This window comes from Streptomyces lichenis, from assembly GCF_023218175.1.
Taxonomy (GTDB): domain Bacteria; phylum Actinomycetota; class Actinomycetes; order Streptomycetales; family Streptomycetaceae; genus Streptomyces; species Streptomyces lichenis.
In genome coordinates this window covers 1-57,671 of record NZ_JALPTH010000029.1, presented here as the reverse complement: position 1 = coordinate 57,671, position 57,671 = coordinate 1, and the positions used below count along the sequence as shown (strand labels likewise).

The following is a 57,671-nucleotide window of genomic DNA, read 5'->3' as shown; positions in this document are numbered from 1 at the left end:
CGGACCCGGGTCGAGTTCACCGCGTACATGATGCCGATCATCCGCGCCCGCCGCGACGCCCTCGGCGACGACCTGCTCTCCACGCTGTGCGCGGCCGAGATCGACGGCGTCCGGATGAGCGACGAGGAGATCAGGGCGTTCTGCAGCCTGCTGCTGGCCGCCGGCGGCGAGACCACCGACAAGGCGATCGCCGGCATCTTCGCCAACCTGCTGAGCCACCCCGACCAGCTCGCCGCCGTCCGCGCCGACCGGAGCCTGATCCCCCGGGCCTTCGCGGAGACCCTGCGGTACACCCCGCCGGTCCACATGATCATGCGGCAGTCCGCCACCGAGGTCGCCCTCAGCGGCGGCAGCATACCCGCCGGCGCCACCGTCACCTGCCTGATCGGCTCCGCCAACCGCGACGCGGAGCGCTACCGCGACCCCGACCGCTTCGACCTCTTCCGCGAGGACCTCACCACCACCACGGCGTTCTCGGCCGCCGCCGACCACCTGGCCTTCGCCCTCGGCCGGCACTTCTGCGTCGGCGCCCTGCTGGCCAAGGCCGAGGTCGAGACCGGCGTCGACCAGCTCCTGGACGCCATGCCCGACCTGCGCCTCGCCGACGGCTTCACCCCGGCGGAGCAGGGCGTCTTCACCCGGGGCCCGGCCTCCCTGCCGGTGCGGTTCACCCCCGCACGCGCCTGAGGCCGGGAGCCCCGGGAGGACCCCGAGAAGGCACGGCAGGAGCCCCGGGAGGAGAGGACTCCTCCCGGGGAGCTACCGCACCACCGGGCTGAACTCCACCGGCAGCGCGGTCAGTCCGCGCATCCAGATCGACGGACGCCAGGCCAGCTCCTCCGGCTCCACCGCCAGCACCAGGTCCGGCAGCCGCTCCAGCAGGGTCTCCACCGCCGTCCGCGCCATCACGTCCGCCAGCAGCGGAGCGGGATAGGGGCAGCGGTGCTCCCCGTTGGAGAACGACAGATGCGCGGCGTTCTCCGCCCCGACGTGCGACTCCGGCCAGATCTGCGGATCGGTGTTGGCGGCGGCCAGCCCCAGCACCAGGCAGTCCCCGGCCCGGATGTGCCGCCCGCCGAGCTGGGTGTCCCGCACCGCCCAGCGGCCGATGAAGTTCTGCGTCGGCGTGTCCAGCCACAGCACCTCGTTCAGCGCCTCGCCCACGCTCAGCCGCCCGCCGGAGACGTTGACCGCGAACCGCTCGTCGGTCAGCAGCAGCCGCAGGGTGTTGCCGATCCAGTTGCCGGTGGGCTGCTGGGCCGCGGCGATCACCGAGATCAGGTCCTGCACGATCTCCTCGTCGGTGAGCCCCGCCGGGTGCAGCAGCATCCGCGAGGTGACGTCCGGGCCGGGCGCGGACCGCTTGTCCTTCACCAGCTGCCGCAGCCGCTCGCCCACCCGCCCGTACGCCGCCACCGGGTCGTCGCCCTCGCCCGCGTCCAGCGAGATCCGCAGGTCCTCCACCAGCTGCCGGGTGTCCGCGCGGGAGTCCGGCATCCCGCACACCTGGACCGCCGCCCGCATCGGCAGGGCGTGCGCGTACTCCGCCATCAGCTCCGCCTGCCCGCTCCCGGCGAACCCGGCGATCAGCTGCTCGGCGATGTACTGGCAGTCCCGGCCCAGCTCGAACTGGTCGATCCCCTCCAGCGCCTCGGTGATCACACCCGACCGCCGCCGGTGCTCGTCCCCCTCGGTGAACAGCACCGACGGCTGGTACCCGACGAACGGCATCAGCGGCCAGTCCTGCGGAATGGCCCCCCACTGGTTCCAGCGCCGGGAGTCCCGCGCGAACAGCTCGTCATGCGCGGTCACATGGGAGACCTCCGAGTAGCCGAGCACCAGCCACGCCGGTACGTCCCCGTCCAGCAGCACCGGCGCCACCGGGCCGTGCTCCCGGCGCAGCGCGCGGTACAGCTGCGACGGCGTCTGCTGGTAGGAGACCCCCGCCAGCCGCACCGCGTCGGTGCGCACCGGACAGCCCGGCACGGCCGCGGGGCCGTCCGGGACACGGGGGCTGGGCTGGTGCTCGGTCACGGTGTCGCCTCCTGGGCCATCGCCAGTTCGTAGAGGTGGTCGACCAGGGTGATCAGCACGTCCTTGCCGGACTGCCGGACCCGGGCGTCGCAGTCGACCATCGGGACGTGCCCGGGCAGCGCCAGTGCCTGGCGGATCTCGTCCAGCGAGTAGCGCGCGGTGTCCTCGTCGAAGCGGTTGACCGCCACCACGAACGGCGTCCGATGGTGCTCCAGCCGGTCTATCGCGTACCAGGAGTCGTCCATCCGGCGGGTGTCCACCAGCACCACCGCGCCCAGCGTGCCGGAGAACAGCCGGTCCCACAGGAACCAGAACCGCTCCTGCCCGGGCGCGCCGAACAGGTACAGCACCATCCGCGCGTTGAGACTGATCCGCCCGAAGTCGAACGCCACCGTGGTGGACGTCTTGGACGCCACCGCGCCGGTCTCGTCCACGCCGACACCGGCCTGCGTCATCACCTCCTCGGTGTTCAGCGGCCGGATCTCGCTGACCGAGCGGACCAGGGTCGTCTTGCCGACGCCGAACCCGCCCACGATGACGACCTTCAGGCCGGTCTCGGCCGTGTCGGTCAGCGGTGTGCGCCGCAGGGGCAGCTCAGAGGTTGTGGAGCCCATGGAGCACCTCCTTCAGAAGGGCGGAGTCGGGGAGGTCGGCCAGCGAGCGCGTCGCCTGCGGATGGCGGGCGGTGATCCGGCCCGTGCCCAGCAGGTCGCCGAGCAGGATCCGTACCACCGTGATCGGCAGCCCCAGCTCCGCGGCGATCTCGACCACCGCGGTGGGGTGCCGGCACAGCCGGAGGATCCGGGCGTGCTCCGACTGCATCCCCGCCGTCGGTCCGGACTCGCTGACGATCAGGGTCACCAGGTCGAAGGAGTCGTCGGCACGGCTCCGCCCGCTGGTCACCGTGTACAGCCGGTCGGGGTCGCCGGTGTCGACGGGCTTGCGCGTCACGGCGTGGCACTCCTTCGGACGGTGGTACGGGGCTCCGCCCGCAGGTGCTCGCCGATCTGCTCGACCAGCTCGGTCATCTGGTGGCCGACCACACCGGGGTCGGCGTCCTCCGTGGCGAGCACCGCGAGGTGCGCCCCCTCGCCCGCGCCCACGATGAAGAGCAGCCCGCCGTGGTACTCGGTCATCGAGTGCCGGACCCCGCCGGAGCCGTCGCCGAACTCCACGGAGGCGCCCTGGGCGAGGGCCTGCATGCCGGAGCAGATGGCCGCCAGCTGGTCCGCCTGGTCGAGCGTCAGATGCTCGGTCCAGCACAGCTTCAGTCCGTCGCGGGACAGCACCAGGGCGTGCCGGCTGCCGGGGGTGTGCTCCAGCAGCTGCTGCAGGAGCCAGGTGAGGCTGTTGTCGGTGGTCTGCATGACGGGTGACGGGCCCGCGGTGCCCGGATGGCCGGCCGCGGTCCGTCCCTCCAATCTCGGGTGCGGGGGTGGGGTACGGGATCTGGGGTGCGTACGGGGAGGGGCGCGGCCTACGAGGACGAGGGGCCGCCCACCGGGGGCTCGGGCCGGGCGCCCTCCCCGGTGCTGCCGCGCGGGGACCGCCGGGCCCGGGCGAAGGCGCCGAATCGCGAGCCCGCGTCGCGCCCCGGGCGCTGCTCCGGCACCCCTTCACCCCAGGTGCCGGGCTCGGCGCCGGCCCCGGTGCCGCCTGGGGCGGGCGGGGCGGACCGCTCGCGTCCGCGCCCGCGCTCCCGCTCGGCCTCGCCCATGGTGCGGCCGGGGGTGCGTACCGGCAGCCCGTTGGGCGTGGAGCCCGCGGGACGGCGGTGCGCCACCGGCTCGGACGCCCCCGGGCGTACCGCCGGGCGCTCGGCGACCGCGGCGGCCTCGCCCGGATCGGCGAGGTAGTAGACGGCGGCGGGGTCGGCGGAGTGGGCGGTGCCGGGATCGGCGAAGTGGGCGGCGGCGGGCTCCGGCGCCGGGGCGGGGACCGGGGCCGGCTCGGACGGGGCCGCCGTCGGCGCCGGGGGTGCCGTCGGGGCGGGGACCGGGGCCGGCTCGGACGGGGCCGCCGTCGGGGCCGGGGGTGCCGTCTGGGCCGGGGCGGGCGCGGCTGTCGGCGCCGGCGCGGACCCGGCCGCCGCCTCGCGGGACAGCAGGCGCGGTGCGCGGCGCTGCTGCTGGGCGAGCAGCTGCCGGGGCAGCAGCACGACCACGCCGGTGCCGCCTCGGGACGAGGGGCGGTAGTTGACGCTGATGCCGTGCTTCACCGCGAGCCGCCCGACGACGGCGAGGCCGAGCCGGGTGCCCTGGAGCGAGACCAGGTCGTTCATCCGGCCGGCCACCGCGTCCGCGGCCCGCCGCATCGCCGCGTCGGCCATCTTCAGTCCGCTGTCCTCGATGGTGACGACGATGCCCGCGCTGCGCTCCTCCACGTAGACATGCACCTCGTCGATGGGCGGGGAGAAGTTCGCCGCGTTGTCCATCAGCTCGGCGAGCAGATGCATCACGCCCTCGGCGGCGAAGCCGGAGATGGCCACCGAGGTGGCGCAGTGCAGGCGCACCCGCTGGTAGGCGGCGATGCGTCCCACCGCGCCGCGCAGGATGCTCTCCATCACGATCGGCTTGTTCCAGGCGCGGCTGGAGCGGCCGCCCATCAGCAGGGCCAGCCGGTCGGTCATCAGGCCCAGCTGGGAGGTGCTGTGGTCCAGCCTCAGCAGGTCGCCGAAGACCTCCTCGCCGTGCCGGTCCTGCATCTCCCGCAGATCGGCCAGCATGCTGACGGACTTGGCCTGGACCCGGCTGAGCGCCTTGGCGGAGGCGGCCTGCGCGGCGGCGGCCCGCCGCTCGCTGAGCGCCAGTTCCCGGATGAACGTTTCCGTCGGTACGCGTACCAGCGGCATCCTCGGCAGCGTCAGCTCGGCCCGTACCGTGTCGGCGGACCGGCCCTCGCGCAGCCGGGCGACCGCGGCGGGCAGCGTCTCCCGGGCCAGGCGCTCCAGCTCGGCCGCCGCCTCGTCCAGCTCCTGCCGGGCCTGCCGGCGCTCGGCGTCCAGCGCGGTCGCCTGCCGCTCGCCCGCCTCGATCGCGGAGGTGAACAGATGCAGCACCCGCGCCAGTTGCGGATCGCTCGGCGGGAGCACGCCGCCGAACGCCTCGGCCGCCGCGGCGGTGCCGTCGCGCCGCTGGGCCAGACCGGGCAGCGTCACGTTGACCAGGTACGCGGTCTCCGACGACAGCTGCGCCAGGGCGGCCCGGTGCCGCTCGGCCTCGGCCGCCCGCGCGGTGGCCGCGCGCCGGGCCCGCCGTACGGACCGGCCGCCGACCAGGACGGCGGCGGCCAGGCACACCCAGGCGGCGGCCGCCACCAGCTGCGTCCAGGTCCGCACCTCGGACGGCGCCAGGACCACCGCCGCCCCGGCGGCCGCGGCGCTCACCGCCAGCACGGCCACCGGCGCGGCCCGGGAGGTGCCGGGGGCCTTTGCCGAACGGTGCTCAACGGGCGGTGCAGGCACGGACATTCGGCGGCCCCTCGGTCGGTGAGAGCAGACGGTTCGGGACGGTCGCCGCGCGGCGACCGGCGGTCGGGAAGGCCGGCATCAGGCGGCCGTGCGATCTTCCGTCCGGACAGGAAGTCATGCTAGCCAGCCTGCCCGGTGCGGAGATCGCTCTGACCACTCAGTCCGCCTCACGGTCGACTTCGTCGTGAACCCATGGGTCGGCACGCGGAGTTGTGATAGGGGAGCCGCCGCCCGTGCCCGCCGTCGCACAGCGGCTCGGTGGCGTCCCGCGTCCCGCCCCGGCGCGGTCGGCCGGGGCGTGGACACCCGCCCACCGGCCCGGCCACCCGCCTTCGGCAGCCTCTTTCCGGCCAACTATCCCGGCACGGACCGTGCCGGCGCCCCGCCCCGGCCGCCGACGAAGCCGGCACCGGCCCGCAAAAGACGTCACCCCGTGGAGGGGCGAATTCCGGGAACCGCCGACGGCGGCCCGGGCCAGTGGGCACGATGAGGACATGGAACGTGGGAACGCAGGACCGGGCGCGCCCCGGCCGTTGGTGGTGCGGGTGCCGGTGGAGCCGGTGGAGGCGGCCATCGAGGCCGACGCGGTCGACGCCGCCACCTCCGCCGACGGGCTGATGGTGCGCGGCCCGCTGTTCGGGGTCGCCAGGCAGGGGCCCGAGGACGGGATCCGCTGGCGGGTGGTGGTCTCGGTGACCTCCGGCTGCCCCCAGGTGGCGCGGGACAGCCTCCAGTCGCTGCTGTGGTTCCGGGCGAAGGACGAGGCCCGGGACCGGGCCGAGCGGCGCGCCCTGCTGGCGGCGGTCGCCCGGCTGGAGGCCGACTACGTGGACGAGGTCACCGTGGAGGACACCCGGTACCGGGTCCTGCGCGCGGAGGAGTACGCGGGTGCGGGGCCCGGCGGGATCGAGCCGCCGCGCCCCACCGACCCCGAGCCCCTCACCCCCGACTGGAGCCTCCAGGCCTCGGAGCCGTCCATCGACGAGGACCTGGTCCTGGATCCGGACGCGCCGGTCACCCCGACCCAGGCCCTGGAACAGCTGTGCCTGCATGATCTGCGCTACACCGGTGAGCGGTTCCCCGAGGAGGTGCTGGCCGACTCCGCGCGGGCCGTCACCACCCACCCCGACATCCTGCTGCTGCCGCCGACCTTCTCCGTGGTGGAGCGCACCGACGGCGGATGGCGCGGGGCCGGCGGCTCGCACGCCACCGCGCACGCCGCCCGCAGGGGGCTGGAGTTCTCTCTGCTCTGGGCCTGGCCCCGGATCCGCGGCCTGATCCCGATCGAGACCGATCCGAAGACCAACGCCCGCAACCCGCCCGCCGACAGCCCGGCCGCCGCGGAGCTGGCCGTCTACGCCGAGGCCGCCGACCGGCTGCGGGCCGGGGTCCGGGTCAACCGGCTGGAGGTCGGGGACACCGTCTACCAGATCGCCCGCACCCGCCGGCTGCTGCGCTGGGGCCCGGACGGCCCCGAGGGCCCCCGCCCGTCCGACGTCAACGGCCAGGAGCCGATGCGGATGCACCCGCCGATGGACGAGGACGGGAACGTCCTGCCGGAGCACTGAGACCGGCCCCGGCGGCCCGGCCCCGGCGATGCGGCGCCACCGCCCCTCGGCACCCGTGCGGGCCCCGAGGGGCGCTCGCGGTCACCCGGTCATGCGGTCACCCGGTCACTCGAAGCGGGACGGGTCGCCCGCGCCGCGGCGGACGATCTCGACCTCGCCGCCGGAGAAGTCGACCACGGTGGTCGGCTCCGTGCCGCAGTCGCCGGAGTCCAGCACCGCGTCGACCTCGTGGTCCAGGCGCTCCTTGATCTCCCAGCCCTGGGTCAGCGGCTCGTCCTCGTCGGGCAGCAGCAGGGTGCTGGAGACCAGCGGGTCGCCCAGCTCCGCCAGCAGGGCCTGGGTGACCACATGGTCGGGGATGCGCACGCCCACCGTCCGCTTCCTGGGGTGCAGCAGCTGGCGCGGCACCTCCTTGGTGGCGGGCAGGATGAAGGTGTAGCTGCCGGGGGTGGCCGCCTTGATGGCGCGGAACACGTCGTTGTCGATCTGCACCAGCTGCCCCAGCTGCGCGAAGTCCCGGCAGACCAGCGTGAAGTGGTGCCGGTCGTCGAGCTTGCGGATGGAGCGGATCCGGGCCAGGCCCTCGCGGTTGCTCAGGCCGCAGCCCAGCGCGTAGCAGGAGTCCGTCGGATACGCGATCAGCGCGCCGGAGCGGATGCTCTCGGCGACGGTGGTGATGGTCCGGCGCTGCGGGTTCTCGGGGTGCACATCGAAGTACTTCGCCATCCGTCGAGCGTAGGCGATCAGCGGGCTCCGTACCGCCCGTGGGGACGCGGGCCCGGGTCGCGCCCCTCCGGGGCCGGTGCCGGGCGCCGGTCGAGGCGGCGGGCCACGGGCGGCAGGACGAGCAGCAGACCGAGTACGGCCGCCAGCACATGCCCCACGGTGGTGAAGTCGGGCAGCGGCCCGGCCCACTCCGCCCCGCCGAACGGCCAGGCCACCACGAACAGCGCCCAGGGCAGCCGGGCCAGGCGCGGCAGCGCGAGGGTGGCGGCGGCCATCATGGTCTGGGCGCCGTAGCTGATGCCGTAGTCCAGCGCCCGGCGCACGTCGTCGGCGTACCAGCCCTGCCGCAGGGCCACGGTGATCACGGTCGCGGTGAGCAGGGTGGCGCCGAGGTGCCCCGCCAGGAACACCCCGAACGCCCGCAGCGGACCCCATCGCCGCTCCGCCCACGCCAGGGCGCAGCAGACGCCGAGGCCCAGGGTGATCACGGTGGCCGGGAAGTACAGCGAGGTGACATCGGTCAGTGTGCCGTCGAAGAACAGCGCGCTGCCGAGCACCGCGGACACCGGGTGGTCGGCCAGGTTGTCCAGGTTGGTGCTGACCTGGCGCAGCAGCTCGTCGGCGCGCTCCGCCGTCAGGCCGTACAGCACCCAGGCGTGGGTGAGCAGCAGCAGGCAGACATAGCCGAAGGTGACCGGCGAACGCCTGGGGTAGCTCCGTAGGGCGTCCAGCACCCGGCGGCCGCTCACCGGCCGGCCGGCTGGGCGGTGGTCTTCTGCGAGGACGTGCTGACGCGGGCGGCGCGCGCGGTGACGGGCCGGGCCGTGAGGGCGCGTCCGCGCCGGGCGGTGATGCTCATGGGTGGCGTGTCCTTCGGTCCACTGGGCCCGCGGCGGTTGCCGGGCCGCTCCGTCCGGGGAACGGGCTGTCCGGAAATCTACGGTGCCGGAGCCGTACCGCCACACGGGGCACTCCACCGGCCCGTCGATCCTGCCCTTCCGTACAGCCCTTCCGGCCCACCGTCCTGCCCGGACGGCCCTCACCCGGGGTCAGGGCCGTCCGGCCGGAGGCACCGTGGGTCAGGGCGCCGCGGTCCGGCGCAGGTGGAGGGCGCGTAAGGCGGCTTCGGTGGCGAAGCAGTGGTCGGGGTCGGTGAGTTGGGGGCCGAAGGTGGCGTCGAGGTTGCGCATGCGGTAGCGGACGGTCTGGGGGTGGATGTGGAGGACTTCGCCGATCTGGGCGGCGGTGCCGCGGGTGGCGAGCCAGACCCGGAGGGTTTCGGTGAGGCGGGCGCGGCGGGTGGCCGGCTGGCCGTCCAGTGGGGCCAGTTCGCGCCGGGCGAGCTGTTCGAGGAGGGCGGGGTCGGTGGCCAGCAGGAGGGTGAGGAGGTGGTTCTCGCAGTGGACGACGGGGCCGTCCCGGATGATCCCGGACTCGGCCAGGGCCAGGCACTGGCGGGCCCAGCGCGCCGAGTCGGTGGCGGTGGCCAGCGGGACGGTGGGGCCGACGGCGGCCAGGGTGCCGGACAGGGCGTGCTCCAGGGACGCGCGGCGTACCGCGTCGAGCGGGCCGGGCAGCAGCAGGGCGGGCTGCGGGTCGGTGAGGTCGACCAGGACGTCGGGGGCCAGCGCGGTGCGCGCCGGGCGGGCTCCGGGCGAGAGCGCCACCAGGCTGACCTGCTCGGGCAGTTGCCAGCCGGTGCGCTCGGCGAGCTCGCCGAGCGAGGTGTGTGCGGTGGTGCCCGAGGCGATGAGTTGCAGCAGACGGCGGCGTAGCCCGTCCTGGTCGTCCTCGACGGTGGTGCTGCCCTCCATGTAGCCCTCGATCGCCAGCCCTTCGAGCTGGTTGACATAGCCGAAGAGGGTGTCGGCGAAGGAGAGCATGAACAGCGGCGAGAGGTCGCAGTGCCTGCTCACCTTCTTGGCGCGGTGCAGGGCGAGGCGGGTCCCGATCCGGCAGGTCCCGCGCAGTGCGTTGAGGGAGTAGCCCTGTTCGGCGGCCGTGCGGCCCAGGGCGCGGAACATCTCGTCGCGCAGCGGTGAGGGAGGCGAGGGGCGGGCCACCTGGTCGACGAAGGCGGTCAGGCTCTGCTCGATGGCCACGTCGATGTGCGAGGCCTGCGGTCCGGTGAAGACGGGGGCGAACTCCGGGTAGGCGGTCAGGACGTCGGCTCTGATCTCCTGGCGGAGGCTGGGGATCTCCCGTCGCATGGCGGCGGCGAACCTCGGTGAGAGCGGCGGCGGTTGCTCGGAGACGGCCGAGCGGGAGGCGGCCGGGTGGGGGCTGGCTGAGTGGGGGGTGGGGTCGGACACGGGGCTGTCCCTCTCTGACCGGCGGCGGGGACGCGCCGGGAGGCACAGAGTGCGGTGGCCCTGCCGGGTCCGGCGCGTCATGGCGGAGTGGGGGAGTCCGGCCGCCCGCCCCCGTCCCGCCGCTTTACCCGGTCTTTAACCGATGCGGCCGGGACGGGGGCCCGTACGTCCGTACGCGTGGGGGACCTCTCCGCCGGGCGGGGGTCAGCGCGGCGAGGTCACCAGGCTGGTGCCGAACTTGCGCAGCGCCTCGTTGACGGGCTGGAAGATGGTGTACTTCTGCCCGCTGCCGCTGGAGCAGGTGGCGCTGCCGCCGCCGGAGTGCAGGCCGACCGCCTTGCCGCCGGAGGCCGTGACATAGCTGCCGCCGGAGTCGCCGCCCGCGGAACAGGCGTTGGAGTAGGAGAGCCCGCCGATGACCACGGAGCCGTAGTCCACGGTCTGGTTGACCCGGGTCACCTGGCCGCAGCGCAGACCGGTGGTCTGCCCGGAGCGGCAGATCGAGGTGCCGACCACGGCCTCGGCCGAGCCGGTCACCGCGATGTCGCCCTGGCCCCAGCCGGCCACCGTCGGCACCAGCCGCCAGGCGGACTGGTCGACCTCCACGATGCCGAAGTCCCCCTCACCGGAGTTGACGCTGCCGGTGCCGCCGCGGTTCGAGGTGCCGAGGCGGCTGCCGTCCTTGCCGTAGGCGGCCTGGTTGACGTTGTCGGTGCAGTGCCCGGCGGTCAGGAAGGCCCGGCCGCCGCCGGAGCGGGTGACCGGGAAGCCGATCGAGCAGGCGCCCTCCCCACTCGGCACCCACTTCTGCCCGCCGACCACATCGCCGCCCTGCTGGCGCGGGGTGTCCGACACCTCCACCACCCGCACCAGATCGCCCAGTTCGGCGGCGAGCCGCTGACGCAGGGCGGCGGTCGCGGCGGTGGCCCGGGCCGGGTCGACGGTCAGCTCGACGCGGTCACCCGAGGCGGCGGGCCCCCAGGAGGTGACCCCGGCCACCCCGTGGGCCTGCCGGCCGACGGCGGCCGTCGCGGCGTCGAGCCGGGCCGCGCTGAGCCGCGCCCGGTGGGCCACGGCCCCGGACCGCTCGACGGCGGCCGCGTCGGCCGCCCCGCGTACGGCGGCGTGCAGCCGGCCGTCGGCGGCGTCGAACCACAGCGCGGTGACCCGGTCGCCGACCGCGGCGCGGACGGCCTCGGCGGCGCGTTCCGCCCGCTGCTCGGCCGCGACGCGCTCGCGGACGCCGTCGGCGGTGAGGCCGAGGTCGCGGGCCATGGCCGCCTGGACATCGGCGGGCACCGACGGGGCCGGGTCCCGCGGCGCGGGCGGCGGGGCGGCGTGGGCGGAGACGGCGGTCAGCGCGGCCACCGAGGCGGCGGCCAGCAGAGCGGCGGTGAACGGGCGTGCTGTCGCGGGGGACATGGGGGGTCCTCTCGAAAGGGGGGTACGGGCCGGCCGGACCGGCCCGAGCGCGGTGACGGGCGCCACCGGCGGATGCGCACGCTTCCCCCCCCGTGGGGACGCCCGGCCCGAGGCTCACCGGGTGTGCCGGACGGGATGCGAGGGGGAAGGCCGCCAGCGTCTCGGGCCGGGCGCCGTCGCGGTATCCGGTGGATCCCTTGCGTCGGCCGCCGGTGCGGCGACGGGTCCGGTCGCGGGGTGGGCGAACCGGTCGCCCGGTGGACCAGCCGGAGTCGCCGGGCCCATGGCTGACGGCGGTACGCGGCCCGGGCGGTCGTGCGGTGCGCCGCGCCGTCGGCGGTACGCGGCCCGGGTGGTCGTGCGGTGCGCCCGCGCCCCCGCACGACCATCCGGGAGATCCCTTGTATCGAGGGCGAGTCGGTACCTCACCCTTGGCGTGCCCCGTCTACCGCCCTACCGTGCGCGGTGTGAACGGACCTCGGCAGCACACATGCCCCGAACCCGCCCCGTCCGAGGCGGAGGACGGTCAGGAGGGCTGGCCCGCACTGGTCCGCGGCGTGCACGCGCTGCTCGCCGAGCGGGGGCGGGTCGCGCTGCACGGGCCGTGGGGCTCGGGCAAGAGCACCCTGCTCGACGAGCTGGCCGAGACGGCGGAGGTCCGCTGCCTGCGGGTCTACGCCCAGGACGGCGACCGGCACCTCCCGTACGCGGCGCTCACCCGGCTGCTGGACGGCGCGGACGCCGCCACCGCACCCGAGGCGCAGCCCCTCGGTCAGTTGACCGCCCGCCGGGCCACGGCCCGGTTGCTGGCGCGGGGCGGCCCGGTGCTGCTGCTGATCGACGACGTCCAGTGGATGGACGCCGCCAGCGCCGACGTCCTCGCCTCCTGCCTCCGCGGACTGCCGCCCGGCCGGCTGGGCGTGGTGGCGGCCGAGCGCACCGCCGCGTACCCCCGTACGGCGAGCCGGCTGCTCGGCGGGCACCCGGACGTGCTGCCGGTGCCGCCCGCCGACGCGGAGGAGACGGCGCGGCTGCTGCACCGGCGGGGGCTGCCCCTGCGCTGGGCCGAGCCGGTGCACCGGCTGTGCGGCGGCCACCGCGCGCTGCTCGCCGTCTGCTGCCGGGCGCTGGCCGCGGCGGGGGAGGGGCACGCCACCGCCGGGCGCCATCTGCCCGACGTCCCGCGCGAGGTCACCGAGGCCGCCGCACAGTGGCTGGACACCCTGCCCGCCGAGGTCCGCGCCACCGTACGGGCCGCCGCCCTCGCCCACCGCCCCGACGCCGACCTGCTGCGCCAGGCCGGGCACAGCGGGGCCGACGACCATCTCGACCACGCCGTCCGGGCGGGCGTGCTGGCCCCGGCCGGGGCGGAGCAGCACCGGACCGGCACCCTGCCCGTCCCCGTACGCTTCACCGCCCGGGCGCTGTCGCTGGCCGCGGCGCGGACCGTGCCGGCCGCCGAACGGCGCCGCGCGCACGCCGCGTTCGCCCGCGCCGTACGGGACCCCCTGCACCGCGCCCGGCACCGGGCGCTCGCCCAGGACGGCACCGACCAGGCGGTGGCGGAGGACACCGCCGAGGCCGCCGCCACCGCACGCGAGGCGGGCGAACGCGGGCTGGCCGCCGAACTGCTGCTGCTGGCCGCCCGGCTCACCCCCGCCGACCGGCCCGCGCCCCGGCTGGAACGCCTCACCCAGGCCGCCCGGGAGGCCGCCGCCGGGGGCCGCGCGGACCTCACCCGGCACGCCGCCACCCTGATCGCCGAGGAGCGGGGCAGCAACGCCCAGCGGGTGCACAGCCTGCTCGCCATCATCGACGCCCAGGGCCAGGACCTCTCGGACGCCGAGCCGCTGCTCGCCGCCGCCCGCACCGCCGCCGCCGGAGAGCCCGTCCTGCTGGCCGCCACGGAACTGCGCGCCGCCGTCCAGGCCAACGTCACCGGCGGCGACACCGCCCGGGCCCTGCACCACGCGAGCGACGCGGCCGCGCTGGCCCACCAGGGCGGCGACACCGCCCTCCAGGCGGCCGCCCTGGCGATGACGGCCCGGATGCAGCGCGTCCTCGGCCAGGCGAAGGCCGCTCCGACAACGCTGTCAGCCGCCCTGGCGCTCGCCGTGCCGCCCGCCCGGATCGGGATTCGCAACAGCCCCGAGTACGTGTCCGCCCGCCACGCCGTCTTCGACGGACGGCTGGACGAGGCCCGCCGCAGTCTGCTGGACCTGCTCCCGGCGGCCCGCGCCTCCGGGGAGCCGGAGGACCTGGTCGACCTCTGGCGCAGCCTCGCCGAGGTGGACGCCGGGCTCGGCTCCTGCGCCCGCGCGGTGGACTGGGCCTCCGACGCCCTCGCCCTCACCGCGTCCGCCGGGATCTCCCCCGGACCCGCCCACTACACGGCCGCCCTGGCCCAGAGCCACGGCGGCTCCTTCGCCCAGGCCCTGCGCCACGCCGACCAGGGGCTGCGGGCCTCCCGCGAGGAGAACGACACCCTGCACACCACCCGCAGCCTGTGGGTCCTGGGCGCCGTCCACCTCCACCTCGGCCACGCCGACCCGGCCGCCGCCGCGCTGGCCGAGGTCGCCGCGCTGGAGGGGCGCCACGGCGCGGCCGACCCCTCCGTGCTGCGCTGGCAGCCCGACGCCGCCGAGGCCTTCGCCGCCACCGGCCGCACCCCCACCGCGTACGCCCTGCTGGACCAGGCGCACCGGCAGCTGGACGACACCGCGGACCACACCGCGCTGCGCGCCGCCCTCACCCGGGCCCGGGCGGCCTGCGCCGACCAGGACGGCGACCCCGAGCGGGCCGTGGCGCTCCTCGACCAGGCCGCGCGGGACTTCGCCGCGCTCGGGCGGGCGGTGGAGGAGGGCCGCACCCGGCTGCTCCAGGGCCGTATCGAGCGCCGCCGCCGACGGGCCGCCGCCGCCCGCGCCGCATGGCAGGCCGCCCGCGGCGCCTTCACCACCGCCCAGGCCCGGCCGTGGATCACCCTGACCGAGCACCACCTCGCCCATCTGGCGGGCCGCCCCGCCACCGTCGCCGCCGACGAGCACCGGACCGACCGGCTCACCGGGAACGAACTGCGCCTGGCCGCGCTGATCTGCGCCGGGGCCACCAACAAGGAGGCCGCGCAGCGGATGTTCGTCTCGCCCAAGACCGTGGAGGCCACGCTCAGCCGCATCTACCGCAAGCTCCATGTGCGCAACCGCACCCAGCTCACCTCCACCCTGGCGCCGCTGCTCGACCAGGGCGGCCCGTCCGGGCACGACCACGACGCCCCGCGGTGACACCCCCGCCGGTCACCGGCGGACGCGCGGGGTCGTCCGGCGCCGGGCCGGGGCGGCGGCGCTCTGGCGCAGATGGAGGGCGCGCAGGGCGGCTTCGGTGGCGAAGCAGTGGTCGGGGTCGGTGAGTTGGGGGCCGAAGGTGGCGTCGAGGTTGCGCATGCGGTAGCGGACGGTCTGCGGGTGGATGTGAAGGACCTCGCCGATCTGGGCGGCGGTGCCGCGGGTGGCGAGCCAGACCCGCAGGGTCTCTATCAGGCGGGCGCGCCGGGTGGCCGGCTGGCCGTCCAGCGGGGCGAGTTCACGCCGGGCCAGCTGCTCGACCAGGGCCGGATCGCTCTCCAGCCAGAGTGTGACCAGGTGGTTCTCGCAGTAGACGACGGGCCCGTCGCGGACGATCCCGGACTCGGCCAGGGCCAGGCACTGGCGGGCCCAGCGCATCGAGTCGGCCGCGGACGCCAGCGCGACGGTGGGGCCGACGGCGGCCAGGGTGCCGGACAGGGCGTGCCCGAGCGATTCCCGGCGCGCCTCGTCCAGCGGGCCGGGCAGCAGCAGGGCGGGCTGCGGGTCGGTCAGGTCGACCAGGACGTCGGGGGCCAGCGCGGTGCGCGCCGGGCGCGCGTCCGGGGAGAGCGCCACCAGGCTGACCTCCTCGGGGAGTTGCCAGCCGGCACGCTCGGCGAGCTCCCCGATCAGGGCGTACGCGGTGTTGCCCGAGGCGAGCAGCCGCAGGATGCGGCGGCGCAGTCCGTCCTGGTCGTCCTGGATGGCAACGTTGCCTTCCATGTAGCCCTCGATCGCGAGGCCTTCGAGCTGGTTCATGTACTGGAAGAGGGTGTCGGCGAAGGAGAGCATGAACAGCGGCGAGAGGTCGTAGTGCCTGCTCACCTTCCTGGCGCGGCGCAGCGCCAGCCGGGCTCCGATCCGGCAGGTGCCGCGCAGCGCGTCGAGTGAGTAGCCGTCCCCGGCGGCCGTCCGGCCGAGCGTGCGGAACATCTCGTCACGCAGCGGGGAGGGCAGCGAGGGGTGGGCCACCTGGTCCACGAAGATGGTCAGGCTCTGCTCGATCGCGGCGTGCACATAGGAGGCCTGCGGGCCGGTGAAGGCCGGGACGAACTCCGGGTAGGTGCGCGTGACTTCGTCCTTGATCTCCTGAAGCAGGCTGGGCAGCTCCGGCCGCATGATCGCGGCGAACTCCCTGGGCACGGGCTCCAGCGGATCGGAGGCCGCCGGGCTGGGCGAGGAATCGCGCATGGGCTGTCCCTTTCTGGCCGGCGACGTGGGGGACCGCCGGAAGACGCGGACTCTATCGGTCTGCCCGGCGCCTTCGAGGGTGGGGAGATCCCCCGCCCGTGGAGGTGGGGGGAACCCTGACGCCTTGCGCATGACCGCGGTGGTGGGGGTGGCACGCACGCTGACCGGTCCGTGGACGGGTATCGACGGACAGTACAGGCAAGATAGACCAGCAGCGCTCCCGGAAACACTGTTTCTGCCGGTAATTCTGTGAGGCACGTGAGCGCCGGGAGCGGCTCGGGCTCAATTTCTTATGAATGCGGGCGGCGACTTTTGTCGCCCCCGGCCAATGTCCGCGCGGTGCGGGCGCCGTGTGGTCGGCATTCGCTCGGATGTTCCCCTCCTGGAGGATTGCCGGAGGAGGGCACCGGGTCCGGACGGTGCCGGTGGCTGGTCCATACCTGAAGGTCAGGGCGGGTTGACGAGCCGGGGCGCGCTAAGTGACAAATCGTGAAGGCCGTTCTGTGAGGCCGCTGACAGACTTTTGCGTCCGTGTTTTGGATGGCCGGTTCGGTGTGTGCGGTGTATTGCGGCGCCTGGCTACTCGCACGTAATGTCGCGGCCGTTCGAGCGCCGTCAGGTGAACGGCCGATTCCGAAATCCGTCAGGAGTGGGGCAATGAGGGCTTCAGCCGATTCGCGCGCCGCCGCAAAGGGCGTCGCACTCGGTGTGCTCGTCCTCGCCGCGTCCCTGTCGCCGGCCTCGGCGTCGGCCGGGAAGGGGCGGCCCCCGGCGGTCGCGGCGGACTACTCCTGCGCCGCCGCCGGTGCGGAGGCGGAGGACGGCCGACAGCGCGTCCGGGTCGTCTTCGACGGCCGGTTCCCGGACCGGGGGCGAGCGGGAACGGCGGTGCGCGTCGGGGAGTTCACCGTACGGCCGGAGCTGACCGGCGAGGCCGTGCGCGCCCTGCTGCCGGCCGGCGCCACCGCCGTGTCCGGGACGGCGCGGCTCGCGGCGGACCTCGCGCTCGACGGCCGGGGGAGGACCCGGGCCGACTGGTCCGGACTGGTCACCGCGCGCACCCCTCTCGGTGCCGAGGGCGGTGCGGCCCCGTCCTTCACCGGCGCGCTGCCGGAGCTGACCGCCACCCGGGCCGGGCATCTCACGCTCACCGCCGGGGAGTTGGCGCTGACGCTGGCGGTCGAGGCCCCCGGACCGGAGGCGGGTGCGGGGCCCCTGGCCGCCGCCCCGGTCGAGCTGCGGTGCGCCCCGCTGCGTACCCCCGGGCCGCGCCTCGCCTCCTGGGAGGTCACCGCACCGGCGACGACGGCACCGCCCCGGGCTCCTGTCGATGCGTCCCCCGACCCGGACCCCACCGCGTCAGGCGCCCCCGCCGCCGAACCGCCGGTCCGCGCCGCGCGGGCCCCGGGCAAGGCCCCGGACTGCCCGGTGGAGCCGCCCGAGGGCGAGCTCGACCCGGCGCGGCTGCCCAAGCCGCCACCGGGGGCGATCGAGGGCGGCATCGGCGGCTCGCTCTGCACCGTCCCGGTGGGCTACGCCACCGTGCGCAAGCAGCACGCCGCGATGATCGTCAACGACCCCCGCAGGGCACCGGGGCTGATGCACCTCAGCCTCGGCAAGCGGACGGTGTCCACCCCCGACGGCTCGTACACCGAGTCGGACTCCCTGGGCATCCTGCACCTGCCCGACGCCGACTCCACCTTCCTCACCTTCGGCTTCCAGCCGGTGTCCGCCAGGGTCACCTTCGAGCCGGACCCGGTGACCATCGTCAACATCCTGCGCGGCGGCCGGCAGACCACCACCGTGGGCTACTGGCAGCATCTGCGCATCCACCGGGTCCGGCTGGGCGGCGTCCCGCTGGACGTCGGCCCGCGCTGCCGCACCGCCCGCAAGATCGACACCTCGCTCTCGGGCGAGTACCCCTTCCTCACCGGCGGGCTGCTGACCGGCAGCATCACCATCCCTCCGTTCACCGGCTGCCGCACGCCCTCGGGCGAGGACCTGTCGCGGCTGTTCACCGCCGCCATCTCGGGCCCCGGCAACACCCTGCGCATCCAGCAGGGCGGCCTCACGGGAGGAGGCGCCTCACCCCCCGTGCCGCCGCTGCCCAGTCGCTGACCCGCAGGCCGGTGCCGAGGGGCGCCACCGACGGGAGAGCCGTGAACAGAGCCGAACCAGGAGAGCAGATGGGAATCGCAGTGGAGGTCGAGGGGCTGACCAAGTCCTTCGGCCGGCAGACGATCTGGCAGGACGTGACGCTGAACCTGCCGCCCGGCGAGATCAGCGTCATGCTCGGACCGTCCGGCACCGGCAAGACCGTCTTCCTCAAGGCCATCGTCGGTCTGCTCCGCCCCGACCGCGGCCGGGTCCTGGTGAACGGCGTCGACATGGCCAACAGCCCGGAACGGGACATCTTCGAGGCCCGCAAGCTGTTCGGGCTGCTCTTCCAGGACGGCGCGCTCTTCGGCTCGATGAGCCTCTTCGACAACATCGCCTTCCCGCTGCGCGAGCACACCAGGAAGAAGGAGTCGGAGATCCGGCGCATCGTCATGGAGCGCATCGAGCTGGTCGGGCTGGTGGGCGCGGAGGGCAAGCTGCCCGGGGAGATCTCCGGCGGGATGCGCAAACGCGCCGGACTGGCCCGCGCGCTGGTGCTCGACCCGCAGATCATCCTCTGCGACGAGCCGGACTCCGGGCTCGACCCGGTGCGCACCACCTTCCTCTCCCAGCTGCTGGTGGACCTCAACGCCGAACTCGACGCCACCATCCTGATCGTCACCCACAACCTGGAGATCGCCCGGACCGTGCCCGACAACATGGGCATGCTCTTCCTGCGCCGGCTGGTCACCTTCGGGCCCCGCGAGGTGCTGCTCACCAGCGACGAGCCGGTGGTGGAGCAGTTCCTCGGCGGGCGGATGGCCGGGCCGATCGGCATGTCCGAGGAGAAGGACCAGGCCGCCCTGGACCGGGAGGCGCTGGCCGGGCCGCTCCCCGAGCGCACCGGGGCCCGCGAGGTCGTCCCGCAGATGCGGCCCAGCGCGGGACTGCCCGAGCGCCAGGCCGTACGGCGCAGGCGCGAACGGGTCCGGGGCCTGCTGCACACCCTGCCCCCGGCGGCCCGTGCCGCCGTCGAGGCCGACCTGCGGGCCGAGGACCGGGACACCGCGGTGTACGCCGTCCCGCACGCTCCCAAGGACGGCCGGGGCACCCCGCCCACGGCCCGTACCGCCCTGCTGCCCCGGTTCGGAAGGCGGCGGCCGTGAGCGCCCCCACCACCCCGCGCCCCGCGCCCGGAGCGCCACCGCCCCGGCCGCCGCTGAAGGTGCTCGAACCGCTGCGCGAGACCGGCCGGCTGTTCGCCCTGGGCGCCCAGGTGCTGCGGCTGATGTTTAAACGCCCGTACCACCCGCGGGAGTTCGTGGAGCAGTTCTGGTTCATCGCCAGCGTCACCATTCTGCCCGCGATGCTGGTCACGATCCCCTTCGGCGCGGTCATCGCGCTCCAGGTCGGCTCGCTGCTCCAGCAGTTCGGCGCCCAGTCGTTCACCGGCGGGGCCAGCGTGCTGGTCATCATCCAGCAGGCCAGCCCGCTGATCGTCTCGCTGCTGATCTCCGGTGTCGCGGGCTCCGCGATCTGCGCGGACCTCGGCGCCCGCACCATCCGCGAGGAGCTCCAGGCCATGGAGATCATGGGCGTCTCGCCGGTGCACCGGCTGGTGGTTCCCCGGGTGCTCGCCGTCACCCTGGTCGGCGTCCTGCTCAACGGGCTGGTCTCGGTGGTCGGCACGGCCGGCGGCTACTTCTTCAACGTGATCATGCAGAACGGCACCCCGGGCGCCCATGTCGCCAGCTTCTCCGCGCTCGCCCAGATCCCCGACCTGGTCATCAGCGAGATCAAGGCCCTGGTCTTCGGCTTCATCGCCGGGGTGGTCGCCGCCCACCGCGGCCTCAACCCCAGGGGTGGGCCCAAGGGGGTCGGCGACGCGGTCAACCAGTCCGTGGTCTTCACCTTCCTTCTGCTGTTCTTCGTCAACATGGTGCTGACCGCCCTGTATCTGCGCCTCGTCCCGGCGAAGGGGCTGTGAGCGCCATGGCCCTGAGTCAACGCCTCGTCCCCGGCCGCCTGTTCGGCTGGCTGGACCGCGCCGGTGACGAGGTCACCTTCTATCTGACCGCCCTGCTGTCGGTGCCCCGGGCCGTGCGCCGCTACCCCAAGGAGATCCAGCGGCTGCTGTCCGAGGTCGCCCTCGGCTCCGGCGGGCTGACCGTCATCGGCGGCACCGTGGGCGTGATGGTCGGCATCACCGTCTTCACCGGCACCGTCGTCGGCCTCCAGGGCTACGCGGCCCTCAGCCAGATCGGCACCGACGCCTTCACCGGCTTCGTCTCCGCCTACTTCAACACCCGGGAGATCGCCCCCCTGGTGGCCGCGCTCTCGCTGTCCACCACGGTCGGCGCCGGCTTCACCGCGCAGCTCGGCGCGATGCGGGTCAACGAGGAGGTCGACGCCCTGGAGTCGATGGGCATCCGCGCCGTCCCGTACCTGGTCTCCACCCGGATCGTCGCCGCCACCGTGGCGATCGTGCCGCTGTACGGGATCGGGCTGCTCGGCTCCTATCTGGCCTCCCGCCTGGTCACCGTCGCCTTCAACGACCAGTCCACCGGCACCTACGACCACTACTTCGCGCTCTTCCTGGTCCCCACCGACGTGCTGCTGTCCTTCCTCAAGGTCATCGTCTTCTCGGTGCTGGTGATCCTGGCCCACTGCTACTACGGCTTCCGCGCGGCCGGCGGGCCCGCCGGGGTGGGGCTCGCCGTCGGCCGCTCGGTGCGCACCGCGATCGTGCTGATCAGCGTGACCGACTTCTTCCTCAGCCTGGCCCTGTGGGGCGCCACCACCACGGTGAAGGTGGCCGGATGAACCCGCCCGTCGCCACCCCGCCGCGCCTCGTGCCCCCCATCGCCCCGGCGCCCCCGCGCAGGCGGCCCTCGGAAGCCCGTGTCCGTATCCGCCGCCGGCTGGCCGGGGCGCTCTACCTCCTCCTCCCGCTCGCCCTGATCTGGCTCTCCCTCGCCGTCTACCACCGCGACTTCGAGACCAGCGACCGGGTCACCGTCGAGAGCGGAACCGCCGGCAACGAGATGCACCCCCAGGCCGACGTCAAACTCCGCGGGGTCGTGGTGGGGCGCGTGGAGCGGATCGACACCCGGGGCTCCGGGGCCCGCCTCACCCTCGCCCTTCAGCCGGGGGTGCTGCGGCGCGTCCCCTCCGACGTCACCGCGCAACTGCTGCCCACCACCCTGTTCGGACAGCGGTATGTGGCCCTGGTGCCCCCGGCCCGCCCCTCCGGCCGCCCGCTGCGGCCCGGCGCGGTCATCCCGCCCGACCGCAGCCGCAACGCCGTGGAGCTCCAGCAGGCGCTGAACAACCTGCTGCCGCTGCTGACCGCCGTCCGGCCCGACCGGCTCTCCGCCACCCTCACCGCCGTCTCCCAGGCCCTCGACGGCCGGGGCACCCAGCTGGGCGCCACCCTCACCCGGCTCGACGGCTACCTCCGCAAGCTCAACCCCGAACTGCCCCACCTCAACGCCGACATACGGGAGTTCGTGGAGGTCAGCCGGTCGTACGAGGAATCCCTGCCCGGGATCGTCGACGCCCTCTACGACGCGACCACCACCAGCGCCACCCTCGCCGACCAGCGTCCGCGCCTGGCCGCCCTCACCACCTCGGTCACCGCCTCCGCCCAGAGCCTGGACAGCTGGCTGCGGGGCAACCGGGCCAATCTGATCCGGCTCACCGCCACCGGCCGGCCCACCCTGGAACTGCTCAGCCGGTACGCCCCGGCCTTCCCCTGCACCCTGAAGACCCTCGCCGACTTCGTCCCGGCCATGGACCGGGCACTCGGCAAGGGCACCGCCCGGCCCGGACTGCATGTCGATGTGACGGTCCTGCCCGGCCGGGGCGCCTACCGGCCCGGCACCGACCGCCCCCGCTACGAGGCCACGGGCGGCCCGGCCTGCTACCCCGTCCCGTACGGCGGCCCGGCAGCCGCCTCCCCGAGCACCCCGGCGACCGTCACCACCCCGCAGGGCGGCCTCGGCATCCCCAACTCCCCGCAGGAGAACACCCTTGTGAACGAGATCCTCCGGGCCGGCTCCGCCTCCGGGGCCGCCGCCCTGCCCGACTGGTCCAGCCTGCTCGCCGGGCCCGTGCTGCGCGGCACCGAGGTGAGGCTGAAGTGAACCGGGCACGGCTGACCGGGCCGCTCGTCAAGTCGGCGGTCTTCGTCCTCGTCACCATCCTGGCCACCGGCACCCTCGCCGTCAGCGTCAGCAACTCCGGCACCGGCCCGGGCCCCACCTACAAGGCCTGGTTCACCGACGCCACCGGGCTCGTCCCCGGCGACTCGGTGCGCATCGCCGGGGTCACCGTCGGGCAGGTCGACTCGATCCAGGTCGTCCAGCAGCGGTACGCCCAGGTCGCCTTCCACATCGAGCACGGCCGCGTCCTGCCGGGCACCACCACCGCCGCCATCAAGTACCTCAGCATGGTGGGGCAGCGGTACATCTCCCTGGACCGCGGTGCGGGCGTCCCCGGCCCGGCACTCAGCCCCGGCGCCACCATCCCGCTGCGCCGCACCCAGCCGGCCGTGGACATCACCCAGCTGTTCAACGGCTTCCAGCCGCTGTTCCGGGGCCTGTCCCCGGCCGACACCAACCGGCTCGCCGCCTCCCTCGTCCAGGTGCTCCAGGGCGAAGGCCCCACCGTGAGCAGCCTGGTGAGCACCATCGGCTCGCTCACCGGCACCCTGGCCGCCAAGGACACCGTGATCGGCGAGGTCATCGACAACCTCAACGCCGTGCTGGCCACCGTCACCACCCATGAGTCCGGCTTCACCGACCTCATCGACACCCTGGACCAGCTGGTCGCCGGACTCGCCGAGGACCGCGCACCCATCGGGGAGGCCGTCAGCGGCATGGCCGCGCTGACCACCAGCACCGCGTCCCTGCTCCACGAGGGCCGGGCACCGCTGAAGCAGAGCATCGACCAGCTCGGCCGGCTCTCCACCAACCTCGCCGACAACGCCCCGGTCATCGAGCGCTTCCTCCAGCGCACCCCCGGCAAGATGGACGCCCTCACCCGGCTCACCTCCTACGGCTCCTGGCTCAACCTCTATCTCTGCGAGGCCCGGGTCAGCGGGGTGGCCACCAACGACGGCAGCCCGCCGCCGACCGGCATCGCCCTGAAGGACCAGAGGTGCCGCCGATGAGCGCACCCCGGCGCAGGAGGAATCCCAGGAGCTGGTGGAAGCGGCGGCAGGGCAACCGGCCGCTGGTCGAACGACACCCGGCGGCCATCGCCGTGGCCGGCCTCACCGCGATGGCCCTGATCGGGTTCGGCGTCTACCACGCGGACGCCCTGCCGATCACCGGCGGCGGCACCGCCTACACCGCCGACTTCGGCGAGTCCTCCGGCCTCAACCCCGGCGACGACGTGCGCATCGCGGGCGTCAAGGTCGGCAAGGTGGACACGGTCGCGCTCGACGGGCCCAAGGTGAAGGTGGCGTTCACCGTCAAGGGCGCCTGGGTCGGCGAGGACAGCACCGTCGCCATCGGCATCAAGACCCTGCTCGGCTCCAAGTACCTGGCCGTCGACCCCCGGGGCGCCCGGGCGCAGGACCCGGCCCGGCGCATCCCGATCACCCGCACCACCTCCCCGTACGACGTGCTGGACGCCCTGGACGGCCTGGGCAGCACGGTCGGGGAGATCGACAGCGCGCGGCTGGCCGAGAGCTTCACCGCCGTCTCCGGCGCCTTCCGGGACACCCCGCCGCATGTCGGCCGGGCGGTCAAGGGGCTGGCCGAGCTGTCCATGACCATCGGCAGCCGCGATGCCCAGATCGGCGAGCTGCTGAGGAACGGCAACGCGGTCACCCGCACCCTCGACGGCAAGAAGGACCGGCTGGCCTCCCTGCTCGGCAACGGGCGGCTGCTGCTCGCCGAGGTCAACGACCGGCGGGCGGCCATCGCGAGCCTGCTCCGGGGCGCCACCGACCTCGGCACCGAGCTGACCGGCCTGGTGGGCGAGAACAACGCCACCCTCGGGCCCGCCCTGGACGCGCTGGACCGGGTCACCGCCGTCCTGGTCGCGAACAAGAAGGGGCTGGACCGGATCCTCGCCAAGGCCGGCCCGTACTACCGCCTCCTCGGCAACGCCCTCGGCAACGGCCGCTGGATGGACAGCTATCTCTGCGGCCTGGTCCCGAAGTCCTATCTGCCCGAGGGCACCCCGCCCCGCCGCGGCTGTATGCCCCCGCCGTCCACCTCCTGAGCCGTCCACGTCCTGAGCCGCTCACGTCCTGAAGGGAGCGAGGCCGATGCAGAAACCGCCCTGGATACGCCGTCCCCACCCGCTCGCACTGCTGGCCACCGGCCTCGCCGTCGTCCTCACCGCCGCGGTGCTCACCGCGGTGCGGACCCTCGGCGAGGACACCACCCGGATCACCGCCTACTTCGAGCGGACCGTCGGCGTCCACCCCGGCTCCGATGTCCGCGTCCTCGGCGTACGGGTCGGCAGTGTCGCCTCGGTACGCCCCGAGGCCCGGCGGGTGAAGGTCGAACTGGAGGTGGACGAGGGCGTGCGGATCCCCGGGACGGTACGGGCCGTGGTGGTCGCGCCCAGCGTGGTCTCCGGCCGCTTCGTCCAGCTCGCCCCCGCCTACAGCGGCACCGGCCCCACCGCCGACGACCGCACCGTGATCCCGGTCGCCCGCACCTCCTCGCCCCTGGAGGTCGACGAACTCGCCAAGAGCCTCACCGAGTTGTCCGACGCGCTCGGCCCGAAGGGGGCCAACAAGGACGGCGCCCTGGCCGAGCTGGTCGCCACCGGCGCCAGGAACCTCAAGGGCAACGGGGCCGATCTCGGCGCCAGCATCCAGCAGCTCGGCGGCGCCTCCAAGGTCCTCGGCGACTCCGGCGCCGACCTGGCCCAGACCGTGCACCAACTCGCCGGAGTCGTCTCGGTGCTGAAGGAGCACGACACCGACGTACGGACCGTGGAGCGGCAACTCGCCGATGTCACCGGCTTCCTGGCAGGCGAGAAGGCCGACCTGGCCGCCGCCCTGCGGGAGCTGGGCTCCGCCCTCGGCACCGTCTCCGGCTTCCTGCACGAGAACCGGGCCCGCCTCACCAAGGACGTGGGCCGGCTGGCCACGCTCACCCAGTCCCTGGTCGACCAGCGGGTCTCCCTCGCCGAGGCCCTGGACACCCTGCCCCTGGCGGCCGGCAACGTCGAGAACGCCTACAACCCGGCCACCCGCACCATCGACGGCCGCGCCGACATCCGCGAGGTCAGCGCGCTGCCGCTGCCCGCCGCCGAGACCTACGGCCCGGCCCGGACCGAGGGGCGCCCATGAAACCCCGTACCGCCCGGATCTGCCTCGCGGGGGCCGCCGCCGCCCTCGCCACCGGCCTGGTCCTCACCGCCCGCGCCGGACTGCCCGGCCTCCCCGGCATCGGCACCCTCCCGCTGCCCGGCGGCGCCGACCTCGGCCCGCACCCCTACACCGTCACCGCCGTCTTCCGGGACGTCACCAGCCTCTACCCGCAGTCCGCCGTCAAGGTCAACGACGTCCCGGTGGGCCGGGTCCAGGAGATCACCGTCGACCGCGACGACTGGCACGCCCGGGTCACCCTGCGGATCAACGGCGAGGTGCGGCTGCCCGAAGACGCCTACGCCACCCTGGAGCAGTCCAGCCTGCTCGGCGAGAAGTACATCGAGCTGTCCGGCCCCGGCGGCCTCACCCCCCGCCCCGACCTGGACATCCGCCAGGCCGCCGACACCCGGGAAGCGGCCACCGGCCGGCTCGCCGACGGCGACACCATCCCGGTCGCCCGCACCAACCGCAACGCGGAGGTGGAGGAGGTCTTCGGCGCCCTGTCGATGCTGCTCAACGGCGGCGGCATCGGCCAGCTCAACACCATCAGCCGGGAACTCGGCCAGGCGCTCGACGGCAACCAGGACACCGCCCGCTCCGCACTCCGCCAGGTCTCCGTCCTGGCGAAGAACCTGGACGCCCACAAGGGCGACATCACCCGGGCCCTCGACCACCTCAACACCCTCTCCGCCACCGTCTCCGCCCGGGACCAGAAGGTCGGCGCCGTCCTCACCCGGCTCAGCCCCGGACTGAAGGTGCTCAAGGAGCAGCGCGGCGGACTGGTCACCATGCTCAAGGCCCTGGACACCCTGTCCGCCACGGCCGTCACCACCCTCGACCGCACCCAGGCCGACCTGGTGGCCGACCTCCGCGCCCTCGCCCCGACCCTGCAACGCCTCGCCGACGCCGGGCAGTCCCTGCCCGACGCACTGCAGGTGCTGGTCACCTATCCGTTCACCGACGAGGTGCTCACCGGTGTCAAGGGCGACTACCTCAACGTCTACCTCCGCAGCACCGCCCCGCCCGGCACCACCATCCTCCCGGCCCATGACACCGCCGCCACCCCCGGCACCGTTCCGCTGCCCTCCGTACCCGCGCAGGGAGGCGGCACCCCGTGATCACCCGGCTGACCCACCTCAAGAACCTCGCCTTCCTCCTCCTCGGCGCCGTGGTCCTCGCCTATATCGGCGTCCACTACGCCGACCTCGGCCGCCATGTCGGAGCCTCCGGCACCTACACCGTGCTGGTCGAACTCGACCGGACCGGCGGCCTGTTCGACGGATCCAACGTCACCTACCGGGGCGTGGACGTCGGCCGGGTCCGCACCGTCCGGCTCACCGACCAGGGGGTGGAAGCGGAACTGGCCATCGACAGCGCCACCCCCCGTATCCCCGCCGACCTCACCGCCGAGGTCGCCGACCTGTCCGCCGTCGGCGAGGACTACCTCGACCTCGCCCCGCGCACCGACCGGGGCCCCTATCTGCGCGACGGCTCCCGGGTGCCGCGCGGCCGCACCACCACCCCGGCCCCCATCACCGACCTGCTCACCAGCGTCACCGCACTGTCCAGCTCCGTCCCCGCCGGCGAGCTGCGCACCGCGGTGGACGAACTGGGCAAGGCCTTCTCCCACCAGGGCCAGAACCTCCAGGTCCTGCTGGACAGCGGCAGCCGCTTCCTGCACTCCGCCGACACCGCCTTCCCCGACACCCGCCGGCTGCTCATCGACTCCCGGACGGTGCTCCGCACCCAGGCGGAGAGCTCCCGGGCGCTCGCCGACTTCGCCGACGGCGCCCAGCAGCTCGCCCGTACGCTCAAGACCTCCGACGCCGATCTGCGCCGGCTCATCGGCGACGCCCCCGCCGCCGCCGAGCAGGTCACCGCCCTCCTCAAGGACACCGACCCCGGGCTGAGCGTGCTGCTCGCCAATCTGACCACCACCTCCGAGCTGTTCGTCACCCGGCGAAGCGGCGTCCGCGAACTGATGGTCCGGCTGCCCCGGGTGGCCGCCAAGGGCGCCACCGCGATCACCGGGGCGGGGGTGAAGCTGGGCCTGGTCACCACCTTCTTCCAGCCGCTGCCCTGCACCACGGGCTACGGGGGCACGCCCCACCGCAACGGACTGGACACCTCCACCGGACCCGTCAACACCTCCGCCGCCTGCACCGCCCCACCCGGCGGCGGGCAGAACGTCCGCGGCTCGGCCCAGGCCCCGCGCGGCGGCGTCCCCACCCCCGCCCGGCCCGGCCCGGGTGAGGGGAGCCCCCGATGACGGCCCGCCGCCTGCTCCGTACCGTGATCCTCCCCGTGGCCCTCGCCGTCTGCGGCTTCTCGGGCTGGCGCCTGCACCAGGCGCTCACCGACCCCGGCACGGCGGCCGCCCGGGCCCGGGACAGCGCGCTGGCCGACGGGCGGAGCCGTATCGCCCGCCTCAACTCCGCCGACCCCGCGCGGGGCGGTGCCGATCTCGACGCCTGGCTGGACGCCACCACCGGCCCGCTCCACCACGAGTACCGCCGGCTGCGCGACCAGCGGGCCGCCGCTCCGGCCGAGTCCGGCACCGCGACCACCGCCCGGGTCACCGACGCGGCACTCACCTCACTGGACGAGCGCGCGGGCACCGCCCGCATGATCGCCACCCTCCGGATCGAGGCCGCCGCGCGCGGCGGCGAGCGCACCGCCGACCGGGGACGCTTCGAAGCCGTCCTGGCCCGGACCGGCGACGGCTGGAAGCTCACCTCACTCTCCGCCGTCCCGGTGAGCCGACCGGAGGACGCATGGTGACGGCCCCGATCGCCGAGTCGGGCGTACGGCGGTGGTGGGCGCCGGTCCTCGCCGCGCTGTTGCTCGCCTCCTCCGCCGCCCTGCTGCTCACCGCGCAGCGGTACGGGGCCGGGGCCCGGGCCAACACCGCGCTGACCGACGCCACCGCCACCGGGCAGGTGCAGGACGCCGTGGAGACCAGCCTCACCCGGGTGTTCAGCTACACCCCGGCCACCCTCGACACCACCCGGGAGGCGGCCCGCGGGCTGCTGGACGGGGCGGCCGCCCGGCAGTACGAGGCGCTGTTCGCCCAGGTCGACCGGCGCGCCGCCGACCAGCGGCTGACGCTCACCACCCGCGTGGTCCGCAGCGGTGTGCGCCGGGTCTCGGACGGTACGGCGGAGGTGCTGGTCCTGCTGGACCAGCGCGGCTCCCGCCCCGGCGAGGAGGCCACCGTGGTCGCCGCCCAGCTGTCGGTGACCGCCCGTCTGGACGGCGGCGGCCACTGGCGGATCACCCGGATCACGACACGATAGGCGGTACACCGCATGACACGCCCCAACCGGCCGACGAGAGAGCGGAAACCTCCGCCCACCCGGCTCGCGCTGCTCGCGGCGCTGCTGCTGGCCGCCGGCTTCGCCGCCTGGTCGTCCGCCGACTGGTACGCGGCCGCCCATGACGAGCGGGTCGCCTACAGCCGCCAGCGGGACGCCGCCCTGGACGCGGCGGAACAGGGGGTGCGCAACCTCAACACCCTGGACCACGCGGAGCTGGAGCAGGGTCTCGCGCTGTGGGAGGAGTCGGCCACCGGCGAGCTGCTGAAGGAACTGAAGGGCAGCAGGGCGGAGTTCACCCGGCAGGTGCGCTCGGCACGGACCGCGACCAGCGCCCGGGTGCTCTCGGGCGCGCTCACCGAACTGGACGACCGAGCGGGCCGGGCCAGGGCCATGGTCGCCGTGCGCATCACGGTCCGCACCCCTGACCGGAAGTCCGCCGTCAAGGACAGCCGGATGCTCACCGAGCTCACCCGGACGGGCGGCGGCTGGAAGCTGAGCGCCCTGGGTCAGGCGCCCCTCGGCGACCCGGGCACCACCGGTGGCGAGGCTCCGGACGAGGAAGCGGGGAGCCGCTGATGTCGACCACCCGCCATCTGGTCAACCGCAGACGCCGCATCGACCGGCTCGACCGGCCCGACCGGCCCAGTCGGCACGACGGCCGCCCCGCCGAGGCCGGGCCCACCACGTCCCGTAAGCCCCTGCCCCGTACGCCCACGTCCCCGCCACCCGCTGCCCGTACGCCCGGGCTCCTCAGCCGGGGCGAGTGGTGGACCTCCGCCCTGCTCGCCGCGGTGGTGCTCCTGCTCTGCCTGGGCGGCTACGCGGCCGTCCGGACCCGCGCCCTCGACGAGCGGCCGGTCCGCCACAACACCGCGCTCACCGACACCGCCGCCACCAGCCAGGTCAAGGGCGTGGTCGAGGCCGCGGTGCGGGACCTCTTCTCGTACCGCTACACCGACCCGGACCACGGGCGGACCGCCGCCGAGGACCGCCTCACCGGGGCGGCGGTGGGCCGGCACGCCGCGCTGATGAAGCAGATCCGCGCCCAGGGGCCCGCGCAGAAGCTGGTGCTCACCACCACGGTCACCGACAGCGGGGTCCAGGTCCTGGACGGGGACCGGGCGCGGCTCCTGGTCTTCGCCGACCAGGTCAGCACCCGTACCGGCAAGGACGGCGGCGACACCGTGGCGGCGGCCATGTTCGCGGTGGACGCCGTACGGCAGGCCGGCACCTGGCGGATCGCCCGTATCGACACCTTCCCGACCAAGGAGTAGGCCCCCATGACGAACCGATCCCTCGCGCGCACCGGCGGGCTGACCGCCCTGCTGGCCGTGGTCCTTGCCACCGGCGGGTGCGGCGGCTCCCCGCCCGAGCAGCAGCGGGAGCAGGCCCACGCCCAGGCACCCGCGCCCAGGCCCCAGGTGGAGTGGGCCGCCGGCGTCTGCCGCCATCTGGACACCGGTGGCGCCGAGCTCTCCGTACCGGAGCTGGACAAGAAGCGGCCGGACACCGCACGGCAGCAGTTGGTGACCTTCCTGACCACCGTGGACCAGCGGCTCGGCTCCGTGGAGAGTGCCATGAAGCGGGACGGCGCCCCGCCCGTCAGCGGGGGGCGGGCCGCGTTCGACAAGGCCATGGCCAATCTGGACGGCGTCCGCACCCGGCTGGCCGCCGCCACCGCCGACCTGGCGAAGGCCGAGGTCACCGACCAGGCCTCGCTGCGGCGCGCGATGCGGGAGGCCGGGGCGCCGCTGGAGACCCTCGGCGGCTATCAGGGCCCGGCGCACGACCTGAAGACGCAGGTCCCCGAGCTGAAGAAGGCGTTCGAGGGCAACCCCGACTGCGTCGGGTCCGACGGGACCGTCCCCCAGAGCGACTGAGCAGGCCGGGAAGGAGACCACGGACCATGCCTGAGAGAAGCCCCACCGCGACCGCGGAACGCGAGCCGTCCTCCGCACACGAGTCCGCCGACGGACCCGAGCCGCTGGACCGTTCCGATGCCCCGCCGCCGCCCGACGCGCCGCCGCCCGACGCGCCGCCGCCCGACGCGCCCCGGGACCAGCTGGCCGGCTTCACTCGCGCCCAGCGGATCGCCGCCGGTACGGCGACCGTGCTGGTGGCCCTCGCGCTGGTCCTGCACACCGCCGCGACCTTCTTCACCGTGTCCCCGGCGAACGCGGTGACCGACAGCCACGGCGACCGCATCCGCGCCTATATGGGCCCCGAGTTCAAGCAGAACTGGCAGCTGTTCTCGCCGGACATCACCCGCACCATGGACCATCTGTACGTCCGCTGCCGGCTGCGCGCCGCGGACGGCTCGGTCAGCACCACCGGCTGGACCGACCTCACCGCCGTGGACCTGGCCGAGCTGCGGGGAAACCTGGTGCCCAGCCGCTTCCGCCTCCAGCTCAACAACGCCTGGAGCGCGCTCGGCGGCAGCCATGACGCCGAGCAGCGCCCGCTGGGCCAGCGCGGTCTGGACAGCGAGCGGTACCTCAAGCGGCTGGCGCTCACCCGGACCCCCGCGCCGCCGCCGGGCTCGCGCACGGTGGGTGTGCAGTTCCGCGACATCGTCACCACGGTGCCCGCACCGCCCTGGCAGTCCGGGCAGACCACCCCCGACCCGTCGGTGCGCACCACACCCTGGTGGCCGGTGGAGCCGGCCGACCTCGCGGAAGGGCACCGGGCATGAGCGCCGTCCGGCGGGTCCTCAACTGGGCCTGCGATCCGCACCGCTGGCGCTATCAGAGCGCGGCCGTGCGCATCGGCATGGCGCTGAGCTGGCTGATCCTGCTGCTGCACGAGTTCCCCCGGCGCGGGTCGATCTGGGGCCCCAACGCCCCGTGGAGCTGGGAGCTGGCCCAGCGCCAACTGACGGAGTCGGGCGCCTTCAGTGTGCTGCTCTGGTGGCGCGGCGGGCTGTGGTTCGAGGTGTTCTACGGCCTGGCCGTGGCCGTCGCCGTGGCCCTGCTGCTGGGCTGGCGCACCCGCACCATGTCCTTCCTCTTCCTGATCTGCGTCCTCTCCCTCAGCCACCGCAACGAGTGGGTCCTCAACGCGGGCGACACCGTCTATCGGCTCACCGCGTGCTATCTGGTCCTGATGCGGCCCGGGCGGGTGTGGTCCCTGGACGCCCGGCGCGCCCGGCGCCCGGCCCGCCCCGACCGGACCGGCCCGGTGCTGTGGACCCTCGCCGGCCTGCTGCTGACGTACGCCACCCTGGGCGCGATGGTCACCGGCGGCTGGGCGCTGCTGCTCTGGCTGTACTGGCTGGCGCACGCGGTGCGCGCGATCGGGGCACGGCACGACGGGGTGCGCGGCACACTCGACCTGGTCGGCGACATCGTCCACAACGCGGCCGTGGTCATGCTGATGGTCCAGGTGTGCGTCGTCTACGCCACCGCGGGCTGGTACAAGATCCAGGGCCGCCAGTGGCAGGACGGCTCGGGGGTGTACTGGGGGCTCGGGCTGGACTGGCTGACGCCCTTCCCTGCCCTCACCCAGCTCATCACCGCGCACGCCCTGCTCGTCCTGGCGCTCTCCTACGGCACCGTCATCCTCCAGGTGGCCTTCCCCTTCGCCGTGTTCAACCGGCGCCTGAAGAACGTCATGCTGGCCCTGATGATCGCCGAACACATCGGCATCGGGGTCCTGATGGGGCTGTTCTCCTTCTCGCTGTCGATGATCGTGGCCGACCTGGTCTTCCTGCCCACCGGCTTTCTGCGGGGCGCCGAGGAGTACGGCCGGCGGGTTGTACGCCGGGCCCCCCGGCCGCCGAAGGTGCTCCGCCGCTCGCGCCCCGAGGCACCGGCCCGGGCGGCCACCTGAGGACGGAACCACCCGGCACAGCCGCGGGGGCGGGCCCTTGCCATCGGCAGGGCCCGCCCCCCGTTTCCTCCGTTCAGCACCGCCCTCGTTGCGGCACCGTCCGCCACTCACCCCTGCTTCATGGTGAGCTCCATGGTGTTGTCCGGTCCGCCGACCGCCGCGTTGATGGCGTCGTTGAAGAAGCCGCAGCCGGTCAGCGGCGGCAGGGTGTAGCTGCCCTTGAAGAGGCGGGGCTCGGCGGCCGTCGCCGCGAGGGAGAGCTCGACCGGAGCGGTGGTGCGGCAGCCGTCACCGCCCCCGACGGGCAGCCCGAAGAGCGTCACCTGCGGCACCGTCAGGACGGTCGGCTGGCGCAGGGTCTCGCCCCTGGTGTCCGAGTAGGTGCCGGAGGACTGGCCCTGCGGGGTGAAGCGGTAGGAGGCGGTGGCCGGCAGGAAGCCGAACAGGGGGAGCGGCCCACCGGTGGAGGTGAGGTGCAACTCGCCCCGCGTACTGCCCTCCTTGCCGCTCTGCGGGGTGTACGTGGCGGTGTAGCTGCCCTGCACCGGTGCGCTGCCGCCCGTCGCCTTGATCCCGGTGGAGCCGGCGGCGGTGTAGGCGCGGGTGGTCGGCCCCGGGGTCGGCGAGGTCGGGGAGGTCGGTGGTGTCGCGGGCACCACCTTGATGGTGTGCAGGGTGGTGTTCTGGCCGGGCGGGTCCAGGGTGCAGACCGACTCGAAGGTGTCGATGGCGGTCTTGTTCCCCTGGGCGTCGCGCGGGGTCAGCCTCAGCTGGAGCCCGGTCACCTCGAAGGCCACCGAGCCGGGCGAGCCGAAGGAGAGCGGCGGGGCCTGGCCGTCCGCCTCCACGGTGAACGGCGCGGGGGTGTCGGGGATACGGGTCTTGCGCAGGGTGTTGTCCACCGTGAGGCTGAGCGGTCCGTCGGGGGTGCGTACGGTGACGGCCGCGGACGCGGTGCCCTCCACGGTGACCCCGCCGACCGTGGCGAGCCCCTCGGCGGCCCGCCCGCTCACCGTGGAGACCGAGTGGATCCTCAGCGCGCCGGTGGAGGTGCCCACCGGGTTCTCGGCGGGCATGTCGGTGGAGATCTCGACCGTCACGGGATCGGCTTCCAGGAGGGGGAAGACGCAGCTGTACGTCTGCTTCAGCTGCACCGGCACCGCTCCCGCCGGGGCGGGCGCGACGAACGTGATGAGGCCGGCCAGGGCGCCGGCTGCCGCGAGCCCGCTCATGGCCTCGCGTCCGGCCGCCGTCTTACGCATGGGCATGACTGCCTCTCAGGGGTGTGGGGGTACGGGGACGGCCCCCGGCGCGGTGGGCCGGGGGCCGTCGTGGGTGGAACATGTACGCGGTGGCTCGGCTCAGCTCTTCTTGGCGAGCGTGAGGTCGATGGTGTTGCCGGGACCCGCGGTGAAGGCGCTGATCATGTCGTTCAGCCCACCGCAGCCCTGGAGCGCGGGCAGGGTGTACGTGCCCTTCAGCTTGCCGCCCTCCAGCGGCTTGAAGGGACCGTCCGACTTCAGGTCCACATCGGCCGGGGTGCCGGTCTTGCAGGTGTCACCGCCGCCGATGGGCAGTCCGAAGACGGCGACGCTGGGCAGCTTCACATACATCCGGGACTTGGTCGTGAGGTCACCGGCGGTGTTCAGGGTGCCGGTGGTCTTGCCGACCTGCTCGAAGGCGACGCTGGCGCTCGCCGGCAGGAACCCCAGCACGGTGAAGTTGCCGTTGGTGGGCTTGAGCGTCAGATCCGCGACATACGAGCCCTTGTCGATGTCGTAGTCCGCCTCGATCCCGCCGGACAGCGGCACGGTGCCGTTGGGCGCCTTGATGAAGGAGCTGCCGGTCAGGCCGTAGCTCAGGTGCACGGGGGCGCCCGGGCCGGTCGGGTTGGTGGTCGATCCCGTGGGGTTGGTGGTGGACCCGGTCGGGTTGGTGGTCGAGCCCGTCGGGTTGGTCGTGGACCCCGTGGGGTTGGTCGTGGCCCCGGTCGGGTTCGTGGTGGAGCCGGTGGGGTTGGTCGTGGACCCGGTCGGGTTCGTGGTGGACCCGGTGGGGTTGGTGGTGGACCCCGTCGGGTTGGTGGTCGAACCGCCGTCCGTCACCTTGAACTTGGCGAGCACCTTGTTGGCCGAGGTGAGCACGCACTTGGCGTCGAACGAGTCCTGCCCGGCGACCAGTTGGACCGGCTTCCCGGCGGCGTCCCGGGCGACGAGGTTGTGCAGGTCGATGCCGTTGACCTGGATGTCGCCGTCACCGGCCTTGTCGAAGGTCAGGGAGGGGGAGCGGCCCGCGGCGCTGACCGTGAACGGGGCGGCCGGGCTCGGGATGGCGGTCTTGCCGAAGGTGTTCTCCACCTTGATCCCGGTGAGCGGGCCCGACGGGGTGTTCACCGTGACATCGGCGGTGGCCGCGCCCTCCAGGGTCTTGGCCCCCACCAGGCCGAGACCCTGGGCCGCCCGCGCGCTGACCTCGGTGGGCGACTCGATCTGGAACGACGGCACCGGCTGGCCCACGCCGATGGAGGAGGGGATGTCCGCCTTGATGGTGACCTTGATCGGGTCCTCGTTGATCAGCGGGAAGGTGCAGGTGTAGTCCTGCTTGAGCTGGACCGGGTCGGCCGCGGCCGGGCTCGCCACGGACAGCGTCACCATCGCGGCGACCACGCCGGTGGCGCTGGTGAGGGCGAGGGCGGAGACCGTGCGGCGACTCCGCGTACTGCTTGCGCTCATGATCTGCCTCTCGTGAAATCGCCGGTGGGGAGCCGGGATTTCTGCAGGGGGAAGTGAGGGGAAGGTGCTGGGGGGAGTGCTTCCGGAGTGCTTCAGTGGTGTTACCCGAAGGGAAACTACTGAGGGGTAAGGGCCTGGGCAAGGGAAATGACAGGGCCGGACGCCCGGAAATTCATCATTGGCGGCCGATGATGAAAGCGCGCCTTTGCATTGTCACCCGAAGTCGTGTCCGGTCGTACGGGCGCGTGTGATACCGCACTTGGGCCCGGACCGCCTTGACCCTCTCCGCAGCGGATGCGTACGTTCCCGAAAACGCGGGACGTGACTTTCGGGAAACGAGGAAGTTGAGATGGCCCTGTATCGGACGGTCATGGTCGGCACGGACGGCTCCGACTCGTCGTACGCCGCGGTCGAGGGGGCGGCCCGGCTCGCCGCCGCCTTCGCCGCCGACCTCGTCGTCGCCTGCGCGTATCTGCCGATGCGCGGGACGGAGCTGGACCGGGCGCGGGACCAACTGGGCGAGGAGGCCCACCAGGTGGTGGGGTCCGCGCCGGCCGAGGACACCCTGCGCACCGCCCGGGACCGGGCCCGCGCCCAGGGCGCGATGAGGGTGCGCACGGTGGCGGTGCCGGGCGAGCCGGTCGCCGCCCTGGTGCGGACGGCGCGGGACTGCTCGGCCGACCTCCTGGTGGTCGGCAACCGGGGCCTGCGCTCCCTGACCGGGCGGATCCTCGGCTCCGTACCGTCGGATGTGGCCCGCCGGGCGGGTCTCGACGTGCTGATCGTGCACACCACATGAGCGCGGACGAGGCGGTGGGCCCGCTGGACGCCGACGTGCTGCGCCGGGCCGTGGAGGAGCTGCTGCTCGGCGGGGGCCGCGCCTGGACGCGGGCGGAGATCGCCGAGCGGTCCGGGGTGACCGCCGACCGTACCGAGCAGATCTGGCGGGCCCTGGGCTTCCCGGTGGCCGAGGACGGCGAGCGGGTGTTCACCGACGCCGATGTGGAGGCGCTGCGCGCGGGGGAGCGGCTGATCGAGGCCGGGCTGATCACCGAGGAGAGCGAGACGATGATGGCCCGTGCGCTGGGCCATCATCTGTCCCGGCTCGCCGAATGGCAGGTGGACACCCTCTGGGCCTGGCTGCGGCGCGACATGGGCGCCGCGCCGGACGGGGCGGGGCTGATCGACCGGGCCGCCGGGCTGCTGCCCGAGATGGAGCTGATGCAGCAGCACGTCTGGCGCCGGCACCTCGCGGCCTACGCGGGACGTGCGCTCACCGAGGCGGCCGGGGCCTTCGGCGGGGGCGCGGGGCACGAGGCCCCGCCCCCCACCGCGTACGACCCCGGTGCCGAGGTCACGGGTGCCGCGCCGGTGAACGGGGACCGGGAGTGGGGCGGTATCCGCGACCGGGCCGTGGGCTTCACCGACATGGTCGGCTACACCCGGATGAGCCGGGGACTCGACGGCGCCGAACTGGGCCGGGTCATCGACTGGTTCGAGAGCCTGACCGGGGGAGTGGTGGCCGACGGGCGGGGCCGGGTGGTGAAGACCATCGGTGACGAGGTCTTCTTCGTCTGCGACACGGCGTCCGACGCCGCCGACATCGCGCTGGAGATCACCGCGCGGGCCGAGCGGGAGCAGGGGCTGCCGCAGCTGCGGACCGGGCTCGCCCACGGTCCCGTCCTCAGCCGCTTCGGCGACCTGTTCGGGGCGGCGGTCAACATCGCGGCCCGGCTGACCGCGCTGGCCCGCCCCGACACCGTCCTGGTCGACACCGCGTTCGCCGGGGAACTGGCCGGCGGGACGGCGTACGACCTCCGGGCGCTGCGCCCGGTTCCGGTACGCGGCTACAGCCGGCTCCGCCCGGTCCTGCTCCGCCGCGCCCCCACCACCCCCACCCGGCGTCCCCGGTCATAGAGCGCAACCCCCCCCGGGCGCGGGGCCTCGGGTCCGCCCCGCCCCGGCCGCCCGCGCTCGTCGCCCCGCCCGCGCCCGCTGCCGCCCGGCGCCTACCCGGCCGCGACCCCGCCCCGCCGCGCGCCCCGGCGCCGTACCAGCCAGATCGCCGCGGCCGCCACCAGCACCGCGGCGATCAGCAGCAGCACCCCCCAACTGACCGTCCGGTAGCCGACGCTGGTGCTCTGCGCCAGCAGCCCGCCGGTGTCGCTCGCGGTCACCTCGACGCTGCCCCAGTCGACCAGCGGCGGCCCGCTCCACCGCTCCGAGACATGGACCCGCTGCCCCGGCAGCAGCTCGGCGGGCAGCCGGCGCGGCTCGGGGGTGAACGCGGTCCGCCCGAACAGCCCGCTGGCCCGCAGGCCCACCCGCGGCGACAGCATCACATTGCCGCTGTTGACCAGTTCGTACGAGATGACGGCCGTCCGCTCGCCGCCCGGGAACCACGGGGCCTCGTACGAGAAGCGGGCGTCGCGCACCTCCAGCGCCGGCTGCCGCTTCCCGCCGACCCGCAGATAGAGGCGCGCGCCGACCGCCTGGCGCACGGCCACCCCCTGCCGGGCGCTCGGCGAGAGCCGCTGGTCGACGGCGACGACCGCCCCCGGATGGTCGCCCGGCTGGGCGTCTCGCGGCACCCGCAGGGTCAGCCCCACGGTGGCCGTACCGCGCCCGGCGACCCGTACCGTGGAGCGGTCCAGCCGCGTCCAGGCGCCCACCCCCGACATCCGCTCACCCCGGTCGCGTACCGCGAACCCGCCGTCGCGCGGGGTGTTGTAGCCGTCGGCCGCGTAGAGGCGGAAGGTGACCGGGGTGTCCCGCAGATTGCGCACGGTCACCTTGTCGTGGAGGGTCCGGCCGGGGTCGGCGTCCAGCCGGAAGTAGGCGCGCTGCCCGGGCGGGCCGGCCGGGAAGACGGACCACTGCCCGTTGTCGGCGGCCTGTGCCGCGGGCGCGCCGAGCACCAGGGCGAACAGGGCGAGGGCGGCGGACACCGGCCGGTGCCACCGGGGCCGGGGTGGAGCGGACGGGAAGCGCACGGCGGTTGACCTCTCGGCAGGGGGGAGGGGACGGGAAGGGGCCGGCCGCACGGGGCGGCCGGCCCGAGGGGTGTCCCGGTGGACCGGGACGGCGCGGCTCAGGTCAGGGTGAGGGTGAGCACGGCCTTGTAGTCGCCCGCCGCCGCGTCGGCCGGGACACTCAGGTCCAGGCCGCCGTCGACGGTGAACTTCCCGCCGGTGGCCGCCCCGTCCGGGGCGCTGGCGAGGGTGGCGCCGGTGGTGCCGACCGGTCCCGCCGTGCCCGGGGCGCAGTTGCTCGCGGAGCCCGGAGCGGGGGTGCAGGACGGCTTCCAGCTGAGCTTGGACGCGGCGATCTTGCCACCCCCGGTGGCGGTGAAGTCGGTGACCTTGCCGGTCAGGGACCAGCCCTTGGTCCCGCCCCGCTGGTCGCTGACGGTCACCGTCTGGAGCTTGCCGGAGGAGGTGCCGCCCTTGCCCTGCTCCACCGCGGACAGCGCCACGTCCTGACCGGCCTGCGACATCGACAGGCTGCCGGTGCCGCTGCCCGGCTTGACCGTGGCGGTGAGGTTCTGGTCGGCGGAGGAGCCCGTGGGCGGCTTCGGGTTCACCGGGTCGGGGTTGGTGGGATCGGTGGTGTTCCCGCCCTTGGTGACGGTGAACGCGGCGAGGACCTTGTCCGACGAGGTCAGCTTGCACTCCACGTCGAACGTGTCCTGCCCGCTGACCAGCTGGATGGGCTTGCCGTTGGCGTCCCGCACGGTCATATGGTGCAGCCGGATCGAGTTGACCTCGATACGGCCGCTGCCGGGGGTGTTGAAGGTGAGGGACGGCGCCTTGCCCTTGGCCGGCACATGGAACTCGGCGGGCGGGCTCGGCACCGCGGTCTTCGCCACCGCGTTCTCGACCTTGACGCCGGTGAGCGGCCCGTCCGGGGTGAAGACGGTGACATCGGCGGTGGCCTGGCCCTCGATGCTCTTGCCGCCGACCAGGCCCATGCCCTGCGCGGCCCGCGCGCTCACCACGGTGTCCGTGTTCACCTCGAACGCGGGCGAGGGCTTGCCGGCCTCGATGGAGGTCGGGATGTCGGCCGTGATGGTCGCCGTGATCGGGTCGTTGTTGATCAGCGGGAAGACGCAGTCGTACTTCTGCACCAGCTTGACGGGGTCCGCGGCGGCCGGGCTCGCGGTGGCGAGGCCCAGCATGCCCGCGAACAGGCCGCCGGTGGCGAGCGCGGCGAGGACGGGCCTCGCCGCGCGCTTTCGGTGGGTACTCATGAGATGCCTCTCGTGAGTCACTCCGCCGCCGGCTTCCCGCGAAAGGCCGTGGAACGCCCGGGGAGGCAGGAGCGGGTGAAGGATGGGAAACGCGGAGAAGTCCGTGTTTCGGCTGCGTAACGTACTGGCGGGTAAGTCGGAGGGTCAAGGGGAGGGGAAATAATGGGGCCCGGTAATTCGGCTCTTTCTTTGACGCTGTCATGGGAGTGAGTAAAAGGGTCCGGGTATTTCTCACTCGCGGATGGCCGGGGGAGGAGGTTGTGCCCCGGTGACAAAAGGCCCGCGCCGACTGCTCACTCCGTTCGCAAAAGGCCTGCTGCCGCTATCCGTTCATTGACCCTGCGCTGTACGGCGGAGTAGCTTTTCAGGCCGGTATCCGGTTGCCCCTCGCTTTTCCCCGCCTGGTCGACTGCCCCGGTCGGCTGCCCTTGTCGACCGCTCTGTCGGTGCGTACGCCGATGACCGGTCCGTTCCGACATCCGCCGGCGAGGGGCGCACCGGTCCGCGAGCCGCCGTCCCCCACCGTGCCGCCGCCACCGCGTCCGCTCATCCCAGGAGGCCGATCCATGTCCGCTCCCCCCAGGCGCCGCCGCGCCCGGACCGTCCTCGCACTGCCCCTCGCCGGGGCGCTCGGCCTCGCCGGCGCGCTCGTCCCGCCGGCCGCCCAGGCCGCCCCGTCCGCTCCGGTGACGGCCGCCCCCCTGCCCGCCGACGACTTCTACGTACCGCCCAGCCCGCTGCCGGCCGGCCGGCCCGGCGACGTCATCCGCTCCCGCAAGGTCGAACTGCCCCAGCCCACCCCCAACCGGCTGGCCGACACCTGGCAGTTGATGTACCTGTCGACGGACGCCCTCGGCCGCCCCGACGCGGTGACCGGCACCGTCCTGGTCCCGAAGGGCCGCAACCCCGCCACCCTCCCGGTCATCGGCTGGGGCCCCGGCACCCAGGGACCCGCCTTCCGCTGCGCCGCCTCCCGGATGATGGCCAGGGGGGCGCTGTACGAGCAGTGGGTCGTCAACGACATGCTGGCCCGGGGCTACGCGGTCGCCGTCACCGACTACGAGGGCTACCGCCCGGACCCCGAGACCACCTATGTGGTCGGCAAGTCCATGGGACCCGCGCTCATCGACGCCGTACGGGCCGCGCAGCGGCTGCCCGCCACCGGGCTGTCCCCGGACGCCAAGGTCGTCTTCCGCGGCTACTCGCAGGGCGGCGGCGCCGCGCTGTGGGCGGGGGAGACCCAGCCCGCCTACGCGCCCGAGCTGAACGTGCGCGGTGTCGTCGCCGGCGGGGTCCCCGGCAGCCTGGTGGACGTGGCGCTGCCCCTCAACGGCGGCCCCGGCTCGGGCTTCCTGCTCGACGCCCTCATCGGCCTCGACCACGCCTACCCCGAACTGAAGCTGGACGACGCCCTCAACGACGCCGGCCGCACCGTCGTGGCCGACCTGGAGAGGAACGCCTGCGCCCTGGACCTGCTCACCACCTACGGCGGCAGGTCGCTCTCCGACCTCACCACCCGCAGCCCGCTGGCCGACCCGGCCTGGCAGAAGCGCTACACCGAGAACACCCTCGGCGGCTCCACCCGGTTGACGGTCCCGGTGTACCTCTACCACGCCACCAAGGACAGCCTGGTCGACGCCGGCCAGGGCGCCCGGCTGCGCGCCGCCCTGTGCAGGCTCGGCGCCAACGTGACCTGGAAGGCGTACGACACCGACGGCCTCGCCCCGGTCAAGGACCATATGTGGCCCATCCAGGCCGGCAACGCCGAGGCCGCGGCGTTCCTCGCCGACCGCCTCGCGGACCAGCCCGCCACCCCCAACTGCTGACCGCACCCCCGTCCCCCGGCCCTGCTCCCGTCTTCCGGGCCGCGCCCCCGCTCCCTTTCCCCCCACCCCTCCCCGGTGCGGCCATCCCGCGCGCCCCGCTCTCCCCGGCCCCCCTGGGCACGGCGCCCACACGCGCTCCCCGGGGCGACCCAGGCCTCCCTCCACCCCCGCGTCGGATTCGAGGTGTCATGACCCGTCCTGTGTCGAGTGAACTCGTCATCGGAATCAGCCCGTTCGGCCTGCCCGACGCCGGGCTCGCCGCCGCCGTCAGCCGCTGCGGCGGGCTCGGAGTGCTCGACCTCGGCGACGGCGACCGGACGGCCCGCGCCGCCCTGGCGCGACTGAGGGAGCTGGCCGCCCCGGGCACCTACGGCATCCGGGTCGGACCGCGCTGCGCACTGGACCCGGAGGACCTGGACGGCCCGTTCCCCGCCGTGGTGGTGCTGGCCCCGGAATCCGCCTGGGGGCCCGCCCGGCTGCCCGCCCACTGCCTGGTGCTGGCCGAGCCGGGCCACCCGGACGAGGCGCGGCGGCTCGCCGCCGAGGGCGTGGACGGCTTCCTCGCCCGGGGCAGTGAGTGCGGGGGACGAGCCGGGGAGTTGAGCACCTTCGTCCTCCTCCAGGCGCTGCTGGCCGATCCCGAACTGGCCGAGCACCCGGTCTGGGCCTGCGGGGGCATCGGCCCGCGCACCGCCGCCGCCGCGGTGGCCGGGGGCGCGGCCGGGGTGGTCCTCGACGTCCAACTGGCCCTGCTCGCCGAGTCCCGACTGCCCGAGGAGGCCGCCGCCGCCCTGCGCACGGCGGACGGCACCGACACCTCCGTCATCGACGGCGTACGCTCGCTGCGCCCCGGCCGCCCCGGGGCCGGACTCCCCACCGGGCAGGACGCCTACCTCGCCGCCCGGTTCGCCGAGGAGTACGGGACCGTGCCCCGCGCCGTCGCCGCCGTCCGGGCGGCCGCGCTGCGCGGTGCGGGCGACGCCGCCTCCCTCCTTCCCGGCTCCCCGATGAGCGCCGCCCTCGGCACCCTGCTGCCCATCGCCCAGGGGCCGATGACCCGGGTCAGCGACCAGCCCGCGTTCGCCGCGGCCGTCGCCGCCGACGGCGGCCTGCCCTTTCTCGCGCTGGCCCTGCTGGACGGCGAGGCCACCGGCGAACTCCTCACCCGCACCCGCGCCGCGCTGGGCGAGCGGCCCTGGGGCGTGGGCATCCTCGGCTTCGCCGACAGCGCCCTGCGTGCCGCCCAGCTGGCCGCCGTCCGCGCCGCCCGCCCCAGCCACGCCGTCATCGCCGGCGGACGGCCCGGCCAGGCCGCCGAACTGGAGGCAGCCGGCATCAGCACCTTCCTCCATGTCCCCTCACCGGCCCTGCTGCGCCAGTACGTGGACGCCGGTGCGCGCAAGTTCGTCTTCGAGGGCGCCGAATGCGGTGGCCATATCGGCCCGCGCAACAGCTTCCCGCTCTGGGAGGCCCAGCTCGCCGTCCTCGAACAGCGTCCGCGGGCGGCCGAGTTCCAGGTCCTGCTGGCCGGCGGCATCCACGACGAGCGCTCCGCCGCCATGGCCGCCGCGCTCGCCGGACCGCTGGCCGCGCGCGGGGCCGCCGTCGGTGTGCTGATGGGCACCGCCTACCTCACCACCGCGGAGGCCGTGGCCAGTGGCGCGGTGGGTGAGGGCTTCCAGCGGCAGGTGCTGGACGCCACCGGCACCGTCCTGCTGGAGAGCGCCCCCGGGCACACCACCCGCTGCGTCCCCAGCCCCTACACCGAGGAGTACGCGGCCGAGCGCGCCCGGCTGGCCGCCGAAGGCGTACCCGACCGGGAGGCCTGGGACCGCCTGGAACGCCTCAACCTCGGCCGGCTGCGCCTCGCCAGCAAGGGCCTGGAACGGCGGGACGGCCGGCTGCGGCCCGTGGACGAGCGGCGGCAGCACGAGGCCGGGATGTTCATGGCCGGCGAGGTCGCCGCACTGCGCACCCGCACCACCACCATCGCCGCACTCCACCACGCGGTCACCGAGGGGGCGGCCGAGCACACCGGGCGCCGCGCCGCCGAGCTCCGGTCCACCCGGGGCGCCCCGGCCGAGGACACCCCGCGCCCCGCCGCCCCGCTGGACATCGCCATCGTCGGCATGGCCTGCGTGTTCCCCCAGGCCCCCGACCTGTCCACCTACTGGTCCCACGTGGTCACCGGGGTGGACGCCGTCACCGAGGTCCCCGCCGAGCGCTGGGACCAGGCCGTCTACCACGACCCGACCGGCGAGCGCCCGGGCACCACCCCCTCACGCTGGGGCGGCTTCCTGCCCGAGATCCCCTTCGACCCGCTGGCCTACGGCATCCCGCCCGCCTCGCTCGCCGCCATCGAGCCCGTACAGCTGCTCGCCCTGGAGACGGCCGCCCGGGCCCTCGCCGACGCCGGATACGACCGGCGGGACTTCCCACGGACGCGCACCGGTGTGGTCTTCGGCGCGGAGTCCGGCAGCGACCTGGCCCATGCCACCACCCTCCGCACCACCCTGCCCTCCTACCTCGACACCGTGCCGGACGCCCTCACCGAGCAACTGCCCCGGCTCACCGAGGACTCCTTCCCCGGCATGCTCGCCAACGTCGTCTCCGGGCGCATCGCCAACCGCCTCGACCTCGGCGGCGCCAACTACACCGTGGACGCGGCCTGCGCCTCCTCGCTCGCCGCCCTGGACACCGCCTGCAAGGAACTCGGCTCCGGGTCCGCCGACATGATGCTCTGCGGCGGAGCCGACCTGCACAACGACATCAACGACTATCTGCTCTTCTCCTCCGTGCGGGCGCTCTCCCCGACCGGCCGGTCCCGCTCCTTCGACGCGGACGCCGACGGCACCGTGCTCGGCGAGGGCGTCGCCTGTGTCGTCCTCAAACGCCTCGCCGACGCCGAACGCGACGGCGACCGGATCTACGGCGTGGTCAAGGGCGTCGGCAGCGCCAGCGACGGCCGCTCCCTGGGCCTGACCGCGCCCCGGGCCGAGGGCCAGCGCTCCGCCCTGGACCGCGCCTACACCTCGGCCGGGATCTCGCCCGCCCAGGTCGGCCTGGTGGAGGCGCACGGCACCGGCACGGTCGTCGGCGACCGCACCGAACTGGGCGTACTCACCGAGCTGTTCACCGAGGCGGGCGCCGAGCCGGGGCGCTGCGTACTGGGATCGGTGAAGTCCCAGATCGGCCACACCAAGTGCGCCGCGGGCCTGGCCGGGCTGATCAAGGCGACCATGGCCCTGCACACCGGCGTCCTGCCGCCCACCCTGCATCTGCGCACCCCCCACCCGGGCTGGGACGAGCGGACCAGCCCGTTCGCCTTCCGGGCCGAGTCCTGCCCCTGGCCCACCCCGGCGGACCGCAGGATCGCCGGGGTCAGCGCCTTCGGCTTCGGCGGCACCAACTTCCATGTGGTGCTCAGCGGCTATGAGAACGGGGCCCCGCCCGAGCACGCCCTGCCGCACTGGCCCGCCGAGCTGCTCGCCTTCCGCGGCGAGGACGAGGAGGCGGCCCACCGCGAGATCCGCCGGCTGCTCGACGAGCTGGAGGCGAACCCCGGGGCCGGCCTCCGGGAGACGGCCGCCGCGGTCTGGCGGCGCCCCGGGAACCGGCGTACCACCCCCGTCCGGGTCGCCGTGGTGGCGACGGACCCCGCGAACCTCCCCGCACAGCTGCGGCGAGCGCTGGAGGGCGGATCCGCCCCCGCCGAGGGCGTGTTCGCCAGCGCGCCCGGGACGGACGGCTCCGCCCCCGGCCGGACCGCCTTCCTCTTCCCCGGCCAGGGCAGCCAGCGTCCCGGGATGCTCGCCCCGCTGATGACGGCCTTCCCGCGCGAGCACGGCCCCCTCGCCACCGGGCACGCCTACGCCCACCTGCTCCACCCGCCGGCCGCGTTCGACCCGGCCGGGGCCGCCCGGCAGCGCACCGCGCTCACCGACACCCGGACCGCCCAACCCGCGCTCGGCATCACCGCCTTGGCCACCGCGCGGCTGCTGGAGCGGTTCGGCGTACGGCCCGATCTGGCGGCCGGGCACTCCTACGGCGAGCTGGCCGCGTTCGCCGCCGCGGGCGCCCTGGACACCCGTACCCTGCTCGACCTCAGCGCCGAACGGGCCGCGGCGATCCTCGCGGTGGCCGGCGAGGACCCCGGCGCCATGGCCGCCGTCACCGCCGCCCCCGAGGAGGTGGCGGCGGTGCTCGCGGCGGCCGGACTCGACGGCCAGGTGGTCATCGCCAACCACAACGCGCCCCGCCAGTCGGTGATCTCGGGGCCGAGCGCCCCGGTCGCCCGGGCGGTCGAACGGCTGGCCGAGTCCGGTCACCCGGCCAAAAGGCTTCCGGTCGCCTGCGCCTTCCACAGCCCGGTGGTCGCCGACGCCGCCCCGCGCTTCGCCGACGCCCTCGCCCACCACCCGCTCCGGGCAACCGAGTTCGACGTCTGGAGCAACCGCACCGCCGCCGTCCACGCCCCCGACCCGGACACCGTGCGCGAGGAACTCGCCGCCCAGCTCGCCGCCCCGGTGCGGTTCGCCGAGCAGATCGAGGCGATGTACGAGGCGGGCGCCCGGGTCTTCGTGGAGGCCGGCCCCGGCACGGTGCTGACCACCCTGGTCGGCCGCGTCCTCGGCGACCGCCCCCATCTGGCGGTCGCCTGTGAGCCCCGCCCGGACGAGGGGCTGCGCGGCTTCCTGGAGACCCTGGCCCGGCTCGCCGTCGCGGGCGTCCCGGTGAGGATCGGACGGCTCTTCGACGGCCGCGTCCCCGAAACTCCGACCGCTCCCGAGGCGGTACCCGGCTGGCGGGTGGACGGCCGCCATGTGCGCACCGCCGCCGGCGACCCCCTGCCCGGCGGCCTCAGCCCCGCCCGACGCATCCGCCTGGAGGCCCCCGCCATGACAGCGCTCCCCACCGGGGACGACCCGGGCCGGTCCACCGGCCGCGACGATGAACTGATCAGGGAGTTCCTGCGGACCACCCGGGAACTGGTCGCCGCCCAGCGCGACATCCTGCTCACCTACCTCGGCGGCGGGGTGCCGGGGCCGCTCCCCGCCCCGCCGCCGAGCCCCACCCCCGTTGCGCCGCCCGTGTCCCTGGAGCCGGACGCCGTCGCCTCCGAAGCCCTCACCTCCGCGGCCACCGCGGGAGCCCCGGCGGACACCGCCCCCGATGTCCGGGACACCGTCCTGACCGTGATCAGCGAGCGCACCGGCTACCCCGCCGAGATGATCGGCGCCGATCTGGAACTGGAGGCCGACCTCGGCATCGACTCCATCAAGCGCACCGAGATAGCCGGTGAGCTGGCGCGCCGGCTGGCCGCCGAGCGGGCCGCGGACGACGACTGGATGGAGCAGCTGTCCCGGGCCCGCACGGTCGCCGGCATCACCTCCTGGCTCACCGGCGGCCAGTCCGCGGGTGACCCGGAGCCGGCCCCCGCCCCCGTACCGGTGGGCGACCCCGATCCCGACCTCATCCCCGCCGTCGCCCCTCGCCGCTTCGTGCTGCGCGAGCAGCCGCTGGACACCGTGGAACGGCCCGGACCCGGCGCCCTGCGCGGCAGGCGGTTCGCGCTGCTGGGCTCGCACGAGGTGGGCGCGCTGCTCGCCGACCGGCTGATCGCGGCGGGCGCCGAGGCGGTGGTGTTCGACCCCGCACGGCGGCTGGCGGCCGATGACGGCCCGTTCCACGGGGTGGTCCACCTCGGCGCGCTGGCCCCCGACGGGATACCCGTGCTGCCGGCCGCCTTCGAGGTGCTGCGGGCCGCGCTCGACCTCGCCCCCGCCCGGCTGCTGTGCGCCAAGCACACCCCCGGGAACGCCGAGGACCCCGGGGCCGGGCTGGGCGGGTTGTTCCGCTCCATCGCCCGCGAGTACCCGGACCTCGACGCCCGGGTGGTCGAACTCGACCCCTCGGCGCCCGTGGCGGAGCAGGCCGACGCGCTGCTGGAGGAGGCCTGTGCCGGCGACCGCGTACCGGTGGTGCTGCGCGGCCCGGCCGGGCGGCGTGGGCTGGAGCTGACCGAGGCCGCTCTCGACCCCGAGAGCCGGGCGCTCGCGATCGACCCCGCCGACCTGGGGCTCGACCAGGACTCCGTGGTCGTCCTGGCGGGCGGGGCGCGCGGGATCACCGCCGACCTCGCCATGGCGCTCGCCGCCGCCACCCGGTGCCGGTTCGAACTGCTGGGCCGCACCCGGCCGTCCACCGCCCCCGAGCCCGCCGACCTCGCCGACGCGGGAGACCTGCCCGCCCTGCGGGCCGCGCTCGCCCGGCGGGGCACCCCCCTGGCCCAGGTCGACCCCGAGGCACGCGCGATCCTTGCCGTACGCGAAGTCGACGCGACCGTGGCGGAGTTGACCCGCCTCGGCAGCCGGGTCGGCTACCGTTCCCTCGATCTGCGCGACTCCACCGCCGTCAACCGTGCCGTCAAGGAGATCCAGTCCGAACACGGCCGGATCGACGCGGTGTTCTACGCGGCCGGGGTCATCGAGGACCGGCGGCTCGCCGACAAGGACGCCGAGTCCTTCCGCCGGGTGTACGACACCAAGGTGGAGGGCGCCCGCGCTCTGCTGGACGCCCTCGCCCAGCTCCCGCCGGCGCCCCGCCTCGCCGTGCTGTTCGGCAGCATCGCCGCGGTGCTCGGCAACCGAGGCCAGGGCGACTACGCCGCCGCCAACGACGCCCTCGCCGCCCTGGGGGAGCGGTGGGCGCGCGGCGGCCCCGGGCGGCGCGCGCTCACGGTCCACTGGGGCCCCTGGGCGCCCTCGGGCAGCCACCACGGCATGGTCACCCCGGAGCTCGCCCGGGACTACGCCCGGCGCGGGATCGCCCTCATCGACCGGGCCAGCGGCACCCGGGCCCTGCTCGGCGAGATCGCCCATGGCGCTCCGGGCGCCTCCACCGTCGTCCACACCGCCTCGGAGTGGTGAGATGACCGCCTCTCCCTCAACTGTTCCGGCGGTTCCGGTGGCCATCACCGGGATGGCGGTGCTGCTGCCCGGCGCCCCCGACCTGGCCACCTACTGGACCAATCTGCGGGACGGCGTGGACGCCGTCACCGAGATCCCCCCGGGCCGCCTGGACGCGTCCTACCACCGGCCGCCCCACCGGGAGGCGGGCGCCGACCGGCTCTACTGCCGTCGCGGTGGGTTCGTGGACGGTTTCGCCGAGGTGGACGCCGCCGGTCTCGGCATCATGCCGGCGGCCGTCCCGGACACCGAGCCGGACCAGCTGATCTCCCTCACCACCGCCGCCCGCGCCCTGGCCGACGCGGGCGGCGAGGACCGGCTGCCGCCCCGCGAACGGATCGGCGTCGTCCTCGGCCGGGGCGGCTACCTCACCCCCGGCCTGGTCCGGCTCGACCAGCGGGTACGCACCGCGCACCAGCTCACCCGGACCCTCGGGGAACTCCTGCCCGGCCTCGGCGCCGAGCAACTGGCCCGGGTCCGCGAGGCGTTCACCGCGACGCTCGGGCCCGAGCGGCCGGAGGCAGCCATCGGCCTGGTGCCCAACCTGGCCGCCTCCCGGATCGCCAACCGGCTCGACCTGCGCGGCCCCGCCTACACCGTCGACGCCGCCTGCGCCTCCTCGCTGGTCGCGGTCGACCACGCGGTGGCCCAACTCGCCCGGGGCGGCTGCGATCTGATGCTGGCCGGGGGAGTGCACCACTGCCATGACATCACCCTCTGGTCGGTCTTCACCCAGCTGCGCGCCCTCTCGCCGACCGACCGCATCCGCCCCTTCCACTCGGGCGCCGACGGCCTGCTCATCGGCGAGGGCACCGGTGTGGTGGTCCTCAAGCGGCTCGCGGACGCCGTACGCGACGGGGACAGGGTGTACGCGGTGATCCGCGGCACCGGCGTCGCCAGCGACGGCCGCTCCTCCGGGCTGATGCACCCCGACTCCGGCGGCCAGGCCCGCGCCGTCCGCCAAGCCTGGCACGCCGCCGGACTCGACCCGCGCGCCCCGGGCTCGCTGGGCCTCCTGGAGGCCCATGGCACCGCCACCCCGGCCGGGGACACCGCCGAACTCGCCACCCTGGCGGAGGTGTTCGGCCCGCCGGCACGCGCTGGCGAGGCCCGCGCCGCCCTCGGCAGCGTCAAGTCGATGATCGGCCACTGCATGCCCGCCGCCGGGATCGCCTCCCTGGTCAAGGCGGCCCTGGCCACCTACCACGCCACCCTGCTGCCCACCCTGCACTGCGACACCCCGCACCCCGCCCTGGAGCGCACCCGCTTCCACCCGCTCGCCTCCTCCGCGCCCTGGGACGCCCCGCTGCGCCGCGCCGCCGTCAACGCCTTCGGGTTCGGCGGCATCAACGCCCATGTGGTCCTCGAAGAGGCACCGTCACCCCGCCCCGTACGCCGCCCGGCGAGCCCTGCCGCCGCCCCCGCGGCCGTACGCGAGCCGGAGCGGGTCCTGCGCCTGTCCGCCGCCACCCCCGCCGCCCTGGCCCGGCTGCTGGACACCGACGACAACACCCTCCTCGCCACGGCACGCGAACTGCGGGACCCCGAGGAGACCGTGGCCCCCGGTCCGGTCCGGCTCGCGATCGTCGCGCCCGACGCGCGGCGCCTCGCGCTGGCCCGCCGTATCGTCCCGCAGGGGCGCCCCTGGCGCGGACGGAGCGATCTGTGGTTCACCCCGAGCCCGCTGCTGGGACGGGCCGGCGGCGGCAGGCTGGCCTTCCTCTTCCCCGGGCTCGACGCCGAGACGGCCTCCGGCGCCGACGAGGTCGCCGCCCACTACGGGCTGCGCCCGCCCGGCCGCGCGGACTCCGGCACCGGCGATGTCGCCCGGCACGGGCTGGCGGTGCTCCGCACCGGGCGCGTGCTGGACACCGCCCTGCGGGCCGAGGGCGTCCACCCCGACGGGCTGGCCGGGCACAGCGTCGGCGAGTGGGCGGCCATGATCTCCGGCGGGATCTTCGCCGCCGACGCTGCGGACGCCGTGCTGGCCGCCTTCGACCCCGACACCTTCCGGGTGCCCGGAGTGGTCTTCGCCGCGCTCGGCGCCTCCGCCGAACGCGCCCGGCAGGCCATCGCCCCGTACCCCGGCCTCGTCCTGTCCCACGACAACTCGCCCGGCCAGTCGATGGTCTGCGGACCCGAGGAGGCCGTCCGCGCCCTGCTCGCCGAACTGCGCGGCGCCGGGGTCATCTGCCAGGTGCTGCCGTTCCGTTCGGGCTTCCACACCCCGATGCTGGAGCCCTACCTCACCCCCCTGGCCGAGGGCGTCCAGGCGACCGCCGTCCACCCCGCCCGCGTCCCCGTCTGGTCGGGCACCACCGCCGAGCCCTTCCCGGCCGGGCCCGCCGAGGTCCGCGCCCTGTTCCTGCGGCATCTGCTGGAGCCCGTACGGTTCCGGCAGCTGACACAGTCGCTGTACGAGGCCGGGTTCCGGGCCTTCGTCCAGGTCGGCGCGGGCGGGCTGACCTCCCTGGTCGGCGACACCCTGCGCGACCGCGACCACCTCTCCGTCGCCGCCGACAGCCCCCGGCACGGCGGACTCGCCCAAGTGCGGCGGGTGCGCGCCGCGTTGTGGGCGGAGGGGTACGAGGAGAGGCGCCGCGCCACCACCCGTCAGGCGTCGGTCCGCCTCGACCTGGGCGGCGCCCTGCTCGCCCTCGACCCGGACCGCCGCGACGCCCTCCGCGCCGAACTGGCCAGCGCCACGGCCACGGCCCCGCCACCGGTCACCGCCGCCCCGCTGGCCCGCTTCCACGGCAGCCACCCGCTGGCCGCCGAGGTCGACGCCCTGCTCGGCGACACCGCCTCCGCCGTCGCCGCCGTCCTGCACGCCGCTCCGGGTGCCATCGACGCACCCGGGAAGAGCCCGACCGCCACCGCCACCGCCACCGCCGCACCCGCCACGAGCGCCACCACCGCCCCACTCCCCGAGCCCGCCGCCGGCGCCCTCCTCCGGGTCTCCGTCGAGACCATGCCCTATCTGCTCGACCACTGCTTCTTCCCGCAGCGCCCCGGCTGGCCCGAGCCCGCCGACCGCCACCCGGTGGTGCCCGCCACCACGGTGCTGCACCACCTCACCGCCGCCGCGCGGCGCGCCGCACCGGGCCGGCAGGCCGTTGCCGTACGCGATCTGCGGCTGGAGAAGTGGGTGACCGCCCTGCCCCCGGTGGACGTGGCCCTGACCGCGCGGCCCCGTCCCGACGGGCGGTACGACACCGCCTTCGGCCCCTACGCCCGCGCGGTGGTCGAGACGGCCCCCGCCTACCCGGCCCCACCGCCCCGCTGGGAGCCCACGGAAGGGGCCGAGGAACCCTGCGCCCTGCCCGCGCACCGGCTCTACGCGGACCGCTGGATGTTCCACGGCCCCGCCTTCCAGGGCATCACCGAGCTGACCGCGCTCGGGCCGGACCGTGTGCGCGGCACGATCACCGTGCCCTCCGCCCCCGGCGCGCTCCTGGACAACGTCGGACAGCTGCTCGGCTACTGGCTGATGGCCACCCACCGCACCCGTACCGTGCTCTTCCCGGTCGCCCTGCGCGAACTGCGGCTGTACGGCCCCGACCCCGTACCCGGCACCCGCGTCCACTGCCGGATCGCGGTCACCGCCGTCACCGAGGACACCGTGGTCTGCGACGCCCAACTCACTCTGGACGACGGCACGGTGTGGGCCGAGATCGCAGGCTGGCGGGACCGCCGCTTCGCCGCCCCCGACACCCGCCGCGACCACGGCTACCCGGAACGCCGCGCCCTCTCCGAGGAGACCGGCGAGGGCTGGACCCTGCTGAGGGACACCTGGCCCGACCTCGCCTCCCGCGACCTGGTCATGCGCACTCATCTGGGCCAGGACGAACGGGCCGCCTACGAGCGCCGCTCCCCGCGCGCCAAAGGCCCCTGGCTGCTCGGGCGCATCGCCGCCAAGGACGCGGTCCGCCACTGGCTGTGGCGGCAGGGCGCCGGCGACGTCTACCCCGCCGAGCTGCGCATCCGCAACGACGAGCAGGGCCGGCCGCGGGCCGAGGGGGTGCACGGCCGCGAGCTGCCGCCGCTGCGGCTCTCGCTGGCCCACCGGGGCCGCGCCGCCGTCGCCCTGGTGCGGTCCGCCGAGAGCGCCGCCGCCGTCGGCATCGACATCGAGGAGGTCGCCGACCGCTCCCTGGCCACCGTGCGGGCGGCCCTGGGGGCGGGGGAGCTGGCCCTGCTCGCCGGATGCGCCGGCACCGGCGGCCCCTCGCTCTGGTTCACCCGCTTCTGGGCGGCCAAGGAGGCCGCCGCCAAGGCCGAGGGGACCGGACTCGGCGGCAGACCGAGGGACTTCGAGGTGACCGAAGCGGCCGCCGAAGCCCTCACCGTCACCGTCGGCGGCCGACGCCACCTGGTGCGCTGCACCCTCATCACCGACTCCGACCGGGCCCATGTCGTGGCCTGGACGGTGACACCCCCGGAGGAGAACCCCCTGTGACCAGCACCGACCCGGTACGCGTCTACTCCGCCAGGAAGGACGCGGCCTACCCGCCGCCCCCGGAGGCCGTCCTGGCCGAGGTCGCCTCGATGATCGAGCTCATCCTGCACGAGTACGCCGACGGGCTGCCCGAGATCACCCGGGACACCCGCCTCGGTGACGACCTGGAGCTGGAGAGCATCGACCTGGTCACCCTCTCCGGGCTGCTCACCGAGTGGTACGGCGAGAGCGTCCACCTCGCCCGGTTCGTGGCCGGGCTGGACCCGGACGCGATCATCGCCCTAACCGTGGGCGACCTGGTGGACCACATCGTGGCCCGGCTCGCCCCCGCAGCGGGGGAGTGAGCGATGGTGATGGTCCGCGCCGGCGGCCTGCTGCACCATGTGGCCCGCCTCGGCCCCGAGGACGCCCCCGGGGCCCCGCCCGTCGCCGTCTTCCTGCACGGCGCCTTCATCGACACCCTGGCCAGCTTCTACTTCACCCTGGCCCCGGCGTTCGCGGCGCACGGCTGGGACACCGTGATGTACGACCTGCGCGGCCACGGCCGCAGCGAGCGCCCACCCAGCGGCTACCGCGTGGAGGACTTCACCGCCGACCTGGACGCCCTGCTGGACGCCCTCGGCCTCACCGAACCCGTCCATCTGGTCGGCAACTCCTTCGGCGCCACCCTGGCCTTCGACTTCGCCGTCCACCACCCGGACCGGGTCGCCAGCCTCACGGCGGTGGAGGGCTGCCCGGCCGGTTCCGGCTGGGCCGAGGCCATGGCCGGGGCGCTGCACCGGGCCACCGAGACCCTCCCCGAGGACCAGGCGCTGGCCTGGTTCACCGAGCAGTACGGCACCGTGTCCTCCACCCGCACCGGCGACCCGGTCCACGACGCGCGGATCGCCCGCCTCGGCCGGAACGCCGGCCGCCTCATCAGGGCGACCACCATCACCCGGGACATCCCGCGCAGCCGCCGCCCCACGGCCGACCAACTGGCCGCCCTGAGCTGCCCGGTGCTGCTGGTGAACGGCGAACACGGCCTGGTGGCCACCGAGTCGGCCCACCTCACCGCCGTACTGCCGCACTGCCGCCGGGTCATCGTCCCCGGCCACAAGCACTCCGTCCTGGTCGAGGCGCCGACCGAGGTCACCGCCCTCACCCTGGACTGGCTGGACGAGCACACCCACACCCACCCGACGCCGACCACCCCGAGCTCGGCCCGCCCGGCGTCGACCGTCCCCAATGCGGCCCACCCGGCGACCGTCCCGGGCGAAGCCCGTCCGGGGTCGACCGTCCCGGACGCGGCGTACCCGGCGGGAACCACCCCGGGCTCTGCCCACCCAGCGGGGACCACCCCGCACGCGGCCCACCCGGCGTCCACCCTCCCGCACGCGGCGCACCCGGTGACGGGAACCGCCCGGTGAGCCGTTACCTCTTCGTGGTGCCGCCGCTCAGCGGCCATGTCAACCCCGCCGCCGAGGTCGCCGCCGAGCTCACCTCCCGGGGCCACACCGTGGCCTGGGCGGGCCGCCCCGGCATCATCGGCCGCCTGGTCGGCGAGGAGGCGGAGGTCTATGTCTGCGCTGGCCCGGACGGCCTGCACGGGCGGCCCCCGGAGCTGCGCGGGGTCGCCGCCCTGCAGTTCCTCTGGCGGGACTTCTTCGTCCCGCTCGCCGACGCCATGGCGGACGGCGTCACCGCCGCCGTCGACCACTTCCGCCCCGACGTGGTCGTCAGTGACCAGCAGGCCCTGGCCGGCGCCCTGGTCGCCGAACGGCTCGGCGTCCCGTACGCCACCTCGGCCACCACCTCCGCCGAACTCACCGACAGCCTGGGCGGAATGCCCTCGGTGGCCGCCTGGCTCACCGAGCTGCTCACCGGCGCCCGCGCCCGCCTCGGAGACCCCGCCGCCACCGGCGACCCGCGCTTCTCCCCGTACCTCACCCTGGCCTTCACCACCCCCGAGTTCCTCGGCGCCGCGCACCAGCCGCGCCAGGGCGTCCGGTTCGTGGGCCCCGCGCTGCCGGGCCGCCCCGGCTACGGCGACTTCCCCTGGGAGTGGCTCGGCCGGCAGCCCGACGCCGCCCTCGTCCTGGTGACCCTCGGCACCGTCAACCAGGACGCCGGGGCCCGCTTCCTCGCCGAGACGGCCGCCGCCCTGCGCGAACGCTCCGACCGGCTGCGGGCCGTGGTCGCCGACCCGGGCGGCGCCCTGGCGTCCGCCGACCCCGGCCCCACCGTGCTGGTACGCCCCTTCGTCCCGCAGCGCGCCCTGCTCGGGCATGTCTCCGCGGTGATCTGCCATGCCGGGCACAACACCGTCGCCGAGACGCTGTGGCACGGGGTCCCGCTGGTCGTCGCACCCATCCGGGACGACCAGCCGGTGGTCGCCCGGCAGGTCGTGGACGCGGGCGCCGGGGTGCGGCTGCGCTTCGGCCGCGCCGGCCGGGCCCAGATCGGCGCCGCGCTCGACACCGTCCTCACCGAGCCGCGCCACCACGAGGCCGCCCGCCGGCTGAGGGCGTCCTTCCACCGCGCCGGAGGAGCCGGCGCCGCCGCCGAACACCTCGAAGAGCTCGCCCGGCACCCCACCCGGCACCCCACGGCCGCACCCGGCCGACCCGCACCAGCCCCGGCCCCACCGGGCCGGGCCCCACGAGCCCAGGAGGAAGGAACTCCCCATGGCAGCGACCAGTGAGCAGATCGCCAAGCTCCGCACCGCCTACCAGGCCGAACTGGCCGGCGGCACCGACCGCTTCTTCCTGCCCCGCCGCACCGGCTGCCCCTGGTGCCTGGGACCCGATCTGAGGGTCAAGCTGCGCACCGTCGACCATGTGCAGCGCAAGCCCGGCCGGTTCGTCCTGGACGAATGCCTCTCCTGCGGCCATGTCTTCCAGAACCCGCGGCTCAGCCAGGAGGGCCTGGACTTCTACTACCGCGACTTCTACGACGGCCTCGGCGCGGAGACCACCGCCCGGATGTTCGAGGGCCGGGGCAGCGAGAAGCGGTTCCAGCGCAGTGTGCGCGCCCTGCTGCCGTACACCCGCCCCCGCCGCTGGCTCGACGTCGGCACCGCGCACGGACACTTCCCCGCCAGTGCCGGAAAGCTGCTGCCCCGGACCCGGTTCGACGGGCTGGACATGGGCGAGAGCGTGCTGCTCGCCCGGCGGCAGGGCCGTATCACCGAGGCCCACCAGGGGCAACTCACCGACCTGGCCGAGGGGATGGCGGGCCGGTACGACGCGGTCAGCATGTTCCACTACCTGGAGCACACCCTCGACCCGCACTCCGAACTGGCCGCCGCCCGCACCGCGCTGGACCACGGAGGGCATCTGCTCATCGAGGTGCCGGACCCCGAGTCCCTCACCGGCCGCCTGCTGGGCAACCTCTGGATGCCCTGGTTCCAGCCCCAGCACCTCAACTTCATCCCGCTGTCCAACCTCTGCGACCGGCTCACCGGCCTGGGCTTCACCGTGGTGGCCGCCGAACGCACCGACGCCCACATCCCCGTCGACCTGGTCTGCGCCGTGTGGTTCCTGCTCGGCCGCGTCCTGCCGCCCGACGACGTGCCCTGGGCGGCGACCCGCCCCACCCGCGCGGCCCACGCCGCCCGCTGGGCCCTGGTCTGGGCGGCGGCCCCCTTCCTGCTCGCCGCGTACGGCGCCGACCTGCTGCTCGACCCCCTGCTGCGCCGCAGCCGCTTCTCCAACGCCTACCGCGTCATCGCCCGCCGCGACTGACCTCCGTACCCCTCTGCCCCCGCCCCCACCCGTCGGCCCCGTGCTCCCCACCCCCCGGGGCCGACCCGAGGAGCCCCCGTGACCCCCACCCACGACCAGCACCCCGATCCGGCCGCCGCGCCCCCGCCCCGGAGGTCCCCCCGGCACGCGGCCCCGCCCCGGCGCTTCCGGCTCCGCCGCACGGCGTGCCGCCGGATCCGCCGCGCCGCCCTGGCCGCCGCCGCCGTCACCCTGCTCACGGCCTCCCAGGCGCCGGTCAGGGGAGGCGCCCAGGGAGGCGGGGACCAGGCCACCGCCCTCGCCGCCCCAGGAGGCATCGGCACCCCGGGCATCGCGGCCCCCGGAGGGTTGCCGGCCCTCGGCCCCCTCCTCCCGGGCCAGAGCGACGGCGCGTACCACACCGAGCTTCCGCCCCTGGCCGCCGTCACCGGCCCGCTCGCCCCGCCCGCCGCCGCGCTGGTACGGGCCGAGTCCGGGATACCCGCCACGGTGCTGGCCGCCTACCGCGCGGCCGAGGAGTCCGTACGCCGCAGCGACCCCGGCTGCCGGCTGCCCTGGCACCTGCTCGCCGCCATCGGCAAGGTGGAGTCCGGGCACGCGCGCGGCGGGGCCGTGGCGGCCGACGGCACCACCCGGGGCCGCATCCTCGGCCCGGTCCTGAACGGCAACGGCTTCGCCGTCATCGCGGACACCGACCACGGGGCGTACGACGGCCATCCGCAGTACGACCGGGCCGTCGGCCCGATGCAGTTCATCCCCTCGACCTGGGCCAGGTGGGGCGCGGACGGCAACGGCGACGGACGCGCGGACCCGGACAACGTCTTCGACGCCGCCCTCGCCGCCGGCCGCTACCTCTGCGCCGGCGACCGCGACCTGGCCCTCCCGGCCGGCCTGGACCGGGCGGTGCTCAGCTACAACCACTCCACCGCGTACCTCAGGACCGTCCGCCACTGGCTGGCGTTCTACCGCACCGGAGCGCACGGGGTGCCCGACGGCAGCGGCACCATCCCGCACAGCCCCGGCGCCGGCGGCACCACCCCGGCCACCCGCCCCACCGACCCGGACATC

Annotated in this window: 44 protein-coding genes (1 of these 44 running past the window's edge); 30 read left to right on the top strand and 14 right to left on the bottom strand. The window is 74.9% G+C overall.

Features of this window, described 5'->3' with window-relative positions; translation table 11 throughout:
• Positions 1-687, top strand: partial view of a cytochrome P450 gene (locus M1O15_RS25330; protein ID WP_248636479.1) — the 3' portion only. Its footprint begins 540 nt before the window's first position; the window shows 687 of its 1,227 coding nt (coding positions 541-1,227); the start codon falls outside the window, past its left edge; it ends in the stop codon at positions 685-687.
• Between the two features lie 72 nt (positions 688-759).
• Here M1O15_RS25330 and M1O15_RS25325 read toward each other — a convergent pair whose 3' ends face one another.
• From M1O15_RS25325 to M1O15_RS25305, 5 genes are all read right to left on the bottom strand, one after another.
• Positions 760-2,034 (bottom strand): cytochrome P450, encoded by a 1,275-nt coding sequence (locus M1O15_RS25325; protein ID WP_372499583.1) that lies wholly within the window; start codon positions 2,032-2,034, stop codon positions 760-762.
• Positions 2,031-2,648 carry a GTP-binding protein gene (locus M1O15_RS25320; protein WP_248636477.1) on the bottom strand — a complete coding sequence of 206 codons (618 nt, stop codon included), beginning with the start codon at positions 2,646-2,648 and terminating at the stop codon, positions 2,031-2,033. Before M1O15_RS25320 ends, M1O15_RS25325 begins: the two co-directional genes overlap by 4 nt.
• Positions 2,629-2,985: a DUF742 domain-containing protein gene (locus tag M1O15_RS25315; RefSeq protein WP_248636476.1), complete on the bottom strand. Its 357-nt coding sequence runs from the start codon at positions 2,983-2,985 to the stop codon at positions 2,629-2,631. The genes M1O15_RS25320 and M1O15_RS25315 overlap by 20 nt, the downstream gene beginning before the upstream one ends.
• On the bottom strand, positions 2,982-3,401 hold the full coding sequence (locus tag M1O15_RS25310) for a roadblock/LC7 domain-containing protein (RefSeq protein ID WP_248636475.1): 420 nt from the start codon (positions 3,399-3,401) through the stop codon (positions 2,982-2,984). The genes M1O15_RS25315 and M1O15_RS25310 overlap by 4 nt, the downstream gene beginning before the upstream one ends.
• A gap of 110 nt (positions 3,402-3,511) precedes the next feature.
• Positions 3,512-5,503 carry an ATP-binding protein gene (locus M1O15_RS25305; protein ID WP_248636473.1) on the bottom strand — a complete coding sequence of 664 codons (1,992 nt, stop codon included), beginning with the start codon at positions 5,501-5,503 and terminating at the stop codon, positions 3,512-3,514.
• A 494-nt stretch (positions 5,504-5,997) separates the two neighbouring features.
• On the opposite strand from M1O15_RS25305, the gene M1O15_RS25300 reads away from it, so the two are divergent.
• On the top strand, positions 5,998-7,071 hold the full coding sequence (locus M1O15_RS25300) for a DUF5954 family protein (RefSeq protein WP_248636471.1): 1,074 nt from the start codon (positions 5,998-6,000) through the stop codon (positions 7,069-7,071).
• A 105-nt stretch (positions 7,072-7,176) separates the two neighbouring features.
• Here the strand turns inward: M1O15_RS25300 and M1O15_RS25295 are convergent, their stop codons facing one another.
• The 4 genes from M1O15_RS25295 to M1O15_RS25280 all read right to left on the bottom strand — a co-directional run bounded on the left by M1O15_RS25295 (position 7,177) and on the right by M1O15_RS25280 (position 11,531).
• Positions 7,177-7,797: an L-threonylcarbamoyladenylate synthase gene (locus tag M1O15_RS25295; RefSeq protein WP_248636470.1), complete on the bottom strand. Its 621-nt coding sequence runs from the start codon at positions 7,795-7,797 to the stop codon at positions 7,177-7,179.
• A gap of 17 nt (positions 7,798-7,814) precedes the next feature.
• The gene (locus tag M1O15_RS25290) at positions 7,815-8,546 is read right to left on the bottom strand and encodes a rhomboid-like protein (protein ID WP_248636468.1); all 732 of its coding nucleotides are present in this window, start codon (positions 8,544-8,546) and stop codon (positions 7,815-7,817) included.
• 330 nt (positions 8,547-8,876) lie between these two features.
• Entirely contained in the window at positions 8,877-10,109 is a 1,233-nt protein-coding gene (locus M1O15_RS25285; protein ID WP_505017679.1) for a PucR family transcriptional regulator, read from the bottom strand.
• A gap of 204 nt (positions 10,110-10,313) precedes the next feature.
• On the bottom strand, positions 10,314-11,531 hold the full coding sequence (locus tag M1O15_RS25280; RefSeq protein WP_248636465.1) for a S1 family peptidase: 1,218 nt from the start codon (positions 11,529-11,531) through the stop codon (positions 10,314-10,316).
• A 467-nt stretch (positions 11,532-11,998) separates the two neighbouring features.
• Between M1O15_RS25280 and M1O15_RS25275 the strand changes: the two genes are divergently transcribed.
• The gene (locus tag M1O15_RS25275; RefSeq protein WP_248636463.1) at positions 11,999-14,812 is read left to right on the top strand and encodes a helix-turn-helix transcriptional regulator; all 2,814 of its coding nucleotides are present in this window, start codon (positions 11,999-12,001) and stop codon (positions 14,810-14,812) included.
• A gap of 12 nt (positions 14,813-14,824) precedes the next feature.
• Here M1O15_RS25275 and M1O15_RS25270 read toward each other — a convergent pair whose 3' ends face one another.
• Positions 14,825-16,063 carry a PucR family transcriptional regulator gene (locus M1O15_RS25270; protein ID WP_248636462.1) on the bottom strand — a complete coding sequence of 413 codons (1,239 nt, stop codon included), beginning with the start codon at positions 16,061-16,063 and terminating at the stop codon, positions 14,825-14,827.
• Positions 16,064-16,720: 657 nt separating this feature from the next.
• Between M1O15_RS25270 and M1O15_RS25265 the strand changes: the two genes are divergently transcribed.
• From M1O15_RS25265 to M1O15_RS25185, 17 genes are all read left to right on the top strand, one after another.
• The gene (locus M1O15_RS25265) at positions 16,721-18,181 is read left to right on the top strand and encodes a DUF6801 domain-containing protein (protein ID WP_248636461.1); all 1,461 of its coding nucleotides are present in this window, start codon (positions 16,721-16,723) and stop codon (positions 18,179-18,181) included.
• A 68-nt stretch (positions 18,182-18,249) separates the two neighbouring features.
• Entirely contained in the window at positions 18,250-19,326 is a 1,077-nt protein-coding gene (locus tag M1O15_RS25260; protein ID WP_248636460.1) for an ABC transporter ATP-binding protein, read from the top strand.
• On the top strand, positions 19,323-20,147 hold the full coding sequence (locus M1O15_RS25255) for an MlaE family ABC transporter permease (protein ID WP_248636459.1): 825 nt from the start codon (positions 19,323-19,325) through the stop codon (positions 20,145-20,147). Before M1O15_RS25260 ends, M1O15_RS25255 begins: the two co-directional genes overlap by 4 nt.
• 5 nt (positions 20,148-20,152) lie before the next feature.
• Positions 20,153-20,983 carry an MlaE family ABC transporter permease gene (locus M1O15_RS25250; RefSeq protein WP_248636458.1) on the top strand — a complete coding sequence of 277 codons (831 nt, stop codon included), beginning with the start codon at positions 20,153-20,155 and terminating at the stop codon, positions 20,981-20,983.
• Positions 20,980-22,305, top strand: coding sequence for an MCE family protein (locus tag M1O15_RS25245; RefSeq protein ID WP_248636457.1), 1,326 nt, complete (start codon positions 20,980-20,982; stop codon positions 22,303-22,305). The genes M1O15_RS25250 and M1O15_RS25245 overlap by 4 nt, the downstream gene beginning before the upstream one ends.
• A complete protein-coding gene (locus M1O15_RS25240; RefSeq protein WP_248636456.1) occupies positions 22,302-23,333 on the top strand; it encodes an MCE family protein in 1,032 nt (343 codons plus the stop codon). The genes M1O15_RS25245 and M1O15_RS25240 overlap by 4 nt, the downstream gene beginning before the upstream one ends.
• Positions 23,330-24,394, top strand: a complete 1,065-nt coding sequence (locus tag M1O15_RS25235; protein WP_248636455.1) for an MCE family protein — start codon at positions 23,330-23,332, stop codon at positions 24,392-24,394. Before M1O15_RS25240 ends, M1O15_RS25235 begins: the two co-directional genes overlap by 4 nt.
• 46 nt (positions 24,395-24,440) lie before the next feature.
• The gene (locus M1O15_RS25230; RefSeq protein ID WP_248636454.1) at positions 24,441-25,478 is read left to right on the top strand and encodes an MCE family protein; all 1,038 of its coding nucleotides are present in this window, start codon (positions 24,441-24,443) and stop codon (positions 25,476-25,478) included.
• Positions 25,475-26,617, top strand: coding sequence for an MlaD family protein (locus M1O15_RS25225; protein WP_248636453.1), 1,143 nt, complete (start codon positions 25,475-25,477; stop codon positions 26,615-26,617). Before M1O15_RS25230 ends, M1O15_RS25225 begins: the two co-directional genes overlap by 4 nt.
• Positions 26,614-27,768: an MlaD family protein gene (locus M1O15_RS25220; protein ID WP_248636452.1), complete on the top strand. Its 1,155-nt coding sequence runs from the start codon at positions 26,614-26,616 to the stop codon at positions 27,766-27,768. The genes M1O15_RS25225 and M1O15_RS25220 overlap by 4 nt, the downstream gene beginning before the upstream one ends.
• Positions 27,765-28,280 (top strand): hypothetical protein, encoded by a 516-nt coding sequence (locus M1O15_RS25215; RefSeq protein ID WP_248636451.1) that lies wholly within the window; start codon positions 27,765-27,767, stop codon positions 28,278-28,280. The genes M1O15_RS25220 and M1O15_RS25215 overlap by 4 nt, the downstream gene beginning before the upstream one ends.
• Positions 28,274-28,795: a hypothetical protein gene (locus M1O15_RS25210; RefSeq protein WP_248636450.1), complete on the top strand. Its 522-nt coding sequence runs from the start codon at positions 28,274-28,276 to the stop codon at positions 28,793-28,795. The genes M1O15_RS25215 and M1O15_RS25210 overlap by 7 nt, the downstream gene beginning before the upstream one ends.
• 12 nt (positions 28,796-28,807) lie before the next feature.
• The gene (locus tag M1O15_RS25205; RefSeq protein ID WP_248636449.1) at positions 28,808-29,392 is read left to right on the top strand and encodes an Rv1363c family protein; all 585 of its coding nucleotides are present in this window, start codon (positions 28,808-28,810) and stop codon (positions 29,390-29,392) included.
• Positions 29,392-30,090 (top strand): type 1 periplasmic-binding domain-containing protein, encoded by a 699-nt coding sequence (locus M1O15_RS25200; RefSeq protein WP_248636448.1) that lies wholly within the window; start codon positions 29,392-29,394, stop codon positions 30,088-30,090. Before M1O15_RS25205 ends, M1O15_RS25200 begins: the two co-directional genes overlap by 1 nt.
• Positions 30,091-30,096: 6 nt before the next feature.
• Positions 30,097-30,696 (top strand): hypothetical protein, encoded by a 600-nt coding sequence (locus M1O15_RS25195; RefSeq protein ID WP_248636447.1) that lies wholly within the window; start codon positions 30,097-30,099, stop codon positions 30,694-30,696.
• A gap of 26 nt (positions 30,697-30,722) precedes the next feature.
• Positions 30,723-31,508, top strand: coding sequence for a DUF5819 family protein (locus tag M1O15_RS25190; RefSeq protein ID WP_248636446.1), 786 nt, complete (start codon positions 30,723-30,725; stop codon positions 31,506-31,508).
• The gene (locus M1O15_RS25185; protein ID WP_248636445.1) at positions 31,505-32,644 is read left to right on the top strand and encodes an HTTM domain-containing protein; all 1,140 of its coding nucleotides are present in this window, start codon (positions 31,505-31,507) and stop codon (positions 32,642-32,644) included. The genes M1O15_RS25190 and M1O15_RS25185 overlap by 4 nt, the downstream gene beginning before the upstream one ends.
• Before the next feature lie 107 nt (positions 32,645-32,751).
• Here M1O15_RS25185 and M1O15_RS25180 read toward each other — a convergent pair whose 3' ends face one another.
• Together M1O15_RS25180 and M1O15_RS25175 are read right to left on the bottom strand one after the other, a co-directional pair.
• On the bottom strand, positions 32,752-33,912 hold the full coding sequence (locus M1O15_RS25180; RefSeq protein WP_248636444.1) for a DUF6801 domain-containing protein: 1,161 nt from the start codon (positions 33,910-33,912) through the stop codon (positions 32,752-32,754).
• A 93-nt stretch (positions 33,913-34,005) separates the two neighbouring features.
• Positions 34,006-35,376: a DUF6801 domain-containing protein gene (locus M1O15_RS25175; protein ID WP_248636443.1), complete on the bottom strand. Its 1,371-nt coding sequence runs from the start codon at positions 35,374-35,376 to the stop codon at positions 34,006-34,008.
• 349 nt (positions 35,377-35,725) lie between these two features.
• Between M1O15_RS25175 and M1O15_RS25170 the strand changes: the two genes are divergently transcribed.
• Positions 35,726-36,175, top strand: coding sequence for a universal stress protein (locus M1O15_RS25170; RefSeq protein WP_248636442.1), 450 nt, complete (start codon positions 35,726-35,728; stop codon positions 36,173-36,175).
• Positions 36,172-37,293 carry an adenylate/guanylate cyclase domain-containing protein gene (locus M1O15_RS25165; protein WP_248636441.1) on the top strand — a complete coding sequence of 374 codons (1,122 nt, stop codon included), beginning with the start codon at positions 36,172-36,174 and terminating at the stop codon, positions 37,291-37,293. The genes M1O15_RS25170 and M1O15_RS25165 overlap by 4 nt, the downstream gene beginning before the upstream one ends.
• Before the next feature lie 92 nt (positions 37,294-37,385).
• Here the strand turns inward: M1O15_RS25165 and M1O15_RS25160 are convergent, their stop codons facing one another.
• On the bottom strand, positions 37,386-38,324 hold the full coding sequence (locus tag M1O15_RS25160) for a COG1470 family protein (protein ID WP_248636440.1): 939 nt from the start codon (positions 38,322-38,324) through the stop codon (positions 37,386-37,388).
• 143 nt (positions 38,325-38,467) lie between these two features.
• Entirely contained in the window at positions 38,468-39,625 is a 1,158-nt protein-coding gene (locus M1O15_RS25155; protein WP_248636439.1) for a DUF6801 domain-containing protein, read from the bottom strand.
• A gap of 566 nt (positions 39,626-40,191) precedes the next feature.
• Between M1O15_RS25155 and M1O15_RS25150 the strand changes: the two genes are divergently transcribed.
• From M1O15_RS25150 to M1O15_RS25115, 8 genes are all read left to right on the top strand, one after another.
• Entirely contained in the window at positions 40,192-41,451 is a 1,260-nt protein-coding gene (locus tag M1O15_RS25150; protein WP_248636438.1) for a lipase family protein, read from the top strand.
• A 188-nt stretch (positions 41,452-41,639) separates the two neighbouring features.
• A complete protein-coding gene (locus M1O15_RS25145) occupies positions 41,640-48,380 on the top strand; it encodes a type I polyketide synthase (RefSeq protein ID WP_248636437.1) in 6,741 nt (2,246 codons plus the stop codon).
• Position 48,381: 1 nt separating this feature from the next.
• On the top strand, positions 48,382-52,878 hold the full coding sequence (locus tag M1O15_RS25140; protein WP_248636436.1) for a beta-ketoacyl synthase N-terminal-like domain-containing protein: 4,497 nt from the start codon (positions 48,382-48,384) through the stop codon (positions 52,876-52,878).
• Positions 52,875-53,222 carry an acyl carrier protein gene (locus M1O15_RS25135; protein ID WP_248636435.1) on the top strand — a complete coding sequence of 116 codons (348 nt, stop codon included), beginning with the start codon at positions 52,875-52,877 and terminating at the stop codon, positions 53,220-53,222. The genes M1O15_RS25140 and M1O15_RS25135 overlap by 4 nt, the downstream gene beginning before the upstream one ends.
• Positions 53,223-53,225: 3 nt before the next feature.
• Positions 53,226-54,287, top strand: a complete 1,062-nt coding sequence (locus M1O15_RS25130; protein WP_248636434.1) for an alpha/beta fold hydrolase — start codon at positions 53,226-53,228, stop codon at positions 54,285-54,287.
• Positions 54,284-55,561, top strand: coding sequence for a glycosyltransferase (locus M1O15_RS25125; RefSeq protein WP_248636433.1), 1,278 nt, complete (start codon positions 54,284-54,286; stop codon positions 55,559-55,561). The genes M1O15_RS25130 and M1O15_RS25125 overlap by 4 nt, the downstream gene beginning before the upstream one ends.
• Positions 55,545-56,603, top strand: coding sequence for a class I SAM-dependent methyltransferase (locus M1O15_RS25120; RefSeq protein WP_248636432.1), 1,059 nt, complete (start codon positions 55,545-55,547; stop codon positions 56,601-56,603). The genes M1O15_RS25125 and M1O15_RS25120 overlap by 17 nt, the downstream gene beginning before the upstream one ends.
• Before the next feature lie 195 nt (positions 56,604-56,798).
• Positions 56,799-57,671: lytic transglycosylase domain-containing protein (locus tag M1O15_RS25115; protein ID WP_248636511.1), on the top strand; the 873-nt coding region annotated here is incomplete at its 3' end.

What these genes read in the sequence shown, in the direction of transcription:
- M1O15_RS25130 (WP_248636434.1), top strand. Translation starts at nt 53,226, where the DNA reads ATGGTGATGGTCCGCGCCGGCGGCCTGCTGCACCATGTGGCCCGCCTC.
- M1O15_RS25310 (WP_248636475.1), bottom strand. Translation starts at nt 3,401, where the DNA reads ATGCAGACCACCGACAACAGCCTCACCTGGCTCCTGCAGCAGCTGCTG.
- M1O15_RS25320 (WP_248636477.1), bottom strand. Translation starts at nt 2,648, where the DNA reads ATGGGCTCCACAACCTCTGAGCTGCCCCTGCGGCGCACACCGCTGACC.
- M1O15_RS25205 (WP_248636449.1), top strand. Translation starts at nt 28,808, where the DNA reads ATGACACGCCCCAACCGGCCGACGAGAGAGCGGAAACCTCCGCCCACC.
- M1O15_RS25200 (WP_248636448.1), top strand. Translation starts at nt 29,392, where the DNA reads ATGTCGACCACCCGCCATCTGGTCAACCGCAGACGCCGCATCGACCGG.
- M1O15_RS25265 (WP_248636461.1), top strand. Translation starts at nt 16,721, where the DNA reads ATGAGGGCTTCAGCCGATTCGCGCGCCGCCGCAAAGGGCGTCGCACTC.
- M1O15_RS25150 (WP_248636438.1), top strand. Translation starts at nt 40,192, where the DNA reads ATGTCCGCTCCCCCCAGGCGCCGCCGCGCCCGGACCGTCCTCGCACTG.
- M1O15_RS25230 (WP_248636454.1), top strand. Translation starts at nt 24,441, where the DNA reads ATGCAGAAACCGCCCTGGATACGCCGTCCCCACCCGCTCGCACTGCTG.
- M1O15_RS25295 (WP_248636470.1), bottom strand. Translation starts at nt 7,797, where the DNA reads ATGGCGAAGTACTTCGATGTGCACCCCGAGAACCCGCAGCGCCGGACC.
- M1O15_RS25270 (WP_248636462.1), bottom strand. Translation starts at nt 16,063, where the DNA reads ATGCGCGATTCCTCGCCCAGCCCGGCGGCCTCCGATCCGCTGGAGCCC.
- M1O15_RS25190 (WP_248636446.1), top strand. Translation starts at nt 30,723, where the DNA reads ATGCCTGAGAGAAGCCCCACCGCGACCGCGGAACGCGAGCCGTCCTCC.
- M1O15_RS25180 (WP_248636444.1), bottom strand. Translation starts at nt 33,912, where the DNA reads ATGCCCATGCGTAAGACGGCGGCCGGACGCGAGGCCATGAGCGGGCTC.
- M1O15_RS25225 (WP_248636453.1), top strand. Translation starts at nt 25,475, where the DNA reads ATGAAACCCCGTACCGCCCGGATCTGCCTCGCGGGGGCCGCCGCCGCC.
- M1O15_RS25195 (WP_248636447.1), top strand. Translation starts at nt 30,097, where the DNA reads ATGACGAACCGATCCCTCGCGCGCACCGGCGGGCTGACCGCCCTGCTG.
- M1O15_RS25300 (WP_248636471.1), top strand. Translation starts at nt 5,998, where the DNA reads ATGGAACGTGGGAACGCAGGACCGGGCGCGCCCCGGCCGTTGGTGGTG.
- M1O15_RS25245 (WP_248636457.1), top strand. Translation starts at nt 20,980, where the DNA reads ATGAACCCGCCCGTCGCCACCCCGCCGCGCCTCGTGCCCCCCATCGCC.
- M1O15_RS25175 (WP_248636443.1), bottom strand. Translation starts at nt 35,376, where the DNA reads ATGAGCGCAAGCAGTACGCGGAGTCGCCGCACGGTCTCCGCCCTCGCC.
- M1O15_RS25170 (WP_248636442.1), top strand. Translation starts at nt 35,726, where the DNA reads ATGGCCCTGTATCGGACGGTCATGGTCGGCACGGACGGCTCCGACTCG.
- M1O15_RS25185 (WP_248636445.1), top strand. Translation starts at nt 31,505, where the DNA reads ATGAGCGCCGTCCGGCGGGTCCTCAACTGGGCCTGCGATCCGCACCGC.
- M1O15_RS25210 (WP_248636450.1), top strand. Translation starts at nt 28,274, where the DNA reads ATGGTGACGGCCCCGATCGCCGAGTCGGGCGTACGGCGGTGGTGGGCG.
- M1O15_RS25260 (WP_248636460.1), top strand. Translation starts at nt 18,250, where the DNA reads ATGGGAATCGCAGTGGAGGTCGAGGGGCTGACCAAGTCCTTCGGCCGG.
- M1O15_RS25215 (WP_248636451.1), top strand. Translation starts at nt 27,765, where the DNA reads ATGACGGCCCGCCGCCTGCTCCGTACCGTGATCCTCCCCGTGGCCCTC.
- M1O15_RS25140 (WP_248636436.1), top strand. Translation starts at nt 48,382, where the DNA reads ATGACCGCCTCTCCCTCAACTGTTCCGGCGGTTCCGGTGGCCATCACC.
- M1O15_RS25235 (WP_248636455.1), top strand. Translation starts at nt 23,330, where the DNA reads ATGAGCGCACCCCGGCGCAGGAGGAATCCCAGGAGCTGGTGGAAGCGG.
- M1O15_RS25165 (WP_248636441.1), top strand. Translation starts at nt 36,172, where the DNA reads ATGAGCGCGGACGAGGCGGTGGGCCCGCTGGACGCCGACGTGCTGCGC.
- M1O15_RS25305 (WP_248636473.1), bottom strand. Translation starts at nt 5,503, where the DNA reads ATGTCCGTGCCTGCACCGCCCGTTGAGCACCGTTCGGCAAAGGCCCCC.
- M1O15_RS25145 (WP_248636437.1), top strand. Translation starts at nt 41,640, where the DNA reads ATGACCCGTCCTGTGTCGAGTGAACTCGTCATCGGAATCAGCCCGTTC.
- M1O15_RS25250 (WP_248636458.1), top strand. Translation starts at nt 20,153, where the DNA reads ATGGCCCTGAGTCAACGCCTCGTCCCCGGCCGCCTGTTCGGCTGGCTG.
- M1O15_RS25155 (WP_248636439.1), bottom strand. Translation starts at nt 39,625, where the DNA reads ATGAGTACCCACCGAAAGCGCGCGGCGAGGCCCGTCCTCGCCGCGCTC.
- M1O15_RS25280 (WP_248636465.1), bottom strand. Translation starts at nt 11,531, where the DNA reads ATGTCCCCCGCGACAGCACGCCCGTTCACCGCCGCTCTGCTGGCCGCC.
- M1O15_RS25120 (WP_248636432.1), top strand. Translation starts at nt 55,545, where the DNA reads ATGGCAGCGACCAGTGAGCAGATCGCCAAGCTCCGCACCGCCTACCAG.